The organism is Sporolactobacillus sp. THM19-2 (assembly GCF_004153195.1).
GTDB lineage: Bacteria > Bacillota > Bacilli > Bacillales > Sporolactobacillaceae > Sporolactobacillus.
Genome location: NZ_SEMC01000002.1, coordinates 230,686 through 288,356 on the forward strand (window position 1 = coordinate 230,686; position 57,671 = coordinate 288,356).

The 57,671-nt window shown below is 48.0% G+C and carries 50 protein-coding genes, 4 tRNA genes and 1 riboswitch (1 of these 55 running past the window's edge); of the genes, 13 read left to right on the forward strand and 41 right to left on the reverse strand.

Going from position 1 to position 57,671, the window contains the following annotated elements; translation table 11 throughout:
• Positions 1-22: 22 nt before the first annotated feature.
• From rlmN to EWH91_RS14905, 12 genes are all read right to left on the reverse strand, one after another.
• The gene (rlmN, locus tag EWH91_RS02920) at positions 23-1,102 is read right to left on the reverse strand and encodes a dual-specificity RNA methyltransferase RlmN (RefSeq protein ID WP_129928521.1); all 1,080 of its coding nucleotides are present in this window, start codon (positions 1,100-1,102) and stop codon (positions 23-25) included.
• A gap of 60 nt (positions 1,103-1,162) precedes the next feature.
• Positions 1,163-2,203, reverse strand: coding sequence for an AI-2E family transporter (locus tag EWH91_RS02925; RefSeq protein WP_129928624.1), 1,041 nt, complete (start codon positions 2,201-2,203; stop codon positions 1,163-1,165).
• A 162-nt stretch (positions 2,204-2,365) separates the two neighbouring features.
• Complete coding sequence (locus EWH91_RS02930; RefSeq protein ID WP_129928522.1) at positions 2,366-3,709, reverse strand: C1 family peptidase; 1,344 nt, start codon at positions 3,707-3,709, stop codon at positions 2,366-2,368.
• Positions 3,710-3,821: 112 nt separating this feature from the next.
• Positions 3,822-4,814 carry a 5-oxoprolinase subunit C family protein gene (locus EWH91_RS02935; protein WP_129928523.1) on the reverse strand — a complete coding sequence of 331 codons (993 nt, stop codon included), beginning with the start codon at positions 4,812-4,814 and terminating at the stop codon, positions 3,822-3,824.
• Positions 4,811-5,524 (reverse strand): 5-oxoprolinase subunit PxpB, encoded by a 714-nt coding sequence (gene pxpB / locus EWH91_RS02940; RefSeq protein WP_129928524.1) that lies wholly within the window; start codon positions 5,522-5,524, stop codon positions 4,811-4,813. The genes EWH91_RS02935 and pxpB overlap by 4 nt, the downstream gene beginning before the upstream one ends.
• A gap of 111 nt (positions 5,525-5,635) precedes the next feature.
• On the reverse strand, positions 5,636-6,439 hold the full coding sequence (locus EWH91_RS02945) for a putative hydro-lyase (protein WP_129928525.1): 804 nt from the start codon (positions 6,437-6,439) through the stop codon (positions 5,636-5,638).
• Positions 6,440-6,451: 12 nt separating this feature from the next.
• The gene (locus EWH91_RS02950; protein WP_129928526.1) at positions 6,452-7,210 is read right to left on the reverse strand and encodes a LamB/YcsF family protein; all 759 of its coding nucleotides are present in this window, start codon (positions 7,208-7,210) and stop codon (positions 6,452-6,454) included.
• Positions 7,211-7,240: 30 nt separating this feature from the next.
• Entirely contained in the window at positions 7,241-8,446 is a 1,206-nt protein-coding gene (locus EWH91_RS02955) for an NRAMP family divalent metal transporter (protein ID WP_483315818.1), read from the reverse strand.
• 160 nt (positions 8,447-8,606) lie between these two features.
• On the reverse strand, positions 8,607-9,350 hold the full coding sequence (locus EWH91_RS02960; RefSeq protein WP_165364228.1) for an amino acid ABC transporter ATP-binding protein: 744 nt from the start codon (positions 9,348-9,350) through the stop codon (positions 8,607-8,609).
• Between the two features lie 18 nt (positions 9,351-9,368).
• Positions 9,369-10,061: an amino acid ABC transporter permease gene (locus tag EWH91_RS02965; protein ID WP_129928528.1), complete on the reverse strand. Its 693-nt coding sequence runs from the start codon at positions 10,059-10,061 to the stop codon at positions 9,369-9,371.
• Positions 10,061-10,864 (reverse strand): transporter substrate-binding domain-containing protein, encoded by an 804-nt coding sequence (locus EWH91_RS02970; RefSeq protein WP_483315816.1) that lies wholly within the window; start codon positions 10,862-10,864, stop codon positions 10,061-10,063. The genes EWH91_RS02965 and EWH91_RS02970 overlap by 1 nt, the downstream gene beginning before the upstream one ends.
• A gap of 110 nt (positions 10,865-10,974) precedes the next feature.
• Positions 10,975-11,076 carry a sugar-binding domain-containing protein gene (locus EWH91_RS14905; RefSeq protein ID WP_129928529.1) on the reverse strand — a complete coding sequence of 34 codons (102 nt, stop codon included), beginning with the start codon at positions 11,074-11,076 and terminating at the stop codon, positions 10,975-10,977.
• 369 nt (positions 11,077-11,445) lie between these two features.
• Here EWH91_RS14905 and EWH91_RS02980 point away from each other — a divergent pair, with 369 nt between their 5' ends.
• The 3 genes from EWH91_RS02980 (at position 11,446) to EWH91_RS02990 (ending at position 15,756) form a co-directional block, all read left to right on the forward strand.
• Positions 11,446-12,414 (forward strand): Gfo/Idh/MocA family protein, encoded by a 969-nt coding sequence (locus EWH91_RS02980; RefSeq protein ID WP_129928530.1) that lies wholly within the window; start codon positions 11,446-11,448, stop codon positions 12,412-12,414.
• Positions 12,415-12,528: 114 nt separating this feature from the next.
• Positions 12,529-14,025 (forward strand): aldehyde dehydrogenase family protein, encoded by a 1,497-nt coding sequence (locus tag EWH91_RS02985; protein ID WP_129928531.1) that lies wholly within the window; start codon positions 12,529-12,531, stop codon positions 14,023-14,025.
• A 187-nt stretch (positions 14,026-14,212) separates the two neighbouring features.
• A riboswitch (SAM riboswitch) is annotated at positions 14,213-14,317 on the forward strand.
• A gap of 134 nt (positions 14,318-14,451) precedes the next feature.
• On the forward strand, positions 14,452-15,756 hold the full coding sequence (locus EWH91_RS02990; protein ID WP_129928532.1) for an O-acetylhomoserine aminocarboxypropyltransferase/cysteine synthase family protein: 1,305 nt from the start codon (positions 14,452-14,454) through the stop codon (positions 15,754-15,756).
• Between the two features lie 79 nt (positions 15,757-15,835).
• Here the strand turns inward: EWH91_RS02990 and EWH91_RS02995 are convergent, their stop codons facing one another.
• The 10 genes from EWH91_RS02995 to EWH91_RS03040 form a co-directional block, all read right to left on the reverse strand.
• Positions 15,836-17,038, reverse strand: a complete 1,203-nt coding sequence (locus EWH91_RS02995) for an NAD(P)/FAD-dependent oxidoreductase (RefSeq protein WP_129928533.1) — start codon at positions 17,036-17,038, stop codon at positions 15,836-15,838.
• A 255-nt stretch (positions 17,039-17,293) separates the two neighbouring features.
• Positions 17,294-17,365 (reverse strand) — tRNA-Glu (locus tag EWH91_RS03000).
• A gap of 70 nt (positions 17,366-17,435) precedes the next feature.
• A complete protein-coding gene (deoC, locus tag EWH91_RS03005; protein ID WP_129928627.1) occupies positions 17,436-18,086 on the reverse strand; it encodes a deoxyribose-phosphate aldolase in 651 nt (216 codons plus the stop codon).
• A gap of 220 nt (positions 18,087-18,306) precedes the next feature.
• Positions 18,307-19,608 carry a pyrimidine-nucleoside phosphorylase gene (locus EWH91_RS03010; protein ID WP_129928534.1) on the reverse strand — a complete coding sequence of 434 codons (1,302 nt, stop codon included), beginning with the start codon at positions 19,606-19,608 and terminating at the stop codon, positions 18,307-18,309.
• A gap of 15 nt (positions 19,609-19,623) precedes the next feature.
• Positions 19,624-20,817 carry a phosphopentomutase gene (locus EWH91_RS03015; protein ID WP_129928535.1) on the reverse strand — a complete coding sequence of 398 codons (1,194 nt, stop codon included), beginning with the start codon at positions 20,815-20,817 and terminating at the stop codon, positions 19,624-19,626.
• Positions 20,818-20,949: 132 nt separating this feature from the next.
• Positions 20,950-21,921, reverse strand: a complete 972-nt coding sequence (locus EWH91_RS03020; RefSeq protein ID WP_129928536.1) for a ketopantoate reductase family protein — start codon at positions 21,919-21,921, stop codon at positions 20,950-20,952.
• Between the two features lie 341 nt (positions 21,922-22,262).
• Positions 22,263-23,288 carry an NAD(P)-dependent oxidoreductase gene (locus EWH91_RS03025; protein WP_129928537.1) on the reverse strand — a complete coding sequence of 342 codons (1,026 nt, stop codon included), beginning with the start codon at positions 23,286-23,288 and terminating at the stop codon, positions 22,263-22,265.
• Positions 23,289-23,760: 472 nt separating this feature from the next.
• Entirely contained in the window at positions 23,761-24,279 is a 519-nt protein-coding gene (locus EWH91_RS03030; RefSeq protein ID WP_129928538.1) for a membrane lipoprotein lipid attachment site-containing protein, read from the reverse strand.
• Between the two features lie 313 nt (positions 24,280-24,592).
• Positions 24,593-25,804, reverse strand: a complete 1,212-nt coding sequence (locus EWH91_RS03035) for a pyridoxal phosphate-dependent aminotransferase (RefSeq protein ID WP_129928539.1) — start codon at positions 25,802-25,804, stop codon at positions 24,593-24,595.
• Positions 25,805-25,955: 151 nt separating this feature from the next.
• Positions 25,956-27,068, reverse strand: a complete 1,113-nt coding sequence (locus EWH91_RS03040) for a glycosyltransferase (protein WP_129928540.1) — start codon at positions 27,066-27,068, stop codon at positions 25,956-25,958.
• Positions 27,069-27,293: 225 nt separating this feature from the next.
• On the opposite strand from EWH91_RS03040, the gene EWH91_RS03045 reads away from it, so the two are divergent.
• The 4 genes from EWH91_RS03045 to EWH91_RS03060 are packed head-to-tail and all read left to right on the forward strand — an operon-like array spanning position 27,294 to position 31,123.
• The gene (locus EWH91_RS03045) at positions 27,294-28,076 is read left to right on the forward strand and encodes a TIM barrel protein (RefSeq protein WP_206184264.1); all 783 of its coding nucleotides are present in this window, start codon (positions 27,294-27,296) and stop codon (positions 28,074-28,076) included.
• Positions 28,077-28,120: 44 nt separating this feature from the next.
• Positions 28,121-29,224 (forward strand): glycosyltransferase, encoded by a 1,104-nt coding sequence (locus EWH91_RS03050; protein WP_129928542.1) that lies wholly within the window; start codon positions 28,121-28,123, stop codon positions 29,222-29,224.
• Positions 29,217-29,975: a glycosyltransferase gene (locus tag EWH91_RS03055; RefSeq protein WP_165364220.1), complete on the forward strand. Its 759-nt coding sequence runs from the start codon at positions 29,217-29,219 to the stop codon at positions 29,973-29,975. Before EWH91_RS03050 ends, EWH91_RS03055 begins: the two co-directional genes overlap by 8 nt.
• Positions 29,972-31,123, forward strand: a complete 1,152-nt coding sequence (locus EWH91_RS03060) for a glycosyltransferase family 4 protein (protein ID WP_129928544.1) — start codon at positions 29,972-29,974, stop codon at positions 31,121-31,123. The genes EWH91_RS03055 and EWH91_RS03060 overlap by 4 nt, the downstream gene beginning before the upstream one ends.
• 326 nt (positions 31,124-31,449) lie before the next feature.
• On the opposite strand, the gene EWH91_RS03065 is transcribed toward EWH91_RS03060, so the two are convergent.
• Positions 31,450-32,265, reverse strand: coding sequence for a UTP--glucose-1-phosphate uridylyltransferase (locus tag EWH91_RS03065; RefSeq protein ID WP_129928545.1), 816 nt, complete (start codon positions 32,263-32,265; stop codon positions 31,450-31,452).
• A 155-nt stretch (positions 32,266-32,420) separates the two neighbouring features.
• On the opposite strand from EWH91_RS03065, the gene EWH91_RS03070 reads away from it, so the two are divergent.
• Together EWH91_RS03070 and EWH91_RS03075 are read left to right on the forward strand one after the other, a co-directional pair.
• Positions 32,421-33,752 (forward strand): UDP-glucose dehydrogenase family protein, encoded by a 1,332-nt coding sequence (locus EWH91_RS03070; protein ID WP_129928628.1) that lies wholly within the window; start codon positions 32,421-32,423, stop codon positions 33,750-33,752.
• Positions 33,749-34,696, forward strand: coding sequence for an NAD-dependent epimerase/dehydratase family protein (locus EWH91_RS03075; RefSeq protein WP_129928546.1), 948 nt, complete (start codon positions 33,749-33,751; stop codon positions 34,694-34,696). Before EWH91_RS03070 ends, EWH91_RS03075 begins: the two co-directional genes overlap by 4 nt.
• A gap of 76 nt (positions 34,697-34,772) precedes the next feature.
• On the opposite strand, the gene truA is transcribed toward EWH91_RS03075, so the two are convergent.
• Both truA and EWH91_RS03085 read right to left on the reverse strand, forming a co-directional pair.
• Positions 34,773-35,507, reverse strand: a complete 735-nt coding sequence (gene truA / locus EWH91_RS03080; RefSeq protein WP_129928547.1) for a tRNA pseudouridine(38-40) synthase TruA — start codon at positions 35,505-35,507, stop codon at positions 34,773-34,775.
• Entirely contained in the window at positions 35,497-36,753 is a 1,257-nt protein-coding gene (locus EWH91_RS03085; protein WP_129928548.1) for a DUF2075 domain-containing protein, read from the reverse strand. The genes truA and EWH91_RS03085 overlap by 11 nt, the downstream gene beginning before the upstream one ends.
• A gap of 108 nt (positions 36,754-36,861) precedes the next feature.
• Between EWH91_RS03085 and EWH91_RS03090 the strand changes: the two genes are divergently transcribed.
• Positions 36,862-37,755 carry an SDR family oxidoreductase gene (locus tag EWH91_RS03090; protein WP_129928549.1) on the forward strand — a complete coding sequence of 298 codons (894 nt, stop codon included), beginning with the start codon at positions 36,862-36,864 and terminating at the stop codon, positions 37,753-37,755.
• Positions 37,756-38,554: 799 nt separating this feature from the next.
• On the opposite strand, the gene EWH91_RS03095 is transcribed toward EWH91_RS03090, so the two are convergent.
• The 16 genes from EWH91_RS03095 to EWH91_RS03170 all read right to left on the reverse strand — a co-directional run bounded on the left by EWH91_RS03095 (position 38,555) and on the right by EWH91_RS03170 (position 54,104).
• Entirely contained in the window at positions 38,555-38,803 is a 249-nt protein-coding gene (locus EWH91_RS03095; protein WP_129928550.1) for a PepSY domain-containing protein, read from the reverse strand.
• A 250-nt stretch (positions 38,804-39,053) separates the two neighbouring features.
• The gene (gene rlmH, locus EWH91_RS03100; RefSeq protein WP_129928551.1) at positions 39,054-39,533 is read right to left on the reverse strand and encodes a 23S rRNA (pseudouridine(1915)-N(3))-methyltransferase RlmH; all 480 of its coding nucleotides are present in this window, start codon (positions 39,531-39,533) and stop codon (positions 39,054-39,056) included.
• A gap of 551 nt (positions 39,534-40,084) precedes the next feature.
• Positions 40,085-41,326 (reverse strand): S1C family serine protease, encoded by a 1,242-nt coding sequence (locus tag EWH91_RS03105; protein ID WP_129928552.1) that lies wholly within the window; start codon positions 41,324-41,326, stop codon positions 40,085-40,087.
• Positions 41,327-41,505: 179 nt separating this feature from the next.
• Positions 41,506-42,294, reverse strand: a complete 789-nt coding sequence (locus EWH91_RS03110; RefSeq protein WP_129928629.1) for an MBL fold metallo-hydrolase — start codon at positions 42,292-42,294, stop codon at positions 41,506-41,508.
• Between the two features lie 63 nt (positions 42,295-42,357).
• The gene (locus EWH91_RS03115) at positions 42,358-43,164 is read right to left on the reverse strand and encodes a two-component system regulatory protein YycI (protein ID WP_129928553.1); all 807 of its coding nucleotides are present in this window, start codon (positions 43,162-43,164) and stop codon (positions 42,358-42,360) included.
• Positions 43,161-44,495, reverse strand: coding sequence for a YycH family regulatory protein (locus EWH91_RS03120; RefSeq protein WP_129928554.1), 1,335 nt, complete (start codon positions 44,493-44,495; stop codon positions 43,161-43,163). Before EWH91_RS03120 ends, EWH91_RS03115 begins: the two co-directional genes overlap by 4 nt.
• On the reverse strand, positions 44,492-46,303 hold the full coding sequence (gene walK / locus EWH91_RS03125) for a cell wall metabolism sensor histidine kinase WalK (protein WP_129928555.1): 1,812 nt from the start codon (positions 46,301-46,303) through the stop codon (positions 44,492-44,494). The genes EWH91_RS03120 and walK overlap by 4 nt, the downstream gene beginning before the upstream one ends.
• Positions 46,300-47,016: a response regulator YycF gene (yycF, locus tag EWH91_RS03130; RefSeq protein ID WP_129928556.1), complete on the reverse strand. Its 717-nt coding sequence runs from the start codon at positions 47,014-47,016 to the stop codon at positions 46,300-46,302. The genes walK and yycF overlap by 4 nt, the downstream gene beginning before the upstream one ends.
• Positions 47,017-47,316: 300 nt before the next feature.
• Positions 47,317-47,389: transfer RNA gene (locus tag EWH91_RS03135), tRNA-Phe, on the reverse strand.
• 13 nt (positions 47,390-47,402) lie between these two features.
• Positions 47,403-47,475 (reverse strand) — tRNA-Asp (locus tag EWH91_RS03140).
• Positions 47,476-47,480: 5 nt separating this feature from the next.
• A tRNA-Met gene (locus EWH91_RS03145) sits at positions 47,481-47,554 on the reverse strand.
• Positions 47,555-47,670: 116 nt separating this feature from the next.
• A complete protein-coding gene (locus EWH91_RS03150) occupies positions 47,671-48,957 on the reverse strand; it encodes an adenylosuccinate synthase (RefSeq protein ID WP_129928557.1) in 1,287 nt (428 codons plus the stop codon).
• Between the two features lie 285 nt (positions 48,958-49,242).
• Positions 49,243-50,610: a replicative DNA helicase gene (dnaB, locus tag EWH91_RS03155; protein WP_129928558.1), complete on the reverse strand. Its 1,368-nt coding sequence runs from the start codon at positions 50,608-50,610 to the stop codon at positions 49,243-49,245.
• A 69-nt stretch (positions 50,611-50,679) separates the two neighbouring features.
• On the reverse strand, positions 50,680-51,123 hold the full coding sequence (gene rplI, locus EWH91_RS03160) for a 50S ribosomal protein L9 (RefSeq protein ID WP_129928559.1): 444 nt from the start codon (positions 51,121-51,123) through the stop codon (positions 50,680-50,682).
• Positions 51,124-53,100: a DHH family phosphoesterase gene (locus EWH91_RS03165; protein WP_129928560.1), complete on the reverse strand. Its 1,977-nt coding sequence runs from the start codon at positions 53,098-53,100 to the stop codon at positions 51,124-51,126.
• A gap of 59 nt (positions 53,101-53,159) precedes the next feature.
• A complete protein-coding gene (locus EWH91_RS03170) occupies positions 53,160-54,104 on the reverse strand; it encodes a YybS family protein (RefSeq protein ID WP_129928561.1) in 945 nt (314 codons plus the stop codon).
• A 453-nt stretch (positions 54,105-54,557) separates the two neighbouring features.
• On the opposite strand from EWH91_RS03170, the gene EWH91_RS03175 reads away from it, so the two are divergent.
• The 3 genes from EWH91_RS03175 to EWH91_RS03185 all read left to right on the forward strand — a co-directional run.
• Positions 54,558-55,490 carry a cation diffusion facilitator family transporter gene (locus EWH91_RS03175; protein WP_129928562.1) on the forward strand — a complete coding sequence of 311 codons (933 nt, stop codon included), beginning with the start codon at positions 54,558-54,560 and terminating at the stop codon, positions 55,488-55,490.
• 72 nt (positions 55,491-55,562) lie between these two features.
• A complete protein-coding gene (locus EWH91_RS03180; RefSeq protein WP_129928563.1) occupies positions 55,563-56,024 on the forward strand; it encodes a chemotaxis protein CheW in 462 nt (153 codons plus the stop codon).
• 1,245 nt (positions 56,025-57,269) lie between these two features.
• Positions 57,270-57,671: the 5' portion of an HD domain-containing protein gene (locus EWH91_RS03185; protein ID WP_129928564.1), read on the forward strand. The gene runs 246 nt beyond the window's last position; only the first 402 of its 648 coding nucleotides appear in the window; the start codon lies at positions 57,270-57,272; its stop codon lies beyond the right edge, outside the window.

Sequence of the window (57,671 nt, forward strand, 5' to 3'; positions counted from 1 at the left end):
ATTTCAGAAAACAAGCCGCAAGTCATGGCTTCCGCACACGCTCTTTGTTCATTTGCTTACTCCGGAGCTGACCGCAGGCCGCGTCGATATCCGTCCCGAATTCCTTACGCACGACGGCATTAATCCCGCGCCTTTTCAGCGTTTCATAAAAAGCGGAAACCGCCTGTTTACTGCTGCGCTGATATGCCGGATGTTCCTCTACAGGATTATAAGGAATCAGGTTGACATAGGCAAGATGGCGCTTATTTTCCAGCAGTTTCGCCAGCTGGAGCGCCTCCTCCTTATGATCATTAACATCTTTCAGCATAATATATTCGAAGGTAATCCGGCGATTGGTTTTCTTCAGATAATAGTCAACCGCATCCATCAGTTTTTCGATTGGCCAGGCCCGGTTGATTTTCATGATCCGACTGCGCAGTTCATTATTTGGTGCATGCAGTGAGATGGCGAGATTGATCTGCCAGTCAATATCAGCGAAGGTGTAGATTTTCGGTACGATCCCGCTGGTCGACACCGTAATGTGCCGTGCACCGATTGACAGCCCTTTTGAATGATTAATAATCCGCAGAAAACTGATCACGTGATCAAAATTATCAAAAGGCTCACCAATACCCATGACAACCACGTGTCCGACACGTTCACCTTTTCCCTGCTCCTGCTGATCCAGATGTTTTTGTATCGCAAGCACCTGTTCTACCATTTCACCACTTGTCAGATCACGGTTCTTCCGGAGCAGTCCGCTCGCACAGAAACTGCATCCGATATTGCAGCCGACCTGCGACGTTACGCAGACCGACAGGCCATACTCATGCGGCATCAGAACCGTTTCAATCAGATTACCGTCCTTAAGCCGGAACAGATATTTTATCGTTCCGTCCTTTGCTTTCTGAGCCGTCTCGAGTTTCAGTGTCCCCATGACAAAAGAGTTTTCCAGTAGATGAATACCCTTTTTCGACAGATTTGTCATCTGACTGAACCGGTCGACGCGTTTTACATAGAGCCAGTCCCAAATCTGCGCTGAACGAAACTTTTTTTCACCGTGATCAAGCAAAAAGTCTTCCAGCTGATTGAATGTTAATCCATAAATGGATGTTTTATCCATGTTTTTACCTCTTTCATTTTGTTACATCCGGTCTCTATGATGGGGACCGCCTGACACCTGTTAATGAGCGTTATTTCGTCTGAAGGGAAGCTTTTTCGGCGGACGCTTGTATGAGACACCAAGGACATCAATCAGAAAGACAAAAATCGGCAGACCGACGATCAGACCCCAGATACCGAAAAAATGCTCCGAAAAAATTAATATGACAAACGTAAAGAAAACCGGCAGCTCCGTCTTTGCCGACATCAGCTTCGGATTCAGGACATAAGCTTCGATGGCGTGTACCGCCAGGATGGTCAATACCATATAAATTACATCACGGATGCCGCCTATCGTATAGCCGATGATGCAGAGTGGAATCAGTGAGATCACGACGCCGGCAACGGGGATCAGACTGAGAACAAATACCATAATAATCAGGCTGAATAACTGCGGAAAGTGAAGCAGAGCCAGAATCGCAGAAGTAATAGCTGTGTTGACCAGTGCAATAATAAACTGTGCCTCAAGTACTTTCCCGAAGGTTTCGACAAACCGGCTGCCGAAGAACGCCAGTTCATTATATAAGAAACTGATTTTACTCTTTTTAAAGCCCTTTGTAAACTGAATTACGCGTTCCTTTTCCAGAGAAAAGAACAAACTGAGCAGCAGAGCAAGAAACAGATCAATGGCAAAGGTACTGAAAGAAGTGAATGATGTAATAATAAATTTCACACCTGATCTCAGGTATTCGTCAACATTATTTCTTTGCAGCTGATCGACAATCGCATTGATCAGAACAGACCCGCGAAAATCCCGGATCGTTGTAACAATGGAATGATAAAGCTGCACCGTCTGTTCGGCAATGATCGGCAGATAGACCGTCACGGCAGCATAAATACCGACAACAATCAGTGAATAGAGAATGATGACAACAAGACGCCTCGGAATCTTCAGTTTCCGATGGACAAAGGTTTCCAGACGATCGATAAGGAAAGAAAAAATAAATGTCAGAAGGAGGAGATCCATCAGGCTTCTGACCAGATATAAGATGAAAATCAGTAAGGCAAAGATCAGTACCCGTCTCACGGATTGTCGTTTCAGATAGTCGATAATTCTATTCATGAGTTGCCGTTTCCCCATTCCGTTTATTCACCTGCCGTGCTCCGATCAGGTGCAGGTATCCTTTATAAGTGTAATGTTTTTAAAACGGCAATGCAAAGGAATTTTTTCATAAAAAAATGCCGTCTGAAATATTCTTCAGGCGGCTTTTGTCTGTATCCTCATTTATTTCATCAAAGCAAGGGCACCCATCGGATCCCATGGTTTCAGTTCAATCGGTTTCTGATCATATGCAGCTTTCAGTTCGTCAGGCAGGTATTTTTTGTTGACAACAACCTGGTATGTAAATTCATCCATCCATTTGTCGCTTGCCACAAAATAGCCTTTGTGACCCCGGTCTTCGCCCCAGCTGTTTTCCACTTTCCAGCGGTTCGGTTTACCATCAACGAGATTGACGCCGGTCAGGACCATGGCGTGTGTCAGGCAGCTCTGTTTGTAGTCCAGACGCTGTGCCTTAGTCAGGCCGAATTTCGTACTGAATGCTGTATCATAATCAAAAACAGCTTTATCCATAATGCCGAGTTTCGGTTCTGTGTAAAGAACTACATCGCAGCCAAACCAGACGGTTTCTTTATCTTTAATCTGACGGATTGCCAGCTTTTTCAGTGTTTCCATATCGACGTTCAGATATTTAATTTTCCGTCCACCGACCACCGTACCCAGATACTGAACCGTATAGGTCTTTTTGTACGGTTTATCTTTGGTTGGTGAGTTAATGATGCTGACATAATCGTCGAGATTGAGTCCAACATACTTCTTATAGAATTCCTGCGGTGTGATTCCAATCTCTCTGTGAAACTCCTTTTTCTCCTCGTCGCGGTACTCAAAATCAAATGTTTTCGGAGGTTCACCGAGTGAGAAGACCAGGATCCGGTAAATATCTTCAAGCTGTCCTTCTTTTACGGCTTCAAGATCCTGACGTGATTTACCCTCTTCAAACAATGTTCTTAAATGGATGGCATCTTCGCGCAGTTTGGCATTCAGCAGGCGGTTAAGTTCCACTGAACGACTGCTCTGAAATGTTTCCGGCATGACCTGTTTCGGTACAACGCCATACTTATCAATGATGGAAACAAGCATATCCCACTGGCCGCCGTCCTGTTGTGGTGTCGCGAGCAGCCAGGATACCAGCCGGCCGTCAGTCGGTTTGTCGGCCGTGTCAATGATGCTTTCAAGAAAATAATTGGATTTCTCGAATTTATCCCAGAACATCGTGTAATTTTGAGAGAGCTCAAAATCCTTTAAATCAAATGTGCTGTTCAGTTTGTGACGGAATGTGTTCAGTGCCGCGAACATCCAGCAGCGCCCGCTCATTTTCTGATTTGTCACTTTCCCGGTATCAATATCTTCGGAGAATACCGGATTCATAGAAACAACTGCGTCATTATTAAGGGTTGCCGCGTTAATCCCGTTTTTCATAATTGCATCTTTGATGATCCTGTTTTTCGGCTTTGTCTGAATCTTGTCGGAATATTTAGCGACCATCGATGCAGAAATCTCTTTTGTCAACTCTTTTTCCCCCTCCATATACCTTTCCAAAATCATTATATGCCAAAAAAACGGCCTTAGCAAAAAGTGCAAACTTGTTCAAATTATTATGTAAAATTTTCTGACATATCTGTTACTCGTTTACCAGGAGCTTCAGCCGGCGGTCGATCTGCGTATGTAACTGTTCCATTTCAATACGCTGGCGCATCAGCAGCTGTTCCGCCTCTCCGGCAGCTATCTTTTTAAAACGAAGCAGGCTGTTCGGTGGCAACTGAGCAAGAAGTGGTAAATCGGCTGAGGCGACCTGGGCGATCCTGGGATAACCGCCTGTTGACTGATGATCTGTCATCAGAATGATCGGCTGTCCGTTTCCCGGTACCTGAATCGATCCTTCGGTGACAGCTTCAGAATACAGTTCAATGGGCTGATCGAGCATCAGTTTTTCTCCGCTGAGCCGGTAACCCATGCGATCCGATGATCCTGTCACCCGATAATCTGTGGAAAGAAAGGCCACCCGGCTTTTTTTTGAAAATTTCGGCCAGAGTGTATCCGGCATCACACGGACCGTCTGTCTGCCCCTGTATGTCCGTCTGAACGCGTAATACCATTTACCGGCCAGTCGCTCAGGCCTCTGCATCAGTTCTTCGGCCACTTTCGAAGGTTTCCCGGCAGGTAACTGGTCATTCTCCTTCAATCGCCGGCCTTTATATCCTCCCTTTCCGGCCCTCTCACTGGTAGAGCGGCTGCCGAGCCATAAGGGTGTATCGATTCCCCCGGCCACAGCCACATAACCCCGGCTGCCTGAAATCAGCCCACCGATGGTCAGAATCTGCCCTTCGTCGGCGAAGTAAGGGTGTCCGGGATGAATGTCCCGATTATTCAGTTTCGGCCGGCAATATGCACCGGTTACAGCGAACAGAGCCGGTTCGGTAAACAAAATGGCCGGTCCCAGAAAGGAAAACTCAATTAAAGCAGCTGTTTCCGGATTGCCCACCAGCCAGTTGGCCAGACTTGCCGATGGACGATCCATTACGCCGCCTACAATAATACCGTAGCGCTGGTACCCGGGACGGCCCATGTCCTGTACAGATGAGGCAAAACCTTTTTGGATGATGGTTAACGTCATGACTTTTGCCCCCTGATCCGATTAAATTCAGCTTCGGTAATCGGTTCAAACGTAACGATATCGCCCGGCATTAATAAGGTCGGCGGATTGGATTCCGGTCTGAACAGGGCAACAGGCGTCCGCCCGATAATCTGCCAGCCGCCCGGAGACTCAAGCGGATAAACACCCGTCTGCTGCCCGGCAATACCCACAGAGCCGGCCGCAATTTTCAGGCGCGGAGATTTACGGCGCGGGGTCGCCAGTTCTTCAGGAAGACCCCCTAAGAAGGGAAAACCCGGGGTAAAGCCCAGCATATAGACCAGATAGCTGGGGGCTGAGTGTCTGGCAATAACCTGTTTTACAGTCAGGTTGTGACAGGCCGCAACCTGCACCAGATCGGGACCGAAATCGCCGCCGTAACATACCGGTATGCGTACCCGCCTGCGGGACGCCTCCTGCCCCTTTTCTTTCTCTTCGTCCTGCAGCAGCGCCTGAATATAATGACAGACCTGCTCCTGTGCCGGCAGATCTTTCCTCCCGTGGCGAATCACTACAACAGGATCATAGTAAAGAACAACATTGGTATAGGCCGGTACATATTCAATAAAACCGGCAAAGGGCTGCCGGTCGAAACGTTCCGTAAACTGTTTGATTTTTTTCTGAACAGACGGGGCAATCCGGTCGCCCAGGATGACGCGAACAGCCTGATCGCCAAACGGTTCAACTCTCATTTTCTCACCCTCCCGTCAAACAGGTCGGTCACGACTTACTGTTTGCCCTCGTACTTTGCACACTGCCGGTTGATTCGTCATGCAGTGAAAATGTACAAAGCAAAAAAAGAATTACAGAATACTGAATGTGCTATCCTTACGATCGGTGATCAACATATGACCGGGTGCATGGGTAATGGCCAATTCCGGTTTTGTTGCCATAACAGCCGCCTGCGGGGTCACACCGCAGGCCCAGAAAACGGGAATTTCTCCGCTTTTGATCGTCACAGCATCACCAAAGTCCGGATGAGACAGGTTTGCAATGCCGATCTTTTCCGGACTGCCGATATGGATTGGCGCGCCGTGAACAGATGGATAGCGACTCGTCACCTGAACAGCCCGGATCGCCTGCTTTTCCGTCATCGGACGCATACTGACAACCAGCGGGCCCTGAAAAATACCGGCGGGGCGGCAGGCGATATTGGTTTTGTACATTGGAACGTTACAGTGCTGCTCAATCTGACGCACAGGAATATCATTTTGAAGCAGTGCCTGCTCGAAGCTGAAACTGCAGCCAATCAGAAAGGAGACAAAATCTTCCCTCCAGGCGGATTTAATATCTGTTAATTCTTCACTGAGCAGCCCTTTTCGGTAAATCCGGTATTTCGGAAGATCCGTACGAATATCAGCACCGTCTGCCAGTTCCCGGACTGACGGATTACCGGTATCCAGCACTTCAAGGAGTGGACATGGCCGGGGATTACGCTGGCAGAACAGCAGAAAATCGTAGGCATACTTTTGCGGAAGAATGACCAGATTAGCCTGAGTATATCCATTCGCCAGACCACTCGTCGGTTTATCCCATTGCCCTTCCCGGATCAACTGGCGGACCTCAGCCGGATGCCGGTCAGATAATGTTGCGGAATCTATCATCATTATCGCTCCCCTTCAGTGCCAGGCGGCTATTGTCAGTCCCTGTTTTGCAAGTCCCCGGCGTATCTCAGCGGCAAAAGCCAGTGCTTTAACCCCGTCACCATGGACACAAATCGTTTCCGCGCGTACCGGAACCTTCTTTCCTCCGGCAGTTGTTACCGTTTTTTCCCTGATCATCTGCATCACTTGTTTCATCGCCTGCGCGGTGTCCGTAATCAATGCATCAGGCTGTGAGCGCGGGGTCAGTAATCCGTCAGCCTGATAGGTTCGGTCGGCAAACACTTCATGAATGACATGAAGGCCGGATCTCTCGCCGGCTTTTGCCAGATGGGTCCCATCCATTGCAAAAAGTTTCAGGGCCGGATCCACATCCCTGATCGCCTGCACCACGGCATCTGCCATTTCTTTATGACCCGAGGCCATATGATACAGTGCACCATGGGGTTTAACATGATTCAGAGCAGCCTTCTGCGCAGCAGCAACCGCCTTTAGCGCACCAATCTGGTAGACCACCATATCATAGACTTCAAGAGATGTCACCTTCATTTCCCTCCTGCCAAATCCCATGAGATCGGGTAGACCGGGATGCGCGCCAAGTGCCACATGATTTCTGAGTGCAGCCGTTACGGTCCGGTGCATCTCTGAAAAATCGCCCGCGTGAAACCCGCAGGCGATATTGGCCGATGAAATCAATGGAAGCACCTGTTGATCGTTACCGATGACGTAGTGTCCGTAACTTTCTCCCAAATCACAGTTCAGATCAATTTGAGTCATGCATCTCCATCTCCTTCCATTCTCCTTGTTTCAGAATAGATTCGAAAACCCTTTGATCACGGATTGAATGCCGGCATAGGCCATGAACACAACAATAATCCAGCCGAAAATAGAGAGCCACAGGGGATGTCTGTAAGCTTTCCCCATAATTTTCTTTCGGGTCGCTGCAATCAGAAGAATTGCCAGAGCAATCGGAAGAATCAGCCCGTTAATCGCACCGACAACAACGAGAACTTTTGCCGGGTTCCCAATAAAATAGAAAACAGCGGTCGAAAAGATGATAAAGAAAATAATCAGATAAGGACGGATCCTTTTGAAAATACTGTTGTTATCCTCAGATTTAGAATAATCCAGAAAGGACACTGATGTAAAGGTCGACCCAAGAACCGAGGTCAGACTGGCTGCAAACAAAATGATGCCGAAGAACTTATAGCCAAAGTCCCCCGCAGAATGTTGAAAAATACTGGCCGCCGGATTAAGCGGATTGAGTTTATATCCGTCAGCGATTACGGCTAATGCGGCCAGAAACAGCATGATGCGGACGACAGAGGCAACGCTGATCCCGGTCAGAGCGCCACGGTTAATATAAGGAATACTCTCTTTTCCCCTTAATCCACCTTCGAGCAGCCGGTGACCACCGGAGAAAGAGATATATCCCCCGACGGTCCCGCCAACAATGGTGACAATTGAATAAAAGTCAAGGGTTGTCGGAACAAATGAACGGGTGATGGCTTCACCCGCCGGAGGGGCATTGACGGCCAGAATATAGACCAGTAACAGAACGGTAATCACGGCGAGTACCTGAACGGTCCGATCCATCACCGTTAACGCATGACGCACAAGAAAAATCACCAGAGCAATGATCCCGCCGATTAATGCCCCGTTTTCCGGTGTCATGCCAAAGAGTACATTAAAGCTCAGGCCGACACCGCCAACGTTGCCAATATTGAACGTTAATCCGCCGATGACAATCAGAACCGTCAGCAGAAAACCGAGACCGGGGACCAGATCATTAGCAATCGTCTGCGCTTTTTTCCCGGATATGACGATGATCCGCCAGATATTCAGCTGAACGCCTATGTCCACTAAAATACAGACTAATATGGCAAATCCAAAGTCCGCGCCAAGCTGCCCGGTAAAAGCTGCTGTTTGTGTCAGAAAACCGGGACCCACTGCCGACATGGCCATGAGAAAGGCAGCTCCCATAGCCACATTCATGGCCTGTCTCTTATTTATCTCCAAATCAGTCACCTCCGTAATAAAATATATATAAGCGATTATACCTGATTGCAGGCATGTCTACAAACAGGAATTCGGATACCAGGTTCGGTCTGCCGCCATTTCACGTATAAAGAAAAAAGTCCGGAAGGTTTTCCGGACTGCCAGTCTAAACAGATTACATATTTTTCAGCACTCTGCTGAGGAATTGCCTGGTCCGTTCATGCTGCGGATGATTGAAAACAGCTTCAGGCGTCCCCCGTTCCAGGATCATCCCGTCATCAACAAACAGCACTTCATCCGCTACCTTTCCGGCAAACCTCAGCTCATGTGTCACAATGACCATCGTCCATCCGTCTTTTGCCAGGTTTTTCATGACACCCAGGACATCGGAAACCAGTTCCGGATCCAGGGCAGAAGTTGGTTCGTCAAAGAGCAGCAGTTTCGGCTTTAGAGCAACCGCCCGGGCAATACCGACCCGCTGCTGCTGTCCGCCGGAAAGCTGATACGGATACTTATCCCTGTGCTGCCCAAGACCGACTTTTTCCAGGATCTCATTTGCCTCCTGAATGGCTTCCTTTTCAGGTTTCTTCTGGACCTGGACAGGTCCCTCGATCACATTTTCCAGGACCGTTTTATGCGGAAACAGGTTGAAACTCTGGAAAACCATGGCTGATTTACGCCGGATGGTTCTGATCATCTTCTGATTGATCGGCTGACCGAATCTGACCTGCAGATGATCAATCTGCAGCTGACCCTTCTCCGGCACCTCGAGCAGATTAAGACTGCGCAGAATGGTCGTTTTCCCCGATCCGGACGGGCCTATGATAACCAGGACCTTTCCCTCATCAAGTGAGAAATCAATGCCCTTGAGTACCCGTTTACCTGAGAATGATTTTTCGATGCCGCTGACCTTGAGCAGCATATTCATCCACCTCCATTAATTCCGTTCCGTAAACCGGTCGAGTCTTGACTCAATGCGTCCCTGTATAATGGAAAGCACGAAACAGAATAGCCAGTAAATCAGCGCCGCTTCGGAATAGAGCAGCAGAAAATCATAACTCGTCGCGGTAATTTCCTGAGCTCTCCGGAATAGCTCCGTTACCGTAATCGTGGAAGCCAGTGACGTATCTTTAACCAGACCGATAAATGTATTCGACAAAGGCGGAATCGACACACGAGCTGCCTGGGGCAAAATAATCCGACGCAGCGTCTGGGCATAACCCATCCCAATTGTATAGCCGGCTTCCCACTGACCCCTCGGCACCGAAAGGATCGAAGCACGGATCGTCTCAGCTGCATAACCGCCGACATTCAGCGACAGAGCAATGATTGCCCCCGGAAAGGGGCTGACTCTGATTCCAAGATCAGGCAGTCCGTAGAAAATGATCGCCAGCTGAACAAGCAGCGGAGTCCCGCGAATAATTGAGATATAGACCCGGGCAATACGCTGTAGCAGCCAATTATGCGACAGACGGAAAATGGCCATACAAATTGCGATGATCAATCCGAAGAAAAAGGAAATCACAGCCAGCGGCAGGGTATAGACTAACCCTCCCTGCAGAAGCGGCCAGAAAGACTGCGCAGCCAGCTCCCAGTCTATGGTGATCGTGCCTGTTACAAGGGAAAACATTATTTACTGATATCCTTTCCGAAATATTTTTCGGATATCTGCTTTAATGTCCCATCTTTCTTCATCGCTTCAAGCTGCTCTGAGAGCACCTTATCCAGCCCGCTGTCTTTCACTACCGGAAAAGCAATGTCAGCTGCATTTGACGGGATAACGGCGGCTATCTTCAAATTCTTATCCCCTGTTGTTTTAAAGTACTGCAGGACCGCTCCCTGATCGTTAACAGTCGCTTCAACTCTGCCCTGACTGACCAGTTTCAGGGCTTTTGACAAATCATCCTGACCCGTGATGACCGCTCCTGCCTTTTTCGTCATTTCACCGTAATTGCTTGATAACCCCTGAGCAACTTTGACACCCTTCAAATCTTTAAGTGCATTTATTTTATGATTGTCCTTTCTTGTGACAATGACGGACTGTGATGTCGAATATGCCCTTGAAAAGTCATATTTTTTCTGACGGTCTGGCGTCACTCCGACATCATTGGCAATCGTATCGAATCTTTTCGCATTCAGTCCGGCAAAAAGAGAATCCCAGTTTGATTCATTAAATGCTACTTTGACACCCATCCGTTTTCCTGCTTCACGGATCACATCTACGTCAAAGCCGACCAGTTTATTGCTTTTACTGTTATGGTAAGTATAGGGCGCGTAAGTCCCTTCCGTTCCAACTTTGAGAACGCCCCGCTCCCTGACCTGATCGGCAAGATTTCCAGTTCCTGCATCCGATCCGTTGTCCTGACCACATGCGGCAAGCGCTGCAGCCAGAACAATAAGTATGATGCCTGTAAATAATTTCTTCATGATCATTTCGTTCCCTTCTGAGGCGGAAGTACTTCATTCCGAGTAAATAGATATATTTTGTCAACTTCTTGATTTTAACATCCATTAAGTAGAGAGAACAAGTCTTCCGATCCAGGTTAATCTGCCCTTTCAAGAATGGCACGGGCGGCTTCGTCGGTCGTCACAAGCGTATTCATGTACCTGCCTCGCAGGGCTCCGAGACCCCCGGCTGCTTCCACCGTCGTCCGCTATCTCCCCAGTTCACCGGCAATGGCATTCTGTGTCATATTTTGTTCATAATACATCCTCGCAATTCTGATTAAAAGTGATTTGTCACTGTTTTTTCTCATCACAACACATTCCGCACTCTGTAAGTCACTTTCAATCCATCAGAGAGGAGGTTCTCTCTCTTTGACACTACCATGCAGCAAAGTTATACTTTAACCGTTATTTTGCACCTATTACTCCATTTTGCACATTCTTCCAATTTCAAGGGGAAGGGTGCTACGGGTCACGATACGTTAAAAAAATCCTGCGCGCCGGCTGCTGCAGGATTGAAAGGGCGGCATGCGCCTGATCAGAAAACACCATATGAGGTGATCACAATAATGAAGGAACTGAAGTGGGCCATCCTTGGCCCGGGAAGAATTGCTGCTGAATTTGCCGATGCGATACACGCGGCCGGTGGAACGATTTACGCGGCCGGGTCGCGAAACCTGGGACGGGCCAAAGCTTTTACAGAACAGCATCATATTGAAAAAGCCTACGGGAGTTATGATGAGATGCTTGCGGATCCTGATATCGATGTGATTTATCTTTCGACCCCGCATTCCAGCCATTACGCGTATCTTCTCAAATCCCTGAGGCATGGGAAGCACGTTTTATGTGAAAAGGCGATTACAGTCAGCAGCAGACAGCTTGATCCGGTCGTCCGTCTGGCTGAAGAAAAAGGGCTGATTGTGGCCGAGGCCATGACGATTTTTCATATGCCACTGTACCGGAAATTACGGGAAATAATCAACAGCGGGAAAATCGGTACGGTGAAAATGGTCAATGTCACCTTCGGAAGTCTGAAACCGTATGACGTCAGGAACCGCTTTTTCAGTAAGGATCTTGCCGGAGGAGCCCTCCTGGATATCGGCACATACGCTCTGTCCTTTGTCCGTTCCTTCCTGTCGAGCCAGCCTGATCAGGTACTGACGGCAGTGAAAAAATTCGAGACAGGTGTCGATGAGTCATCAGGCATTATCCTGAAAAATAAAGATCACGAGATGGCAACAGTCACATTAACCATGCGGGCCAAACTGCCCAAGCGCGGTATTGTCACAGGGGACAGAGCCTATATTACAGTTGACAATTTCCCCCGTGCTGATCAGGCAACCCTGACTTATCCTGATGGCAAGGTAGAAACGATCGAAGCCGGGAGCACCGCTCATGCCATGGTCTATGAATTCAACGATATGAACGCTGCCGTTCGGGGTGAACGTGTCGAAAAAACGCTGCCTCTGACACGGGATGTGGTGGATATCATGACGCAGGTACGTGATCAGTGGGGCATTCGTTATCCGTTTGAATAATACAGACACATCCGGATCAGCGGCTGAGCAAATATTTTCTCATTTTCTAAAAAGTAGATTAGAATGAAAGCGTAAACAATATAACTCTATTACGAGAAAGGGATGTTACTGTATATGAGCATTCAAAGTACAGTTCTGGAACATGCAGTCGACACAGATTATAAATTATATATCGGGGGGAAATGGGTCGATGGTTCAGACGGGCGTAAGATAACCAGTTACAACCCCAGTACCGGTGAAAAACTCGCCGAATTCGTAAATGCGAGCCACGAAGATGTAGATGCCGCGGTAGAGGCAGCTACAAAAGCATTTGAAACATGGAAAACAGTTGGTATTCAGGAACGAAGCACCCTTCTTCTGAAAATTGCCGACCTGATTGATGAAAATGCCGATCATCTGGCACTTGTGGAAACACTGGACAACGGGAAACCGATCCGTGAAACAAAATATGTCGATGTACCGTCGGCTTCAGACCACTTCCGCTATTTCGCAGGTGTGATCCGTTCTGAAGAAGGAACAGCAAAAGCTCTGGATGAAAATACATTAACGATTAACCTGAAGGAACCGATCGGAGTTGTCGGTCAGATCGTTCCTTGGAACTTCCCGTTCCTGATGGCTGCCTGGAAGATCGCCCCGGCGATTGCAGCAGGAAACACAGTCGTCATTCATCCGTCATCTTCAACATCACTGAGTCTGCTCGAATTTGCCAAACTGCTCGATCAGGTGCTTCCGGCCGGCGTTGTTAACGTTGTGACAGGCCGCGGCTCAGATTCCGGTGATTATATGCTGCATCACCCGGGATTTGCTAAACTGGCATTCACCGGATCCACTCAGGTTGGCTATGAAGTGGCTGATGCTGCAGCAAAGCGCCTGATTCCGGCTACTCTGGAACTTGGCGGCAAGTCGGCCAATATCTTCTTCGACGATGCACCATGGGATCGCGCTATCGAAGGCGCCCAGCTCGGCATCCTGTTCAACCAGGGTCAGGTATGCTGCGCAGGCTCCCGCCTCTTCGTTCAGGAAGGAATTTATGATAAATTCCTGGCCGCTCTGAAAGATGCATTTAATAAAGTTAAAGTCGGACTGCCGTGGGAAGACGGCGTTCAGATGGGCGCTCAGGTGAATAAACGTCAACTGGAAAAAATCCTTGATTATGTAAAAATCGGCCAGGATGAAGGTGCTAAGCTGGTCACCGGTGGTAAAAAGCTGGAAAACGGCAATCTGGGCAAAGGTGTATTTATGGCACCGACGCTGCTTGCTGATGCAACAAACGACATGAGAATCGCTCAGGAAGAAATTTTCGGGCCGGTTGCTACAGTCATCAAGTTTAAAGATGCGGACGAAGTCATCAAACTGGCTAACCAGTCGGATTACGGCCTTGGCGGCGCCGTATGGAGCAGCAATCTGAACACGGCCCTTAAAGTTGCCCGCGGTGTCCGTACCGGCCGTATGTGGGTTAACACATACAACCAGCTGCCTGCCGGTGCACCTTTTGGCGGTTACAAGAAATCCGGTATCGGCCGTGAAACCTACAAGAGTATTCTGGATGCTTACACCCAGACAAAGAACATTTTTATCAGTACAAAGGAATCCACTGAAGGTCTGTATTGATTGTGCCTGTCGGGCAGATACATGCCTTTATAAAGGGAAAGAGCATGATGCTCTTTCCCTTTTTTGCATCACAAGTCCGGGATTCCCGATCGGCACCCGATCCAATTAATATAAAAACTACCGAATTACTTGTTATTTTGTATTGACAAAAATCAAAAATGGGAATAAACTGAAATCAATTAAATAAATCTTATCAAGAGTGGCGGAGGGACTGGCCCTGCGAAGCCCGACAACCAGCACGGCAATCGTGTATGGTGTTAATTCCAGCAGATTAAATTCTGGCAGATAAGAAAAGAATCGGCGAAAAAGCTGCTTTCCTCTCTGCGGGAAGCAGCTTTTTCATACAGCAGCTCTTTCCAATCTGTAACTCTTTCCGATCTAAGATTTTATTTAATGAAAAAATTAAGGGTATAGGGAGAGATTAAGATGGCAGAAGAAAGAAAATTTGGTTTTGAAACATTGCAGGTGCACGCCGGACAGGTACCGGATCCGGCAACCGGCGCCCGGGCGGTTCCGATTTATCAGACCAGTTCATTTGTTTTCAAAGATGCGGATGAGGCTGCGGATTTCTTCCAGTTGAAAAGGCCGGGCAATGTTTATGCCCGTATCATGAACCCGACAGAAGATGTATTTGAAAAACGTATCGCCGCCCTGGAAGGCGGCGTTGCCGGGCTGGCAACCGCCTCAGGCCTTGCCGCGATCGTCTACTCGGTGCTGAATGTTGCGAGCAGCGGCGACAATATCGTTTCCGCAAGTACGCTATACGGCGGTACTTATGAACTCTTCTCCGTCACCCTGAAGAAACTCGGCATTACCGTTAAATTTGTAGACCCGGATGATCCGGAAAACTTCCGAAAAGCGATTGACGATAGAACAAAAGCTGTTTACGGTGAAACGATCGGCAACCCGAAGATCAATATACTTGATATCGAAGCAGTCGCAAAAATTGCCCACGAAAATAAGATTCCGTTTATTATCGATAACACATTCGGGACGCCTTATCTGATCCGTCCGATTGAATATGGGGCCGATGTCGTTGTTCATTCAGCGACAAAGTTCATCGGTGGCCATGGTACAGCAATCGGCGGTGTCATTGTCGACGGCGGTAAATTCGACTGGCGGGCAAGTGGCAAATTCCCTGACTTTACAGAACCAGACAAGAGCTACGGTGGTCTTGTTTATGCGGATCTCGCTCCGGCTTCATTCGCTGCGAAGGCCCGTGTTCAGCTGCTCCGAAATACCGGCGCAACCATCAGCCCGCAGAACGCTTTCTACTTCCTCCAGGGGCTTGAATCCCTCTCGGTCCGTGTTGAACGTCATGTTCAGAACGCACGCAAAGTGGCTCAGTTCCTGAACAATCACCCGAAGGTCACCTGGGTCAACTACCCTGAACTGGAAGGGAACCCGTACCGCGAACTGTCTAAAAAATATCTCCCGAAAGGTCCCGGTTCAATTTTCACATTCGGCGTAAAGGGCGGTCTGGAAGCCGGCAAAACATTAATTAACAATGTCAAACTGTTCTCACTGCTTGCTAACGTTGCCGATGCGAAATCACTGATCATTCACCCGGCAAGTACAACACATGCCGAACTGACACCTGAAGAGCAGGCGGTTGCAGGCGTCACACCGGATCTGATCCGTGTATCGATCGGTATTGAAGATGTAGATGATATTATCTGGGATCTGGATCAGGCCCTTGCCAAAATCCCTGAACCGGTCAGCAGCAAGTAATTACGCTATTTAATCGGACATCATATAAAACAGCCCGCCCTGTTTTTTGACAGAGCGGGCTGTATTTTTGTACACCTCATTATTTGCTGAAGCTGAATCTGCCTTTTTTCAGCATCGTTTCAACACCACCGACTTTTGCCAGAGAGCGGTTTTCAATGACTTTTTTCATAAATGAAGCCGGGTAGCCTTTGAGATTTTTCCCCATCACTTCACCCATTGCATCATTCCTGCCCAGCGAGCAGACGGTTCCCTTGCATTTATAAACAAAAGCTTTTACGGGCCGATTTTCGATACGTGCATGCAGGTTACATGCTGCACAATCTGCCTGCTGCAGAGCAATCTGGGCTGTTGTGGGATAGGGATGGCCGCTTTCAGGATCGATTACTGCCGAGCAATCGCCGATAATCATGATATCCGGATAGCCGGGCACTGTCAGATCGTCGTTAACCCGGACACGTCCGCGCTTCTGGTTGAATCCGGAGGCCTCAATGACTGAGCTCCCGCGAACCCCTCCTGTCCAGATAAATGTGCCGGCATGAATGACATGCATTTCATTGCCATTTCGATAATAAATGTGACCGGGAACCAGCCGGTTGACCCGTCCAATCACAAACTCAACACCGCGCGCGAGCAGTTTTCGTGTCCCATAATCAGCCAGCTTACGATCGAACATCGGCAGCACATGGGGACTCGGCTCGATACAGATCACACGTACCTTTTTCGGATGGATGCCAAATCGACGGGCAAGCACAGGCAAACGGTTTGTAAGCTCCCCAAGAAGTTCAAAGCTGGTGAACCCCGCACCTCCAACCACAATGGTCAGATGTTCCTCCTCCTTATCCTGCTGCCAGGCATCAAACTGATCTGTGATATGTTTGCGAATCCGTTCAACTGACGGAATATCCGAAATAGCCAGGGCGTGTTCATGAATCCCTTCAATACCAAAAGTCTCTGACTCAAATCCGAGTGCAATCAGCAGGTAATCATATTTTACCGGCGGACGCTCTTTGAGAATGACCTGCTTTTCCTCTCTGTCGACACGGAGCACGGTATCCTGAATGAATGCTGTCTGCTTCCGGTCAATGACATAATCAATCGGATAACAGATTTCCCGGGCATCCGAGGAACCCGCAGCCACTTCATGAAGAGAGGTCGTTTCACAATGATAATTATTTTTATTAATTAACACGAGACTGGCATTGATATGCATGTTCTGCAGTTTTTTCAATGTCCGAAGCCCACCATAACCTGCACCAAGAATAACAATTCTTTTTTTCTTCATTATTGTTCGTTCCCTTCCGTACAATCTGATATAAATAGTTGATTCATCAGAGAACCGCAATGTGAAATTTATCACGTCACAAATTGTTCACATTTGATCCACCTTTATTTTATCGCGAATTGCAAACGCTTTCAACTCTTATTATCAAATACCTGACGATTGGGAGATTGCCGGCGTTTCCAGAGATTTTGAATACACAAAAAGTCACTCTGCACGATGAAACGTCAGCAGAGTGACTTTTTTTAAATATAAGTATAAGGCGTACGGGAATTGAACCCGTGATCATGGAATGAGAATCCATTGGCTTAACCACTTGCCCAACGCCCTATCATATACCCTATTAAGGGCACGACAAGGATTATAGCATACATGACCCTCATTTTTCAAGTCCCGGATTTTATTTTTCCGTTACGATTTTAACGCCTGAGCTTGCGCCAATTCTTGTTGCCCCGGCAGCGATCATCGCTTCAGCTTCCTTCCTGGTATGGATACCGCCGGCTGCTTTAACACCCGCGCGTGCCCCGACAGTCCTGCGCATCAGCGCCACATCTTCAACAGTTGCCCCGCCGGTTGAAAATCCGGTTGAGGTCTTTACATAATCCGCACCGGCCTGAACTGCCAGTCTGCAGGCTTTTTCCTTTTCTTCGCGGGTAAGCAGACACGCTTCAATAATCACTTTGACCAGCACTTTTCCCTTCGCTGCCCGGACAACGGCTTTAATGTCATCAAGGACCCTGTCCTCGCGGCCACTTTTCAGCGCGCCGATATTGATGACCATGTCAACTTCGTCCGCACCATTCTGCACGGCATCAGTCGTCTCAAACGCTTTCGTCTGAGCCGTTCCCGCCCCAAGCGGGAAGCCGATGACCGTACAGACATGGACATCTGATCCGGCAAGCTGTTGTGCTGCAAGGCTGACCCAGTAAGGATTAACACAGACCGAGGCAAAACCGAAGCGTCTGGCCTCCCCGGTCAGTTTCTCAATATCCTTCTCTGTGACATCTGCCTGAAGTGCCGTTTGATCGATATATTTTGCCAGATTCCCCATCTGAAATCGCTCCTTCAATTGCCTTTATCCCACATGAACCGCATGAACGGGCAGGTCCACTTCAGGGTCATGGGAGTAAACAAACATGCCCGGGTGGAGGATCACTGCCCGCAGCAGCCTGATGGGTTGGTTCAACGAACAATCAGTGGCGGATGCGCGCAGGCAAAAAACGAGGGCGTCCTGTGCATCCGAAAAGCCCACTACTTATTGAAATTTCACTTTATTCAGTAATAATCCGGTGAATCAGTGGCGGCTCGGCAGACTCTGGTCCGATCTCAATTGCCTGATAGAGTCCGGCTTTCACCTCATCGATCGTCTCGGTGTCGGTATGAATCGTCAGCAGCGCGTCTCCCTTTCGAACCTGATCACCTATTTTCTTATGCAGTACGATGCCGGCATCATAATGAATGGCATCCCCCTTTGCCGCTCTTCCTGCGCCCAGCTGCATCGCGGCCAGACCGATCCTCTTCGCATGCATCGCTGTGATCCGCCCTGAAGACCGTGCCGGAAGGTCAATCTGGTATTTAGCAGACGGTAAGAGCTCAGGATGATCGATCACATCAGGATCCCCGCCCTGATTGACGATAAAGCTTCTGAACTTCTCCAGTGCCCGGCCGTTCTTCAGTGACGCCTGTAGTCTCCTGCGCGCTTCATCTGCATCTGATGCGGCACCGGCGAGCATGACCATTAAACTGCCCAGTGTCAGAACCAGCTCTTTCAGATCTTCCGGGCCGCGTCCTTTCAGTGTGTCAATCGCTTCTTTAACTTCCAGCGCATTACCGACTGCAAAACCAAGCGGCTGCGACATGTCTGTAATCACTGCCGCCGTTTTCTTTCCGACATGCTGCCCGATATGAACCATTGTTTCCGCAAGACGCGCAGCGCCCCTTTCATCTTTCATAAACGCGCCGTTACCCATTGTGACTTCCAGAACAATGGCATCGGCCCCGGCAGCTATTTTCTTACTCATGATCGAACTTGCGATCAGCGGTACGGACTCAACCGAGCCAGTCACATCACGGAGTGCATACAATTTTTTATCGGCCGGTACAAGGGCACTGCTCTGACCCGTCACGGCAATCCGGTTGTTATTGACCAGTTCGACGAAGCGTTCAGGGGTCAGTTCAATATGAAAACCGGGTATTGATTCGAGTTTATCTATTGTACCCCCTGTAAAACCAAGACCGCGTCCGGTCATTTTAGCCACCGGCACCCCGACTGACGCAACCAGAGGAGCCAGAACGAGCGTCGTCTTATCACCGACGCCCCCGGTTGAATGCTTATCAACCTTAATACCCTGAATACCGGAGAGATCAACTGTTTCACCGGAATGAACCATAGCCAGGGTTAAGGCCGCAATCTCTCTGTCTGTCATATCTCTGAAATAGACAGCCATTGTAAAGGCGCTCGCCTGATAATCGGGAATTGTGCCATTGACATAACCATCAATGAAAAAACGAATCTCCTGCGGTGTCAGTTCATATCCGTCTCTTTTTCTAGTAATGATATCGACCATACGCATGTGATCAGCTCCGTTTCATTTCAGTTCTCCGAGAAAACTGCGACCCGTTTTCGGAAGCGGCACAGCAAAATTTTCAGCTACCGTGGCACCCATATCAGCAAAGGTTTCCCGGACAGGCAGCGCTGCTCCTTCCGAAAAACGGGGTGAAGTCACAAGAAGCGGGACGTATTCACGTGTATGGTCCGTGCCTCTGAAGCCGGGATCATTTCCATGATCGGCTGTGATCATCAGCAGATCATCAGGCTGCAGTCTTTCCAGCACATCGCGAAGCTGATGATCAAAGGCTTCAAGTGCTCTGCCGAATAAAACAGGTTCCCGGCGATGTCCGTATTTGGCGTCGAAGTCAACAAGATTGGTAAAACTGAGTCCATGAAAATCCTGCTCAAGCACACGTATCAGACGATTCATTCCATCTTCATTGCTGACGGTGTGCCAGCCCTTCTTTATCCCGTGCCCGCTGAAAATATCATTAATCTTACCGATAGCGAGCGTATCAACCCCTGCTTCAAGCAGGCTGTCCAGTACTGTTTTCCCTGACGGCTCCAGCGTCAGATCGCGCCGGTTCGCCGTCCGCTCGAAACGGTCTGCCCGATCACCGATGTACGGCCTTGCGATCACCCGACCAAGGCGGTACGGTTCATCAATCGTCAGTTTGCGGCTATAAGCACAGATATCATAAAGTTCCTCAAGCGGGATGATATCTTCATGTGCGGCAATCTGCAGCACAGAATCTCCCGAGGTGTAAACAATCAGTTCTCCGGTTTTCATCTGACGCTCGCCAAATTTTTTAATAATTTCCGTTCCGCTTGCCGGTTTGTTCCAGATCACCTTTCTGCCACTGTACTTCTCGATTTTTTTTATCAATTCATCAGGAAATCCATCAGGAAACGTATGCAGAGGAGTCATGACGGGCAGCCCCATCATTTCCCAGTGGCCATCCATGCTGTCTTTCCCTGCGGAAACTTCATGCATTTTTGTAAAAAAGGCGACGGGATGCTCCTGAACCGTTACCCCCCTGATCGGTTTGTCCGGTCGAATGTTGGAGAGTCCCAGCTTCTCCAGCTCAGGGACGTTTAAGCCTCCCATTGCTTCTGCAGTATGCCCCAGTGTGTCGCAGCCTCTATCGTGATACTTTTCCGCGTCCGATGCTTCGCCAATACCCACCGAATCCAGCACAATAATATGGATCCTTCTGAATTGATCTGCCATATGTTCCTCCTGTATATGCATCGGGCAGCATGGCCCGATCATTTTATTTTTTCACTCCTTCATATTTTACTCTAACCGGAAAAAAGCCGCAAAAAGGCTCCGGAACTGGCAGGCCCGGAGCCTTTTCATGGATTAACCGGCACTGGCTTTGACAGGATCATCATATTTTCGCGAAGCTTCCTTGAGATGAACAAGATCAACCAGCATCGAGTGATAAGGCGCTTTCAGTCCATGCTTTTCAGCCAGACGGACAATGGCTCCATTGATGTAATCTACCTCGGTCGGTCTGTTGGTTGACATATCCTGATGCATCGACGGATAATGCAGCGGGTTGGAAACTCTTGAAACATACATGACCTGTTCCACCAGTTCATCCCGCGTCACTTCCAGTTTGATACCTTCAGCATCCGTTGCTTCATACGCTTCATAAATCAGCCTTCGGGACATTTCCTCCGCATTCTTATAGGCCGCAAACTGTCCCATCTTAATATTCATTAACGTACACAGCGTGTTCACCACAGAATTGAAAACCAGTTTGGTCCAGACGGTCCCCAGATAATCTGTCTTTACAGTCGGATGCATCAGCGCTTTCTCCATTTCATCGGCCACTTTATAAATAAAGGCATCCGGTTTACCTTCTCTTCTGACGATGTGGACATGACCCGTCCCACGCTTGCCGACAAAGTCCACTTTTCCCGGTCCCTTCATGACGGTTGCGATCATGGCTGTTCCGGCAATGATCTTTTCCTTGTCCACAAACTGAGCAATATATTCAGCGCCGCCAAAGCCGTTCTGATTGGTCAGAACATAGGTGTTTTTCCCGATAAAGTGGCGGCAGCGTTCCATCATTTCGACCGTATGCATGTCTTTAATAAAGACAATGGCGAGTTCCGGCGTTTCGTGGTATTCCTCAGGATAAGAGACTCTGACTGGAACCAGATGGGGGTTTGCTCCGTCTCGGGTAACCACCACACCCCCATTTTTCTTAATGGCTTCAACATTTTGTTCCCATGTGTCAACAAACTGGACATCATTCCCTGCTTCCTGCAGCAGGACACCATATCTCAGGCCCATGGCACCCGCTCCAATGACAACAATCTTCATTCTGTTTCGTCTCCTTTTTCTTATATTTTTGAGAAAAATAAAGCCCCATCCCGTAACTTTGGATGGGGCTTTTCGGACCCCGTACAGATGCGAACAGGACCCGGCAGAGTATCATCGATTTCAGATGATCTTTGTCAGGTCCTGACTAATCAACAAGACTCGATTTTCGCTTTTTTCTGTACGGAACATAACAAACATCCCTTGTGAAACAATTTTTAGTGAGTGTTGTTATTTTAACCAGAAAGTAATGGTTTGTCAATAAAAAAGATTAAGAATATTTGCATGAGCAAAAAAACGGCTGGACCTGTATTCAGGTCCAGCCAGGATTATCCGGATAATTTTTATTTTTTCGCAGGTTCAGGAAGCTTGACTTCTGCTCTGCCAAGGTCCCCGCCGTTGAGTGCCTTGTTAAAGTTATCGTAGCTGGTGGAGATCATGTTGGAAACTGCTTCGTCAGTCATAGCGGCAACATGCGGCGTAATCAGGACTTTCGGATACAATTCGACAAGTTCTTTGATCGTTGCGTCGGGGAATGTTTCACCCTTGGAGAAGTCCTTACCGAAGAAACGGGCTTCATCAGTCAGAACGTCTGCACCGAATCCTTTCAGTTTGCCGCTCTTGATCGCCTTGACAACAGCCGCTTCATCAACCAGTTCACCACGGGCTGTATTAACCAGAATAGCACCGTCTTTCATTTTGCTGATGAAGTCATCGTTAACAAAGTTCTCGTTCTTTCCAGGGAAGTAGGGGAGGTGCAGGCTGACAATATCCGACTCAGCAAGCAGGTCATCCAGTTCCTTGAATTCAACCAGTTTCTTGGCAAAATCACTCTGGAAAATATCATAGCCCAGCAATTTTGCACCGAGACCCTTGTACAATTCAGCCTCTACGCAACCGATGTGGCCTGTGCCGACAATACCGACTGTGCTTTTACGGATTTCGTGGCTGAACATTGTTTCCGTCACTTCGAAATTCAGCTTTGCTGTTCTGCCGGTTGTATAAACCGTGCTGCGGCTCAGGGATGTCCCGAGCGATACAGCCAGTTCAGCAATAGCGTTCGGAGAATATGCCGGAACGCGGGCAACCACCTGACCGAAGTCTGCAGCAGCCTGAAGATCAATGTGGTTAAATCCGGCTGTACGTGTGAAAACATATTTAATTCCGAAATCTTTGAATTTCTTCAGGTTTGCACGGTCAGCCAGGCAGTTAACGAAGAGCAGCACTCCGTCAAAACCCTTTGCGAGATCACCGTTATCAGCAGTCAGAAGATCATTGACCAGTTTTACTTCATAACCATATTTGTTCAGTTCACCATACAGGTGTTCTTCGTAAGGTTCAACGCCATACGCAATGATTTTAAAAGCCATGCCTAAACATCCTCCCAGAATTTTTATTCTTCACCCGACGCTTCTGAGCACCGGGCTGTAAGCACCTTCACCTGTGAAAACCATGCTACGTGATCGCCTTCACAAGATTAATAATGAGCCGTCTCTACATTCCAAGACCAGTCAGTATTTACCGGCTGCTTTTATTCTTCTCCAGTAAGGAAAAAAATATCAGAAAGCAACCCTCTACAGTAAAAATTATACCATCGACCTTATCAGGCAGCAATGAATCACAACGGATTAAAAGTGATGTTTTTGTGAAAATCGGGCTGTTTTTTGTCCAGCTAATCCGGCTTCTGAAATAAAATTTGAAACGATACCAACAGATCCCCTGAGGCATGAACAAAAAAAAACACGCCGTTGTGTTTTTAATTTGAATCCCATTCCTCTCATTATTAAAATAATGAGTTTCCTGGAGGTTACGAATAATAAAACATCCGGTGGCGTATGCCGGTTAATGGGTCAGTTCCTTATATTCGTTGCTGACAATATCAAGCTTTGTCACCCTGCCGCTGTCTTTATCGTACCGGAAAAAGCCAATGGAAGGCGCGGTAGAAGGATCTGCAGCAGGGTCATCGGAATGATTTTCCCGGAGTTCAATAGAATAAAAGGCCCCGTCATCCTGCACTTCCGCATAGACCTGATCCAGTGTATATCCCGCAGCCTGAACAACCGCCTCCAGTGCGTTCTGCTTCTCAGATTTGCCTGAACTTGAACTTACCGACTCACCCTCAGATGAGGCAGCCGTTTGCTCTTCAGAGGATGAAGCTTCGGAAGCGGCGGACTGATCCGAAGATGAAGCATCGGAAGAAGCCGAACGATCCGGAGAGATCCCTTCAGATGAGGAGCTCTTCACCGTGGATGATGTCTGATCGCCGGTGGCAGATTCTCCGTCACGCGTCTGCGTGTCGGCCGCACAGGCGCTGAGCATCAGCATAGCTGCCGCTGACAGGACAATAATGATTTTTTTCATAAGAACCACTCCCGTCGGTTAAATAGGATTTCAAGGCGTTTCGTATCGCGTCCTCTGTGCTGCAGGCAGCCCGGTCAGTATTCCAGTATTCCGGATAACCCGGATAACCGATCTATCAGGAACAGATGACAGCTGTTTCAGCGCATCTATGTAAAGAGACAGACCCTTGCCTGTGCTCAGGTGATTATCGGATGTGCACCGGCTGAATTGCTCCCCGTCCGCATTTTCCAGAGTAAACAAGGTTCTCTTTCAGCAGAACGCCAGTACGCCAAAGAGACGCTTATCTTTTACATCGGCCTGATGCCCCTGATTTTCAAGCCTGACCGCTCCGTTCCCGGATCTGCCGATACTCCGCTGCCAGTTTTCTGAACGCGGGAAGCGACCGTCTGACCTTTTCTGTCGACATGCAGTAGGCCATTCGGAAATAACCGGGGCATCCGAAGCTGTCCGCCGGAACCAGGATCAGATCATATTTGAGAGCGCGTTTACAAAAAGCAACTGCATCCTCTTCCGGAGCTTTAGGGAACATATAAAAGGTCCCGCCCGGTTTTACACACGAGAAACCGAGGCCGGTCAGTTCATGATAAAGGATGTTCATGTTGGTTTCATAAACCGACAGGTCGGCAGTCAGATCAGCCACCTCCGCCACAGCCAGCTGAATAATCGAAGGCGGACAGTTATGGCCGATCCCTCTTGAAATCTGACCGCACATCTCAACGATCAGCTTGGCGTCACGGCAGGCGGGGTTAACTGCGACATATCCGATCCGCTCCCCCGGAAGCGAGAGTGATTTACTGAATGAGTAACAGGTAATGCTGTTGTGGTAAAATCCGGCCACGTAGGGTGCATCAACTCCCTTAAAGACAATCTCCCGGTACGGTTCATCTGAGATCAGGTAAATATCATGGCCATATTCCCTCTCCCTGTCCTCGAGGAATGCGGCCAGCTTCTTAATGGTCTCTGTTGAATAGGTGATGCCGGACGGATTGTTCGGTGTATTAATCAGGACAGCCATCACTTTTGATGAGAACATTTTTTCAAACTCTTCGAAGTTGATCTGAAAAGTCTCGGTATCCGGTGGAACAATCTTCAGAACCGCCCCGGTCTTATTGACATAGGGATTATACTCCGGAAAATAGGGGGCGAAGGTGATCACTTCGTCACCGGGGACCGTGACCGCGCGCAGGGCATGAGCAACTGCTCCCGCCGCCCCGGAAGTCATAAAGATATGCTCCTTCCGATACTCCAGTCCGAAACGTCTCCTTAATGAAGCAGCTATTTTCTCCCGTACTGATGTAATCCCGAGGCTCGGACTGTAGCCGTGTACAGCCACCGGATCATGACTCGTCGCCAGTTCCACCAGTTTATCGGTAAAAGCCTGCGGAACCGGTACGGAAGGATTACCGATCGTGTAATCGAAGACATTCTCCCGGCCAATCTCTTCTGAGCGCCGCGTTGCGTATTCGGCCAGTTCACGAATAACTGATTTCTTCCCGATCATGGCTTTATATTCCTGATTGATCATTTTTTTGTCTCCTCTGCCCTTTTAATTCGGTTCTTATGCTATTATACCTGTCTTCGGGCAACCCTGGGAAGTCCGCAGCGGATATCTGAGGACAGAGAGGACAGACACGGGCAGAAAACCCCCACGGATTGAAGTTTCACTTTATTACAGGTTACCGCGAGGGGTGAGGAGGTTGATCAGGAACAGAAAATGGGGTGATTTTTAATATCTCCCGGTACACATCCGGTAATTCCTTCAGTGTACATCCTGACAACATGTTCATGCTTTTAGCCACCACGTCTGCACCGATAACCGGGACCGTACGGCATGTTTTTGTAAAATGCGCTTTCTGACTCATCAGCTCGGCGATACGGACCTCCAGATCCCGCGGTGTCATCCGATTGTCGGCCAGACAGATATCCGAACCGGTCAAATCACGGAGCATCTTGTTTTTCGCTTCACGCTCCTTTGTATCCGCAGGCAGAGCAAGAAGCGGCGTCCCTGTCGAAATACAGTCCATCAGGATGCCCATCCCGGGCTTACTGATAACCAGATCCGCCGCATGAATCAAATTCCGTCCGTTAGCGAATAAAGGGGCCCGGACCCTGTCATCATGAAACATAAAGTCCCCGCCCTCAAGCTGGCCGCCGATCACAATCCGGTACGGCCGCACATGAATCTGATCGATTTTTTTGTACCATTCATTGATGAATTTATATCGGAAACGCCCGGCTCCCCCGCCCATCTGGATGAGGATAAAAGGCTCGTCTTTCTGAAGACCCAGCCTTTTCTTCACTTCTTCCGGTGATTGAGTAATATCCCGCGCGATGATCGGAATCGGCACATAACAGGTGGACAGCTGAGGAACATATTCCGGTTGCAGGATGTTGATGTGGAAAAAGATATCCGTGGATTCCCGGGCAATCCCGCGGATCTGTCGTTTGAACTTTCTGGCCTGCTCCGTATCCTCTTCTGAGTCGAAAAGATCACTGTGGTAAACGCCGCCGATAACCGGCCCGGTACCGGTACGTTCCTTTTTCAGAAAGCGTATTTCATCCCTCCAGTCATGCATGACCAGGCCGGCATTCAGAAGCGTTTCAGCCTTCTTCTGAGGGTTGATATAACGCTCGATCTTTCCGTGTGTGAAATTTGAGTGAAGCCATTCATGTGACTTTTTAAAAGCGTAGACGGTTACCGGTTCATCACTGATCTCCGCAAACCGGGCAAGATTAGCCACACACTTATTCAGATGGCCCAGATTCCGCCCCACAACATAGTGAATCACACCGAACACTCCTTCCTCTGTCAATCTGCTTTTTCTATCCTATGATTCGTCTCGTCTGATGCATACACTTATGGACTGCCGCTCAGAGAAAAATTGCAGGATCAGATGCATCACGGACCTGACGGGGGAACATTTCCGGATGGTCATGAATACAGTTATGATGAACTTTCCTGCGTGCACAGAGTTGAAACCAGGCAGGAAAAATTGCGGAAACGGGGGCGGGTTATGCCATTTATTCGTTTAAAATGCGGTCTGGATTCCCGGCAATTAGCCGACCGGTTGAAGTATCTGCCGGAGATCATTGAACTTCAGCTGACTGAAGAAGATTTACAGAAGCCGCAGGAATTGCTGGATACCCTTTTTCAGTTAAAACAGGCGGGGATCAAAGTCTATTTACATCAGCCCGTGACCTGCAGGCAGATCAGGCTGGACATCATGAGCCGGAATCCGGAAATCACCAGCTATTATCAGTGGTCATGCAGGCGCCTTGCCGATTTGTGCCGGCGGGCAGACGTTTTATGCGTGATTCATGCACACTACTCCCGATCCGAAAGTTCGCTTCTCAGCGGCCGTTCTGCGAGTCGAAACATGAGGACCCGTATTGAAAAGCTGGTTCAGAACGACGGCGACTGTTTTCTCTGGGAGAACACAACAGCCGGCCTGTTCTCTTTTGCCAACCCGTATGCCCTCTCCGAAATCATTGAGCCGCTGCATCTCGCACTCTGCCTGGATATCAGCCATGCCTTCATTTCTTTAAAAGGGAGCAACCGCAGGCTGAAGCAAGTGACAGAACAAGTCGAGAAGCAGGTGCGTTACTTCCACCTTGTCGACAGTGCAGGCAAACGACATGATGCCCTGCCGCTGGGCAAGGGAAAAATTGACTGGATCAATCTGAAACCTCTTTTGATACACAAAGATTTTATCTTTGAAATCGGCTTAAAAGATAACAATGACTGCCGGCCGATGATTGAAAGTGCACAGTATTTCAGCCGTTTACCTTCTGCCTGACTGGCGACATGCGATGCAAAAAATACGGAAAGTGGTGATATCCCGTGCGCAAGGTAGCCGTCATACGGAACTGGTTCTTACCCATCAGTGAGACATTTATCTATTCAGAATTAATTGATTTGAAAACCTACACGTCGGTGGTCTGCTGCAAGAAAGAAATGAATCGGAAAAATTTCCCTTTTGATCCGGTTTTCATCTACAGGACGACAGATGAATTAAAAGAGATCCTCGCAAGAGAACAGGTCGATCTGATTCACGCACGGTTCGGTGTAACGGGAGCCGAGCTGCTGGATATCCGGCAGGAACTGGACATCCCTGTACTGACTTCATTCCATGGCTTTGATCTGCCGACGAATGTCCGATCGATGGAAAAGTATGATGGACGTCTGGAGCAGCTGTTTTCCGAAGGGGATGCCTTTACGGCAACCTCAAATAACATGAAAAAGATTCTGGTGAAGTACGGGTGCCCGAAACAGAAAATACACGTTCATCACAGTGGCATTAACATCAAACAATTTCCATTCCGGCATACCCCCGTCCCCATAGATGGATCGATCACCCTCCTTTCTGTCGGACGGCTTGTGAAAAAAAAGGGGATGAAGTACCTGATCGAAGCCTTCCAGAAGGTGCATCGCGAGTTCCCTGGCACCAGACTGCGCATTGTCGGCGATGGCAAGCTGCGTTCCGATCTGGAAAATCTGGTCAAAGGACTCAAATTAGAACATGCCGTTACTTTTTCGGGTGCTCTGTCATATGAAGATATTGTCAGGGAAATGCAACAAGCCCACTTGTTTGCACTGGCCAGCACCAGAACACCTGATGGAAATCAGGAAGGGATACCCAATGTATTAAAGGAAGCCATGGCATCCGGACTGCCTGTCGTCTCAACAAAGCATGCGGGCATTCCCGAACTGGTAAGAAACAGAGAATCCGGGATTCTTGTCCCTGAAAAAGACCCGGATGCGCTTGCCGAATCACTGATCTGGCTGATCCGTCACCCGGACCGGTGGCGTAAGATGGCAAAAAAAGGAAGAAAGACGGTAAAGCGGCAGTTCAATGCCGAGCGCCAGATCGACGAACTTGAACGCATTTATGATTCTGTTCTTGAAAAAGGGAACATGCAGGGAAAGGAGCGCACCGATGACTGAAATCAGTGTCATCATCCCAACTTATAACCGCGGAGCTTTTACTGTCGCGGCAGTGAAAAGCGTATTAGCCCAGTCTTACAGCGATTATGAGATTATTGTGGTAGATGACGGCTCAACAGACGATACCCGTGATCTGTTAAAAGCTTTTGGAGATAAAATTCGCTACATTTATCAGGAAAATAAAGGGCCTTCTGCTGCACGGAATGCCGGGATCCGTCTCGCCAGAGGCAACTATATCGCCCTCTGTGATTCCGACGACCGGTTCCTGCCGGATAAACTGGAAAAACAGATGGCCTTCATTCACGAACACCCTGAGTGCCGTTTTCTTTACAGCTGGTACTATAATGTCAATGAAAAAGGCAAAAGAACCAAGCTGCGTAAACCCCTTACCTGTAAAAGCCGGGAGCATCTGCAGTATTGCCTTTTTTCACGTAAATTTACCATCCGGACATCGACACTGCTGGTTCATAAAGCCTGCTTTGACAAAGCCGGACTGTTCAATGAAGACTACTGGTATTCCCAGGACTGGGATATGTGGCTGCGGCTTGCTGAGTATTACCGCGGTTACTGTCTTGAAGAACCTTTGTGTGAATACTGGCTTCACGGTGAGAACCGAAGCAGTCTGAGCATCCGGATCCACCATCCGGAAATACGGGATCATACCCTGGCATTATATGGCTGGGACGATAAGCGTCTGATCGAACTGGACAAAAAATACGGGAAGAAAAAAAGTAAGGGGAAAGCGCGATGAAGATCGCCTTCATCTGTTCCGACCGGGGGCCGTGTCCACCGGTTAAAGGGGGAGCCATCCAGCTTCTGATTTCAAAGATTGCTCCGCTGATTGCCCGATCTCACGATGTGACCGTGTTTTCCATTACCGATCCGGCACTCCCTGTCCATGAAAAGTCCGGCGGAGTGACCTGGATCCGCTTTGACCGGTCTGTTTTTTTTCCGCACGTCTGTGAAAGCATCAGAGCTGGGGCATTCGATCTGATCCAGGTTTATAACCGTCCCGGGTGGCTCGCTGAACTTCGCCAGGCTGCGCCTGATGCCCGGCTTTTCCTGTCTCTGCATAATCTGATTTACGACACGCTGAAAATGGATCGTCACCTTGCGGCAGGCTGTTTGCAGGAAGCCGATCAGGTGCTGACTGTCAGCCGGTTTGTTGCTGAGGATACGGTCGCGAAATTCCCCGGACTTGAAGAAAAAACACATGTCCTTTATACAGGGGTGGATACAAACGAGTATGCACCTGTATGGTCTGAGAAAGGGAAGGAATGGCGGAACCAGATCCGGGCGCGTTATCAGATCGCCGGTGATGAACGGGTACTGCTCTTCGTCGGAAGACTGGTATCTGAGAAGGGCTGCCACCTGATTCTGGAAGCCATGAAGGAACTCTCTGAAACATCCGGCCGGGTCAGATTACTCATCGTCGGAAGTAAATGGTATGCGGACGATGCACCGAGCGGCTATATTGAGAAACTGAAACAGGCAGCCGATGAACTCGAGGAGCGAGTGGTCTTCACATCCTATGTTCCTGTTGAGGAAATTCCGAAATATTTTGCCGCATCAGATATCTTTATTTGTCCCTCCCAGTGGAAGGAACCGCTCGCACGCGTACACTATGAAGCGATGGCTGCCGGCCTGCCCGTCGTCACCACCGCACGCGGGGGAAATCCGGAATTATTTCTGAACGATGGAGCTGCAAAGATCATCAGGCGTTATAAGGATCCCCGAGCCTTCGCACAGGTGCTGAACCCGCTGCTGGCCGATCCGGATCTGGCCGATCAAATGGGCCGGGCCGGAAGATCAAAAGTGGAAGAAATCTATAATTTTCAGCGGGTCGCAGATGAACTGGAAACCTTGTATCAGACTGTTACGAAAGTGGCTGAGAAATAAAGTGAAACGTCAATCAGTGGGGGGGTTATGGACGCAGGACGTGCCCGTGCAGGCGTTGCGACAGGGCGTCCTCACTTTCAGCCGGCGTCATCCCCGCTGATTGTTCGTTGAATCCATCGGGCTTCTGCGACCCAGGCCTGTTCGCTCATCCCCACGACCCTGAGAGAGGGTACGCCCGTTCATGCGGGATAAACCGAATAAGGAAAAACGGATCCGCACCCGGAACCGTTTTTTGTTTTATAAATTTTTGCGGAAAACAGCATCAGAAAAACTAAGCCTCTGGCGGCGCTGCGATCTGCCGGCCGGAAAAGCTTTTTTTCAATCAATTATTTTCCCTTGTGATCTGCATGCTGCCGGTACATCTGCCGCTGTAAATCAATGTACTCTTTTTCAGAGGCCACATCAAATCTTTGTCCCGAAATCACCTTACCATAGCAGGGCTGTGCAGCCAGCAGTTCCTGGATCCCGGCGGTTAACTGAATCTCTCCTCCGTGATCAGGCTGAACCTTTTCCAATGCAGCCATAATCTCCGGAGTAAAAACATATCTGCCGATGATCGCATGGCTGGACGGCGGATTCTTCTGAGGTTTTTCCACGACCCCTTTAATAGCAAAAAGATCATTCCGAATCGGATCACCGTCAATCACACCATAATTTTTCAACTGCTCTTCTTCGACTTCTTTCAAACCGATAACAGAGCCATGCTCTTCCTGATAAACATCGATCAACTCTTTGATTCCTTCGCCAATAACCAGATCATCCGGGAGCAGGACGGCAAAAGGATCATTCCCGATAAAATGCTGACCCAGACGGATCGCCTGCCCCAGCCCTCCGGCAAACGGCTGGCGCGTATAAAGAATCTGAACGTCAGGACGTTTCACTTTAGACAGTAAGTGTAACTTGTTCGCCCTTTGCAGATACATTTCAAGTTCAAGCGACTCATCAAAATAATCTATGATCATATTCTTGGAACGGGAAACAATCATCAGAATCTGCTCGATGCCTGCAGAGACGGCTTCTTCCACAACGTACTGAATAGAGGGTTTGTGATGAATCGGAAACATTTCCTTAGGGATGACCCTGGTAATCGGAAGACTTCTTGTACCATATCCGGCAGCAGGGATAATCGCTTTCCTGACCATTTGTGTTCCCCCCTTCTTTGCCAGAATGCTATATCTTATTCGCAGGCATACAAGCGGTCACTGCGTTTTCCTCTTTTTCATAAATTCACTGCAAACAGGCGATTCCAACCCTGTATTTAGACGATTGTACGGGACAATCCGCAGCTTTGATTAATATGATAACTCGTAAACCACGCGTTAAAGGGGCTGTTGGAAACTTGGATATCTGTATAATCGGTGCCGGCTATGTTGGCCTGACATCGGCAGCGGTACTGGCCGAGCTCGGTCATCATGTGCGTTGTCTGGATACAGACAGTGAAAAAATCAAAGCCTTAACATCCGGTGAGGTACCTTTTTTTGAACCGGGTTTAAAAGAAATGATTCAAAGAAATCATGCGCGTCTGAGCTTCAGTGTACCCGAAGCCGGAATTCTGAATCAATATCCCGTCGTTTTTATTGCTGTCGGGACACCTTCTGCACCATCCGGTCAGGCAGATCTGACCTATGTCCGATCCGTTATCGATTTCATTGCCGGTGAACTGACCACCCGCAAAACGATTATCACAAAAAGTACCGTACCACCGGGGACCAACGAATGGATCTGCCGGACATTGAAAAATAAAGGCGTGGATCCGCAATTATTCGATGTCATCTCCAATCCTGAATTTTTAAGGGAAGGCAGCGCTATTTCCGACACCGTCCATCCGGACAAAATCGTTGTCGGAAAGCGTGAAGAGGATCACAGGTCTCTGCCTGTTATTGAGGCCATCTATCAGAAAATTGATGCCCCGTATGTTGTGACCTCCTTAACCGGAGCGGAACTGATTAAATATACGTCAAACGCCTTTCTGGCTGCCAAAATTTCGTTCATTAATGAAATTGCGCGAATTTGCGACGCATTTGAAGTAAACATTGAGGATGTGGCCAGAGGTATCCGAACAGACCCGCGCATCGGTCCGCATTTCCTCCAGGCGGGTATCGGCTATGGGGGATCGTGTTTCCCGAAGGACGTCCGTTCACTCGTGTATAACGCCGGGCTGAAGAACGTAGACCCTGTCCTTCTGCGTGCTGTTCAATCCGTCAACCACTCGCAGATTGATGTCTATCTTGACAAACTGCGTTCAGCACTCCCGGATCTGTCCGGAAAGAAAGTGACTGTGCTGGGTATTGCTTTCAAGCCAAACACGGACGATACACGCTATTCGCCCGGTGTGGCTCTGATTCAAAAGCTCAGCGAACTCGGCTGCACGGTCAGCGCATATGACCCTGAGGCGAAACTGCCGGGCCCGCCGGTGCCCCATGTCAGTCAGGTGAGCGAGATCAAGACAGCCGTCGAGAAAGCTGATGCCGTCGTGATCGCGACCGACTGGGAAGAATTTATCGATCTGGACTGGGCAGAGATCAAAGCAAAGATGAATGGCGATCTGATCCTTGACGCCCGCAACTGCATTGAACCCGACACGATCCGGAAAAAGGGCCTGCGCTATCTGGGCGTGGCAAGGCCATGAACATTCTTGTAACCGGCGCTGCCGGATTCATCGGTTCCCATCTTTGTGAAAAACTGGTTCAGAATGAGCAGGTTCATGTGACCGGAGTGGATACCTTCATCGGTCCGACCCCTCCGTCTTTAAAAAAAGCTAATCTGACCAGGCTGGAAAATCATCCGCGTTTTACGCTGTTGCACGAAAATCTGCTGACAGCGGACCTGGAACGCCTGCTGGATCACGTTGACATCGTCTATCATCTCGCCGGCATGCCCGGCGTCCGCTCCAGCTGGGGGAAGGACTTTGATCCCTATGTGACAAACAATATTCAGGTAACGCAGCGACTGCTTGAAGCTGCCAAAAATCAACCACTGCAGAAGTTTATTTATGCCTCGACCTCGTCCGTGTACGGAGATAAGCAGGGGAAAGTGGCGGAGGACACGAGCCTGACACCTCTTTCCCCTTATGGGCTGACCAAACTGGCCGGCGAGCATTTATGTTATGTCTATCGTAAGAGCTTCGCTGTTCCTGTAATTACTGTACGGTTCTTTACGGTCTATGGACCGAGACAGCGGCCCGATATGGCCTTTCATCGCTTTATCAGGCAAATTCTGACAGACGATACGATCACGCTGTACGGCGACGGACATCAGTCAAGAGATTTTACGTATATCGATGACTGTATCGCGGGTCTTTCTGCAATGGTTGATAAGGACGGTCTGATTGGAAAGACGATAAATATCGGCGGAAAAGAACGGGCAACGATCAATGAAACCCTCGCCATCATCGAACAGCTGACAGGGAAAAAAGCGGCAATCGAATATTTACCGGCACTCCGCGGAGAACCCAAACACACATGGGCTGATATATCAAACGCTCAGACGCTTCTGGATTACGACCCGAGAGTAGCGCTCAGAGAAGGCCTTGCCTGCGAAATTGCCTATATCCGTTCTGCTTATGCCTTATAGACGACACCCAACCGATTCTCAGAATCGGTTTTGATTTTAGCGGAAAAAAGGCCGGAAGCATGACGCTTACCCTTTTTCAATAGTCCACGCTTTCCAGATATAAGCCGCGCGCTTCTGCCAGCCGCCCGGTCCGATTTCTTTTTTTTGCCTTCAGGATTTCAGGAACCTGATCCGGGTCAAGCCGGCAGAGCCCCGCTTCGATCAATGAACCGACTATTTTCCTGACCATGTTATAGAGAAAACGATTACCACAGATCCGGATCTGGATCAGACCGTCCTGCTCTTCAATGTTCAGAGACGTGATCCGGCAGACAGACGACTTTTTCTTTGATTTTGCATTTGAATAAGCGGTAAAATCATGCTCCCCGATAAAAAAAGAGGCTGCCTTCTGCATCCTGCCCAGATCCAGTTTCTCCGGAATATGCATGCTGTATTTTCGCAGAAACGGATGTGAATAATCCCCGTTCCAGATCTTATACAGATAGGTTTTTCCTTTGGCATGATAGCGTGCGTGAAAGCGTTCAGGAACCCTGGTGATGCGCGTGATACTGATATCTTCCGGCAGATAATGATTGAGAAAATTCTTGATCCCGTCTCCCGTCTGAGGGGTGTCCAGCCTGACATTTGCGACCTGTCCCAGCGCATGGACCCCGGCATCGGTCCGGCTGCTTCCGACTATTTCCACTGGCCTGCCTTCAAGCTGCGACAGAGCCTGTTCAATTTTCCCCTGAATCGTTTTTTCCTCTGCGCCGAGACGCTGCCAGCCTTTATATCGCCCGCCGTCATATTCAATCATCAATTTATAGTTCATAACCGGATGTCCGCCGCCTTTGTAAGGATAACAGCCTGTGCCTTAATTTCGGATCGCTGGCATACAGGTATAAACCGCGTACACCACGCGTCATCAGTACATTGATTGAATTCAGAATGATCCGTTCTTTGATTTGATCCGGGCTGTCAAGATCTGAGCGATTGACAAAAGCTGCCTGGTCCTGATATTTATCAATATCGATCAAGAGCCTGTCCCGCCCCTCATCATAAGAAACCGACGGTCCGAGAATCACTCCGACGTAATTCAGATCAAACCCCTGAACCGTGTAAACGGAGCCGACTTCATCAATCGTGTCCTCTCTTTCCGCCCATGCCTTTTTCGCCGTCGGTTTATAGCGATCCCATCGGCACACGAAATTTTTCTCCCGGATAAAATAGTCCCTGCCATCCAGTTTATATGGGTAATCATACGTCGCGACCATCCGGGAAAGGTGAACCCGCGCATTTTTTTCCTTGATGGCGTGGTACATGTCCCCCGGATCAGCAAAAGTACGAAAATCAAACGCCTGTTTTTCAGGAAACGGAACAATCTTCTTATGTACGAACTGATCAATCCATTTCAATACATCTTCATGGGCATGCATTCTGAATTGCCGCGTCAGGGAACAGGACACCGTCGGATATTGACCGATGATCTCCTGAAGAGAGGACGTGCTCCAGTGACTTTTCAGCTTCAATACCTGCTTCTCGTCGAAAACCATCACAACCACCCGGCTGAGTTTCAGTATTTCTTCCAGCTGATTGTTCTGATAAAAACGGTTATATTTATCGCTTTTCGTAAGTAGTAAATGTGCTTCATCGATCAGCACAATATCCGCACGGGCTGCCTTTTTATGCATTTGATTAATAAAGGTGGTCGGCCTCTCAAAGTCTTTTTTCCGGACATGTTTCAGCTTTTCAGAAATGTTCCTGTAAAGTTTTAACATTTCCGGGTGATTCACAATCAGACGGTTATCTGTCTGATACAGCGGGCCTGCGACATCGCTCCGGGACTGTGTCTGAATCTCGTTAAAAACCGTGTTCAGCAACACACTCTTGCCGGTCCCCGCATCCCCGTGAATGACGAATACCGACGCTTTCCGGCCCGATACATGCGCCCTGCAAAATTTGATAATTTTATCTTTCAACGTTTTCTGTTCTTCTGACAGCGTCCTGAACGGAGAAAGTTTAACGATCGATGCGTTTTCACGTTCCCGCTGAACGGCCTTGTTATCTGAAAGGTGCATATTTCGTCTCCTGCAAACACATATTATTACCGATTTTAACACAGAAAAGCCATTTATTCGAAAAAGTAACCTGAGACGAACCATAAAATAATTGAAAGAGGGAGTTACATGAGCATTCAGTCACCTGTTGAAAATCCAAAGAAGCTTTATACCTCTGGCACCTATCCGAAACAGGAACAGGCAAGGCCCGGACTTCAGTCAAAAATGATTCCGGTACCTGACTGTGGTGAAAAAACCTATAAGGGATCCGGACGTCTGCAGGGACGAAAGGCACTGATTACCGGCGGCGATTCAGGGATTGCCCGGGCGGCAGCTATTGCTTATGCCCGCGAAGGAGCGGATGTGGCCATCCACTATTTGCCTTTCGAACAGCCGGATGCTGATGAGGTTAAAACGCTGATTGAGGAAGCCGGTCAGAAAGCCGTTCTTATTTCCGGGGATTTATCTGATGAGGCCTTTTGCAGAAAAATGGTGGAAACCGCTCAAAAAGAACTCGGCGGTCTTGATATTCTGACACTTGTTGCCGGCGTCCAGCAGGCCTATAAAAGCTTCGAAGACGTGGAAACAGATATGCTTCGGAAAACATTTGAAGTCAACGTCTTTTCCATGTACTGGACGGTGAAAGCCGCGCTGCCCTTTTTGCCAAAAGGCTCCGCCATTACAACCACATCGTCGATACAGGCTTACGCGCCAACGCCGGACCTGATCACCTATTCACCGACAAAAGCCGCCATTGTTAATTTCACTAAAGGACTGGCTGCCGAACTCGCTCCCAGGGGCATCCGTGTCAATTCAATCGCTCCCGGTCCGATCTGGACACCCCTGCAGATCTGTGGCGGGCAGCTCTCCGGGAACATTCCGAAATTCGGCCACGAGACGCCTTTCAAACGTGCCGGCCAGCCGGCCGAGCTTGCCGGGACCTACGTCCATCTTGCCTCCAATGAAGCAAGTTACATCACCGCGCAGGTCTTCGGCATCACCGGTGGCTTACCGATTGCCTGAGTTACTGAAAAAACTGTCATTCGCAGAGGATGACAGTTTTTTATTCCACTTTCCGGATCTTTAAGGCTTTCGCTACTTCATGAAAAGCGGGAAAAGGGCGTCGTTCGGCCACTAAGCTGTACCTGCTTCAAACGATGCTGGCGGTTGAAGGCTAAGGGTTCGGAGCGCTCATAACAGGCGTCCGGTCGCAATAAGCGGAAATTTTCCGGTTAAGTGCAGAATAAAAAGGGTTTCAGAGTATCATAAGCGGAATTTTTCCGGTTACGCATTGAAAAATCCTCTATTTCCACATTTTCCGAGTCAATAGACGGAATTCCTCCGTTTATTGAAGCTCGCGTTTACCCTTTATTACTAAGTTAAACGGAATTTTTCCCCCTGATTTAGGGAACCACCTGTCAGCAATGCCAGACCTTTTTTCTGCGCAAATCATCTGTCCAAAGTGTTGAAATGCGGAAGTCGAACAGATCAAGCCGATCATCTCATGACGGTCCGTACACTGCTTCAACGTTTTCTAAATACCGATCAAGAAAAAGCACCATCCTTCGATGACGTGACAGCTGCGCACGACCAACGGTATGGAAACGCCTGGATGAGGCATTCCGACGTTGGAGTGCGTCAACCGAATATTCCTCAATCGGAACTCAGTGACCCGCCTTAAATGAAAAACAGCGGGGGGATCGCCGTGATTTGGTCATGACAGATCATGGAAAGTGGAGGGTGCAATAACTCCAGGAGCAGCATCAAAATCGAAAGTGACCGCTTTTATCAGGGACTGACCCTGGTTCCCCAATGGCCGGTATTAATCAAAATCATTTTCTTCCTCTATTTTTATGATTCTCCCTGACCTTGCAAGAATCTCCACTTCGAATATTCTGTTTTCCGGTGTTAGAATGAAAACTTCATAAATCAGCATACCATTTTCTAAATCCATATCTACATGCAGAATTGTCCCAGGTACACGCTGAAGGGCAATTTCCTGAGCTTGTTGCATTGTAATTCTTTGCCTGTACATCGGCGTCGGATTATCATGATAAAAATTTTCATACACTGAAAATTTCCTCCTCATTAAAAGATTCAACCCATTTATCCATATGTATCCGACAAATTTTTGGTGCAACAAAAAAGCCCCTGTCATGTGGACTTTTTATTTTGATTCCATTTAATGTTTTGAATAGGTTCATACACCAAAAGTATGTGATTTAAGGAGAGGAAGTCATGACACCATTTAAAGGGGATTTAGCCGGAAAGGTAGAAGCGTCAAAGACATTGAGATGAACTTTGACGCTTCTTAACAGTGCTCACTTATGATACGGTTCTCCCCGGATAATCTTAAACGCCCGGTAAATCTGTTCGATCAGGATCAGACGCATCAGTTGATGAGGAAAGGTGAACGCTGAGAAGGAAAGTTGAAAATCAGCGCGATGCAGGACCTCATCACTCAGCCCGTTTGACCCGCCGATAACACATGTAATATCGCTGTGTCCGTATGTAGCAAGTTCACCGATTTTTTTTGCGAAATCTTCTGAAGACAGCTGCCTGCCCTGTATGGCGAGGGCTATGACATAGGTCTGAGCGGGAATCTTCTTTAGCAGACGATCCCCTTCTGCCTGTTTAATCTGCCTGATCTCAGCCTGAGATAATGTTTCCGGTGCCCTTTCATCGGCCACTTCGGTAATCGATACACGAGCATATGAACGCAGCCGTTTACTGTATTCTTCAATGCCCAATCTGAAATATTTTTCCTTTAGTTTCCCTACACAAAGAATATGGATATTCACAACTTATCCCAACCTTATACATGAGTTATACACAGAACTTATGCACATATCCACAGGCACTATCCACATTATGTATGGAATCAGGCGTTTGCTACGACATATGCCTGTCGAAAAAAGTCAAACTCTGTCCCCCTGTGGATAATTGCTCCCTGGTTCATGAGCAAAATGGTTTTTATCGTTTTCTTAAACCGTTTTGAGCAGAGACTGCCCTGTCACATAGATCCTGCATATAGGGGAAATGACTGATCTCACACATCATCTCTGCATCAGGCGGCCTTTATTGCAATATGCACACATCTTTTTCATTTTAGCACAGGATTCTGAAATTTTTTTGCAGTTATCAACTGTTTGCTACCGATTGTGCATAACTTGTTTATAAGTCAGGCACTTCATCCACAGGTTATCCCCACGCAGCCCATTTTGCAAAAAATCATTTGAATTCAGAAGCCCCGAAGAAAGGGGAGTACCGCACAGTAAATCTGACGCTGAAATTTTAAAAAAAATAGCCTCCGGTTTAACCGGGGGCTACCTGTTATTTCATTCTATGTTGATCAAGAAAAGGTCTTGCTTCCAAGCTTCAGCTGTGTACTGTGTAATCTACCGGCACGGTAGTATTTAATATTGACCGTCTGACCGGCATGAAGATGTGTATACATATACGTCGAGAACTCGATATAACTTTTTATTTTATGGTTCTCGATCTGAGTGATTACATCTCCAGGTTCCAGTCCGCTCCTTGATGCCGGACTCCCCGTCTGGACATCCGTAACAACCAGACCTTGTTTCACATTACCGGGGAGCTGGAGCTGACTTGCCTCGTCTGCAGGTACGAGCGACAGGTCCACAATACTGATTCCGAGCATTGGCCGCTGTATTTTACCTGTTTTTTCAAGCTGGCTGATTACGGGTTTTGCCGTATCGATTGGAATGGCAAAACCGATGCCTTCGACAGAACCGTCACTGCTTGATCCGGTTGATGCAATTTTCGATGAATTAATACCGACCACCTGTCCGGCGATATTAACCAGCGCTCCGCCACTGTTTCCGGGGTTAATCGCCGCATCGGTCTGCAGGACCTGTGCTTCCATTGATGTACTGTTCGTTTCCACAGGAATCGTCCGGTTGGTCGAACTGATGATACCTTCCGTTACCGATCCGGAAAAACCGAGCGGATTCCCGATGGCAATGGCCGTTTCCCCGCGTTTCAGTGCTGAAGAGCTCCCGAATTCTGCAATGGTTTTAATATTGGATGAAGGAATACGCAGAACGGCCAGATCGTAAAGCGCATCTTTCCCCAGAACCTTAGCTTCCACCTTGTCATTATCGTTCAGCCGAACCTCGACTCTGCTGGCACCGGAAACGACATGATTGTTCGTTACAATATAGGCGTAGGGTCCGGCCCGTTTATAAATAATGCCTGAACCGATACCGGTTTCCGTATACTGATTATCGAAAAAATTAGCCTGTTGCAGGTTAATTACGGCAACGACAGCCGGAGACACCTTATCAACTGCATCAGTAATCCGTGACGTGACGTTTACCCTGACATCGCGATTAATCGACGGATTTAACGTATTCGTTGTATTCTGATCTGTTGAACCGGTCGTCACTGAATAAGGCAGAATGCCCAAATCGGAGAGTACCGGTGCGAAGATCAAAAAGCAAACCATACCGACAACTGCGCCGATAAAGCCGGCAAGGAACCAGGCACCCCGTCCTCTCCCGCCTCTTCGTGCGGGTCGTGAACCGTTGTCTGGTCTCTCATTTGGGTGGTCCTCATCATAAAATCCCATACCGATAATCCTCCTCTACTCACATTGCTATCAGAATCGAAAGGCGCATCCTCGATTTATCCTTTAAGCTTAATGTAGCACCAATCACTATTCTTATGAAAATTATGTGACTATTTTTATAAACATCAAAAACAGCGGATGTTTTCCCAAAGGATCTCCGTATACAGGATCATTTAAACCTACATCGCCTTCAAATCCGTCGCATGCTCCGGATCCGTATCATAAAGGCTCAGATCCCGCCCAATACGGAGCCCCTGATCTTCAAGGCGCTGCCCGACGCTCATTCTGGCCAGTTCTTTCATATTATTGTCCCGGCTCAGGTGGGCCAGATACACGCTCTTCGTCCGATTACCCAGTACCTCTGTCAGCGCAATCCCTGATTCATCATTGGATATATGACCGGTATCCCCCAGAATTCTCCGCTTAACACTCCAGGGATACCGACCCATCATCAGCATTTCCGTGTCATGGTTCGCTTCGATCACATAAGTATCTGAATCTCGGATTAATCCTTTGATATGATCGGAAACATAGCCAAGATCTGTGAGAAGCGTCATCTTTTTACCCTGGTCATGAATCACATAGAACATGGGATCCGCGGCATCATGCGACACTGAAAAAGATTCAATATCAAGATCTCCGAAACTTTTTACCGAATTGGCACGAAAGGTAAACTTCTGCTCAACCGGAATGCGGCCAATCGTCGACGCCATTGCCTGCCAGGTTTTTTCATTGGCATAAACCGGTGTATGAAAACGCCGGGCGAAAACACCTAACCCGCGCACATGGTCACTGTGCTCATGCGTAACCAGTATGGCATCGATATCTTCCGCTTTTTTCCCTATTTCACCCAGAAGGGCAACCATCTTCCTGCCACTCAGTCCGCAGTCAATCAGCAGTTTATGCTGCTGCGTTTCAATATAAAGTGAATTTCCTGTACTTCCGCTCGCAAGTACGCTGTACTGCATGGTCTGTCTTCCTCTCTCCACGGCCTGTCCCCTCAGGCCGCTTTCTCATCTGTCTGTTTCAGATTATTCGATGGACTGAAGATTACCCGAAACAGCGTTAATAAAATATTCAGAAGTTCCCTGTTTCGTCTTGACATGAATACTCCAGGCCGGGATAAAAATAAGAGGATCCGATCCGGCATCACCAACCAGATTTACGTAACCAAGTTCTATCCCGGTAATGCGCGGCTGCTCATTATCCAGAAGGTCTGTTGAATTCCCCAGATTACTAATTGCACGAGCTGCACTGATCACATCAACCGTATTGGACTTTTTAAAAGTAAAATAACTTTGCCTGTAGCCGGTGATCTGGTTATCGGTCACGGTGAACTCAAGCATTTGCACATTGCTGCGTTTACTGATGAACACCGGTCGCCCATCGTACAGCTGAGCATAGTCCATTGTTCCGGTTTCCTTATTCGACTGCCAGTATGTATAGTTCTGACCCTGGTAAACAAGATTCAGAAGACGTTTCTGCAGTTCGATGCCGTTCGATTGAGCTTTAACCGGCTGATCGAATGTGCTGTGCAGCTGCATGCCGTCATCCTCTATGCCGACTTTCTGACGGACCGTTGCGCCGGTCGGATTAACCAGATTGGTCACATTTTCCTTTTCTTTCGAAAAATCTGTTCGTGTCCCTCTGAGAAAAGTTACATCCTGCGGTGTCGAGGGCAATTCTGTTTCAATTCGAAATGAATTAGTCCCGGTTGTCGATCCGGCTGGCCCTTCCATTCCTTCATCCTGCTGTCTGAGATAAAGTTCAAAGATCAGGAAGGCATCCAGAAGGAGAAAGCAGATGATAAAGATCGATTTTGTCTTACTCCAGTTCATGGTGCATCCTGCTCCTTCGTTTGATTCAGCTGGGGCGGGGTGATCGTTTCCGTTGCAGAATACCACTGACCGCCAATCTTATAAAACCAGTCCGGCATCGCCTTTAAAGAATGAATACTCTCAGATTTTGGATTATTTACCCTGTAGCCAATCGCCATATCCTGAATATTATGGATGGATACCGAGGCCCTTCTCAGTTTATCAAGTATATCCTGTCCGGATTCCAGTGTCACTTCCCCTGGTGCATCAATGCGTGTTAAAGTCAGAAGTGTTCGGTCGAAATGATAGAGTTCCTGACTTTTCCAGGTCAGTTCCATCATCGTTAAATACATGTTGGGGTAATATTCTGTATTATAAAGCATATAATCGCCAAGCAAAATGCGGAAATCAACGGTATTCTGTTTTCCTTCGTTCGATATGGAGAGTCCATCGTACATAAAATCATCGGTCCACGCTTTGTATTTATTAATAAAATCAAAACTGTGGACAATGGGATCTGATATCGCTTCGTTACCGCCACTGATTCCCGGGTTGACATACTGAAGAATGGTCGATGTTGTCTCCAGCTGACTTGCCCAGTCGGTATACGCATTCTTATCCCTGGAACGGACAACATTTCTGGGATCGGTAAAAAGGACGGGAATGAAGGATTCCGCCGGCGTTTTTTCAAAGTACAACACAACCGGCCTAATGGTCGTTTCTTCATCAGGCAGATAAGTGATCTTTCGATTGAATGAAAATTTGCTGAACGTTCTGTTCTCACCTTTGGAAAAAAGGGTATTCAGACGGCGAGTATCGACTTTACCAACAAGTGCGGTAAACTGATCGCGCCCATTTTCTGAACGAAATACCGCCATAAGTCCGGATTCAGACCCGGGGGTATACAGCTCGACTCGATCTACCATAACGTGTTTCGGAATCTCTTCTTCATCCTGATCAAAATGGAAGACCTTTTTCAGGGTATCGCCGGTAAGTGGAGCCGGAAATATAATTTCATAAGAAGTGGAGCCATTCTTTTTCAGCGGCGGCTTCTGTCTGGCATTGGGCACGACCTGACTGAATTCTGCCGACAGATAGACATTATAGACCGGCGTGATTTCACTGCTCCTGTCCTTTCCCATCACCTCATTTCCCGTGTGCTCCAGAGCAAGCGACGGGCGCACAACATCGGTTAAACGACGTGCTTCTGCAATGGAGACCGTGGTCGCCGACGTCGAAGGACCCTGATATTTTTGAAAATCCGCCTTGTAAAACCAGATATTCCAGGTCATAGCAACACTGGCAAGGACGAGAATGGCCAATAGAATAGATTTAAAGGTTTCTCTGTTCATTGTTCACCCTCCTGGTCAAGAGGAAGAATAAAGTGGATGGTTGTCCCATGATTCCACTCACTCTCCGCCCAGATATCTCCACCCTGCGCTTCAATCATTTCCTTTGCAATGGCCAGGCCGAGACCTGTACCTCCCAGTTTTCGGGACCGGGCACGATCCACACGGTAAAAACGGTTGAAAATTTTCGTCAGATTTTCTTTCGGAATACCAACGCCCTGATCTTTAATCATGGTCCTGATCTTGCGTCCTTTTTTGATCACTGCAAAAGTAATGATCCCGCCATCCGGCGAATACTTCATGGCGTTAGAGATAATGTTATCAATCACCTGTGTCAGTTTATCCCGGTCAATCTGAACAAAACAGGGACCTCCCCGGGGAAATTTCCTGACAAATTGTATATTTTGATTCTTCGTCATTTCGAATCGGTCAATAATCTGTTCGCAGAAAGTAATATAATCCGTACGTTGCAGATTGAGCTTGTAATCCTTTGAATCCAGCCGCGACAATTGCAGCAGGTCGCGGACCAGACGGATCATGCGTTCAGTTTCCCGCTGGGTGACATCAAGAAACTTGGCCGCGAGCCGCTCATCTTTTACAGCCCCATCCTGAAGCGCCTCCAGATAACTTTTCATCGTCGTCAGAGGCGTTCGCAGTTCATGCGACACATTGGCAACAAACTCGCGGCGTTCCATATCAACCTGCTCCTGTTCCGTGACGTCATGAATAACGGCAATGAGCCCGCTGGTCAGGCCATTCTCTTTTTTTATCACGGAAAAATTGGCCCTCAGGAGTATCGTATCTGTATCTGTGCTGAAATCCAGGACAATCGAATCCGTCAGATTATACAGATCCATGATCTTATAATCTTTGCGGATTTTGAGCAGATCAAGAATGGAATTGCCTGTCACGTCATGGCGATACACACCCAGGAGATCCTCTGCCCGGTTATTCATCAAAATGACGTTGCCTTTGCGATCGGTTGCGATGACCCCATCGGTCATATAGGTCAGGACAGACTTTAACTTCCTTCGTTCCGATTCGGTGTTTGCCGTTGCTTCACGTAATTTTGCCGTCATGTTATTAAATGAAGCCGCCAGCTGTCCAATTTCATCTTTTTCCGTCATTTCCACTTTTCGATTAAAGTTTCCCTGCGACACGGCGAGAACCTGTCGCTGCATCTGTACAAGTGGCTTCGTGACGGTTCTGGACAGAAAAAAGCCAAGAACGGCCGTCACAAGAAGGGAGAAAATAGTCGCTGCAGCGAGGATCTGATTGATTTCCCGCAGCTGATCGTAAACTCCTTCAAAACTTTTTTCCACATAGAGCACGCCATAATGCTGATTTCCCACCACGATGGGGACAGTGACAATATTAACGCGCTCACCACTGCTGCCATTAGTCATTCTGTATCGGTTTGTCGATGTCGCGCGAAGGTCCTGCAGAATCAGGCTGTTTGTTGTCGTTTTCCCAACAGCACTTTGGTTGTCCGCTGCGACAATGACCCGGTTCTGATCAATCACTTCGACTTCCCGGAAGTCACTGTCCAGATCAGAAAACTGGCTGCTGATCTGATCTGAAAGATTCGACGGACTCGTATCTGTATCTTTGTTTTCTCTCAGGACCTCACTGATATTCGCGGCGATCAGGTTGCTCTGGCTGACCAGCGTCTCTTCAAAACTATCGAGCTGCATCGTTTTCAGGCGATCAGTGAAATAAACACCAATTAACTGCATGGCCAGAAGAATGAGCAGGGTGTAAACGAGTACAATTTTAAATTGAATCGATTTAAAAAAACCGACTTTATTCATTCCGACTTCTCCTGGTCAGGGGCATTGAGATAATATCCGACGCCCCGTCTGGTCACAATCCACTCCGGCCGGCTTGGGTTGTCTTCTATTTTTTCGCGCAGACGCCTGACCGTGACGTCGACCGTGCGGACATCACCAAAGTAATCGTAACCCCAGACCGTCTGAAGCAGGTTTTCTCTGGTCATGACCTGACCAATATGTTCAGCGAGATAACGCAGCAATTCAAATTCCCGGTGGGTCAGTTCAATGACCTTACCCCGTTTGGTGACGACATAAGCATCCAGATGAATAACCAGGTCACCGATTTCAATATTATTCTCCCTGCCCTTCTTCTGTTCACTTGATTCAGCCTTGTGCCGCCTCAGATTGGCTTTCACCCGGGCAATTAATTCACGATTGCTGAACGGTTTTGTGACATAGTCATCGGCCCCCATTTCAAGCCCGAGGACCTTGTCGATTTCCGAATCTTTCGCCGTCAGCATAATGATTGGCATGGTATATTTTTTTCGTATTTCACGACAGACTTCCATTCCGTCTTTTACCGGCAACATCACATCCAGCAGGACCATATCCGGATGCTCCTGTTCCACCTTCTCGAGTGCTTCGCCGCCATCATAAGCACAGACGACCTGATACCCTTCTTTTTCAAGATTAAACTGCAGGATATCTGCAATTGGCTGCTCATCATCTACGACTAATATCTTGCTGTCCATTCCGGTGAACCTCCTCTGTCTTCATTTTTTTATCGTTTTATTTTCTATTTTAATCATCTATCAATCACTCAGCTGCTTCAGGTATCCGCCTCCGGTAACAGAATTCCGGATCGGGGATCCTTCCATGTTCCCACTCATTTTACCATAATCATTCCGGGGCTGTCATAACGCCTCCGGTGGCTGCATCCTTCTGAACCTTTTATACAACATTTAAGGACAAACAAGACCTCCGGATCCTGATGATCCGGAGGTCTTAAATTGTTCCGAAGGCATTCACGCCATATTATGTCCGATGAAACATGGCTCGAGGTGGAATCGAACCACCGACACAAGGATTTTCAGTCCTCTGCTCTACCGACTGAGCTATCGAGCCATATGTAATAATGCGGGTCCGAGCGGATTTGAACCGCCGATCTCCTGCGTGACAGGCAGGCATGTTAACCACTACACCACGGACCCATTAATTGCGGGGGCAGGATTTGAACCTGCGACCTTCGGGTTATGAGCCCGACGAGCTACCGAACTGCTCCACCCCGCGACAATAAAATCTGATTGCCCTTTTGCGGCACAGACAATATTGTACCATCCCAGGATAAGAATAGCAAGCTTTTTATCAGCACCTGTTTCTCTGCCTGCAATCAGATTCATCTTTCTTCAGGCAAAAACACTGCGCACTTCAATTGTCTGCGACCGGTCGGGGCCAACAGAAAAGAGGGATAACGGCACTTCGGACAACTGAGAAATGCGTTCCATATAGTGACGCGCATTCTGCGGCAGATCAGAAAGTGAACGGGCTCCCGTGATGTCTTCCGACCAGCCCGGCATTTCCTCATAAACCGGTTTGCAGGCCGCCAGAACCTTCAGGCTTGCCGGAAACTCATGGATCACTTCGCCGTTATATTCGTACGCCTTGCAGATCTTTACTGTCTCAAGCCCGGTCAGCACATCGACACAGTTCAGTGACAGGTCCGTCAGTCCGCTGACGCGGCGGGAATGACGCAGAACAACCGTATCCAGCCAGCCGACCCGGCGCGGCCGGCCCGTCACGGTTCCATACTCATGACCCGTCTCACGAATCCGGTCACCAGTGGCATCGGTCAGTTCAGTAGGAAACGGACCGTCACCCACGCGTGTTGTATAAGCCTTTGCGCAGCCCACAACATGATTAATCTTTGTCGGGCCAACACCGGCGCCTATGGTCACACCCCCGGCAACCGGATTGGAAGAGGTCACAAAAGGATAAGTCCCCTGATCGATATCCAGCATGCAGCCCTGCGCCCCTTCAAACAGCACGCGCCGCCCGGCATCCAGTGCTTCATTCAGGACTGCCGAAGTGTCACAGACGAGGTGACGCAGCCGCTCGCCATAGGCCAGATATTCACCATAAATATCGTCAATATTAAAGCCATCGCTCTCATACATTTTTTCAAGCAGGCGATTCTTCTGGGCCAGATTCCTTAACAGTTTTTCTCTGAACGTCTCCGGTTCAAGTAAATCGGCCATTCGGATCCCGGTTCTCGCCGCTTTATCCATGTAAGCCGGCCCGATCCCTTTCTGAGTCGTTCCTATTTTTGATGCACCTTTTCGTTCTTCTTCAAGAATATCCAGCCTGATATGGTAAGGCAGTACGATATGCGCGCGATTACTGATGCGCAGATGATCAGTCGATATGCCCCTTTTCTCCATGTAGTCCAGTTCGTTGCAGAGCGATTTCGGATTGATCACCATGCCATTACCGAGAACGCAGATTTTTTCAGAATACAGGATTCCTGACGGCATCAGTCTTAATTTATACGTTTTGCCATTCCAGACGATCGTGTGACCGGCATTGTCGCCTCCCTGATAACGGGAAACCACTTCCGAATTTTCCGAAAGGTAATCCGTAATCTTTCCTTTTCCTTCATCGCCCCACTGAGCACCAACAACAACTACAGAAGACATCCATCCAGCCCCCTATTTCATCCTTAAAAATTTAAAATATCTGTCCCAGTCTGCAACTTGTTTATACATCCGGTAAATTTCGGGCATCAAAGATCCCTGTTCAGTCTAACAGGTCTCCTCTGTATAAGTCAATGCAAAATACGAACATTTGTATTTAAAAAACCAAATTCGTTCGGATTTATTACGAAGAAAAGGTGCCTGCCGACAAGTCTCTGACCCCCGGCAGTAGCTTCCGCAAAAATTTCATATTTCATTTTTGTACATTCAAAAAGCAGATAAAATGACTTATGCACCACGGGGAATGTCGTCCTGATGTTTCCTGTCAATATTGACAAACTTATTGTATTCCTTAATAAAAGCCAGCTCGACGGTGCCTACCGGACCATTACGCTGTTTGGCAATTATAATTTCGATAATGTTTTGTTTTTCGCTTTCTTTATTGTAATAATCGTCCCGATAGAGAAAAGCGACGACATCGGCATCCTGCTCGATACTGCCTGATTCGCGGATATCGCTCATCATGGGGCGCTTGTCCTGACGTGCTTCTACACCTCTTGAGAGCTGTGACAGGGCAATGACCGGCACATCCAGTTCACGTGCCATAGCTTTTAGTGTCCGGGAAATCTCGGACACTTCCTGCTGCCGGTTTTCCTGGCGATGCATGCTGCCTGTCCCCGTAATCAGCTGAAGATAGTCAATGATCACAAGATCCAGTCCTTTTTCCTGCTTAAGTCTCCGGCATTTTGCCCGTATATCATTAACCCGGATCCCCGGTGAATCGTCAATATAGATTCCGGCACGCGACAGGCTGCCCATCGCCATTGTCAGTTTTTGCCAGTCATCATCTTCAAGGTTTCCTGTACGCAGCTTCTGGGCATCGATATTTCCTTCAGCACAGAGCATACGCATGGCCAGCTGACGGGCGCCCATTTCCAGACTGAAAATCGCTACATTGGCATCACTTTTCGTGGCCACATTCTGAGCAATATTCAAAGCAAAGGCCGTCTTACCTACGGATGGGCGGGCGGCAACAATAATCAGATCACTTTTCTGAAAGCCGGCAGTCATCCGGTCCAGTTCCATGAATCCCGTTGGTGTTCCCGTCACATCGTCTTTACGACTGTGCAATGCTTCGATATTATCGTATGTTTCGATCAGGACATCTTTGATCGGGCGGAATTCACCGGCCCGCTTCCGTTCGGAGACTTCAAGGATCTCCCGTTCGGCATCGTCAACGATCGTCTCCACATCATCATCCCGGGTATAGCCATCGGAAACGATGTGTGTGGCTGTACGGATCAGCCGGCGGAGCAGTGATTTTTCCGCAACAATATGACAGTAGTATTCAATATTTGCTGCTGTCGGCGCTGAACCGGCTAAATCCGCAAGATAGGAGACCCCGCCAACTTCTTCGAGGTGTTTCCCTGTCTGCAGAGCGTTGGTCACTGTGACAACGTCAACCGGCTCATTTCGATCAGACAGACTCAGCATAACGGAAAAGATCAGCTGATTGCCGGTATGGTAAAAATCCTCGGGAACGAGAAGCTCTGAAGCTGTGACGACAGCCGCGGGTTCCAGAAATATGGCACCCAGCACCGCCTGCTCCGCTTCCGTATTGTGCGGAGGAGTCCGGTCAGCAAATAAATCACTCATTTTCTTTCTCCTCCCTTAAGCACCCACTCTCAGGTCTTGAAGCATGAAAAAAATATTGTTTCAGACATTTTACTGTTCTTGCACATGTACCTTAACCTTTGCTGTTACATCCGGATGCAGTTTCAGCGGAACATCCGTGTATCCAAGTGAACGAATCGGCTCAGCGAGGTCGATCTTTCTTTTATCAATGGTAATATCCATCTTTTTCAGTGCCTGCGCAATTTGTTTACTCGTGATCGAACCGAACAATCTGCCTCCTTCACCTGATTTTGCCTGCAGTTCAACGGTTATTTTTTCGATTCTTGCTTTCAAAGATTCAGCTTCCTGACGTTCTTTTTCTTCATTCTGTTTCTTTTTCCTCTTTCTTGCAGCAAGCCGGCTCAGACTGCTTTTATTTGCCGGGACAGCCAGATTCTGCGGAAACAGATAATTGCGGGCATAGCCTTCCGAGACCTCTTTGATTTCGCCTGAACGGCCCTTTCCTTTCACTTCTTTAACAAAAATGACTTTCATTTATGACAAACCCCCTTCAATATAACGGTCAATCGCCTGTTTCACTTTTTCTTCCGCCGATGAGACGCTCTCGTGTTCGAGCTGTGTCGCAGCAGTATTTAAATGTCCGCCGCCCCCAAGACTCTCCATGATGATCTGGACATTCATATCACCGAGCGAACGGGCACTGATACCCACTTTTCCATCCTCTCTCATACCGATGACAAAGGAGGTCCTGATTCCTTCCAGCATCAGCAGTGTATCTGCTGTCTGGGCAAGGAGCACCTGATCATAGGTCTTGTCCTGATCACCGGTCACAATTGCGACTTTCGGGCGATAGATCTTTGTCCTGTGGATGAGTGCGGCACGCTGGTTAAACTGCTCAAGATCGTCACTTAAAAATTTCTGAACAAGAATTGTATCTGCGCCATGTGCCCGAAGATATGAGGCTGCATCAAATGTACGAAACCCTGTGCGGAGGGTGAAATTCTTCGTGTCAACGGCAATACCGCCCAGCATCGCTGTCGCTTCAATGACGTCAAGTGGACGCTCATTCGACTGATACTCCAGCAGCTCCGTCACCAGTTCCGATGTCGACGAGGCATAGGGCTCCATATAAACCAGGACAGGATCTTTTACAAATTCCTCAGCGCGCCGATGATGATCAATCACAACCACCCGGTGAACATCATCAAGCAGTGTCCGGTCGACGACCATCGACGGCCTGTGCGTATCTGCAACAATCACGAGCGTCCGCCTGGTGACTTCGGCATGGGCCTGCTCTGCAGAGATGAAGCTTGTCCACAGATTTTTGTGCTTTTTTATTTCGTCAAGCAGTCGGGCAACACCTGTGACATTCTTCTGACGATCCATCACTATTTTCGCACTCCGGCCGTTGGCATGGGCAATTTTCAACAATCCGATGCAGGAACCGATGGCGTCAAGATCCGGTGCCTGATGGCCCATAATCATCACCTGATCGCTTTCCAGCATCAGTTCGGACAGAGCATGGGAGATGACCCTGGCACGGACACGGGTCCTTTTTTCAATCGGGTTAGATTTTCCACCATAAAACTTCACATTTCCGTCCGGCCTTTTAATCACGGCCTGGTCACCGCCACGACCCAGTCCGAGGTCAAGTGCCGACTGACTGTACGTACCCAGTTCCTCAAGTGATTCTGCACCCGCCCCGACACCGATACTGAGTGTCAAAGGAATATGACTTAATGGTACCGTGACTTTACGTACCTGATCAAGAATGGAAAAATGATCTGCTTCTACATGTTTGAGCAGTTTTTCATTCATCACCGCAAGAAAGCGGTCAGAGGCAGTACGGCGCAAATAGATCCCGTAATGCTGTGCCCAGGCTTTAATCAGGGAAGTCGCTTCATTATTGATTGTGCTCCTGACCTGATCCTCCAGCCCCTGTGTCACTTCGTCATAATTATCAAGAAAAATAAGGGCCAGAACCGATTGTTCGTTATAATAATTCTTCTTAATTTCAAGAACATCATTGATATCGGTAAAATAGAGCAGACGGTCATCCCGTCTCAGCCGTACCCTGTACTTCCTGTCCCTTATCGTAAGAATATCCGAGTCTTTATCCGACAAAATGAGTTGATTAATCTCACCTGAAATATCATCAAGGGCTTTGCCTATGTGCGTCGTGTGACTTCCGGCAATGGTGTCCATTTCCGGATTGCACCACTCGATCTCTCCTGTATCATCGTACAGGATAATACCAATCGGCATTTGCAGCAGTGCCTCACCTCCGACTTTTTTCAGTCGGTAAGAGAGTCCGGCAACATACTCAATCAGTTCTTTATCAAATTGCGTTTCATTAAAAATAAACCAGGTGATGGCAAGGGCAAGAATAACCAGTCCGGCCAGAGCAAGCATCCAGTTCAGGAACGCCGTGAATGTGATAAAGAGAAGACACAGCACACCCAGGATAATAAGCAGGTCGCTGCGCCATCGATGTTTAAATTTATTTGACACGTCTATTCAGCTCCTGAGGCCCATATTCCGCCTGTTTCGCATGATTCATTTTCCTTACTTTACTGTTTCCCGCGGATACGTTTGCGCAGGTTGAAACCAAGGTCAATTATACCCAATATCCACACCAATTGCAGCAGTGGAAAACTGAAAATCAGAACAACGACTGTTATGAGGATGGGTACGGCAATGGGCACTTTTTTCACGTACATAAAATAAAAAATAAAACTCAGCCCCTGGATAGCAAGTAAAATCTGGAACACAAACTCTATATTAATCAGGGCCGTATAGAATGATGTTCCAGACTCAGCCGGCACGAATAACTGGATAACCAGGACGAACAGATAAAGCCAGATCAGACTCCTCGGAACCTGCCATGTCCGAAAAGGGATCCATCCGGGGACATCCACCTTCAGCAACCTGAGAAGGGGAAGGGCGATCAGCTCAACAATAAGCGAGTAAAAAACGCCGATCATGACGAGCAATGAGGGCGCCAGATAACCCAGATAATCCAGCTGGTTTCTGTAAAATTCAAGCAGTTTCCCTTTATCCTGATTCAGAAGGGAGCCGAACTGATTCAGTGAAAGTTCAATAGACTGCGACGCAATGTCTTTAAATGCCGTAATGGGATTGAATTTCATGACAAGTACGGAAAAGGCCAGATACAAAATCAGAACGGCAATACTGGCAAGACTTCCTCCCAGAAGGACGGCAAATGCGGGCTTCTTACGATGAATAATCTCTCCCATGACACACCCAATGATCATGAAAAAGTTTGGAATGACAGCTCCCGGTCCAGGCAGAATAATAAGCAGGACCGCCGCTGCAGCAATGAACCCGGCCAATCCATATGGCCAGCTAAATTTTGCTGTGAGATACATGAGTGGAACCGGTATCAGCCAGATTGTCAGCAAAGAGACAGCTGGCACATATACCGTTACAATCAGTAACAGACTCAGAAACAAGAGTGTCAAAAGCCCATGAAACAGGGCGTTTTTATTCTTCATTATCAGGCACCTCTGTACAGGAACGGACGTACAACATAACCATTTTACTGGCAGTCTGCTACGGGATCTAAACGAGCCATTTCCTGGAATGATCAGGCAGATTAACGGATACTGCCCATAAGTTTCATTATAATATAAAAACAGGACCGATTGGAAGCCTTACGAAGAGGGCGATTCCTCTGCCTTGTCTTTTCTCTGTATCATGTGTATAATAGTCTCGATAATATAATTAAGAAAGCGTTTTACATGAAGCCCGTCGCCGGTATGAAATACTGAAGCGGGTGTTTTTACGTTCCGACCGTTTGTCGGCAATTCTGGAGAGCTGATGCCGTATGTATGCGGATATGAATAAATATAAACAAAATATATCTTTTAAAAGACAATTCGAAATCGGATTGTCTTTTATGATGAATAATTTGCCTCAGGCAAACTTTGTGAGCGGGGTGAATAATCATGCCCTATGAAGGTCCAAAAGCCCTGTTCGCCGCATGGGTCAGCCTGATCAGCAACTTTTTTCTGACTGTGATCAAGATTGTCTTCGGTATCTTTTTCCACAGTACCGCACTCGTCGCCGACGGTGTTCATAACGGAGGGGATGTGATCGCGTCTGTCGCAACCATTGGATCAATGAAATGGTCGAACCATCCCGCCGACATCGAACATCCTTACGGGCATGGCAAGGCGGAAGATATCTCTTCTGCCTTTGTTGCTCTGATACTCATTGCTGCTGCAGCATTTCTGATCTTTGATGCCGTCAGGGCCCTTTTCGAACCGGCTTCACCCGTCAGCGTGTGGGCGTTTGCTGCAGCTGCTGTCTCTGCTGTCTGGAAGTGGTTCCTGTATATTTATACAAATAAAGCAGCTTTAGCTTATCACAGCAAAAGCCTGCGGGCGACTGCTTCTGATCATCTGGCCGATATCTATGCCTCATCTGCCGCTGCCGTCGGACTGGGTATCGGATGGATCGGTCAGATTCTGGGATTGCCTTATTCACATTATTGCGACCCTGTTGCCGGCATTGTCGTTTCTTTTCTCGTACTGAGAATTGCTGTGATTATGATAAAAAAAACGACCAATGTGCTTATGGACAGCAGTGTCGATGAAAACATACAGGAAAAGTACAAAGCGGTCTTTCTTTCTTTTCCGGAAGTAAAAAAGATCGATATTCTGCGGGCAAGGGAACACGGTAACGTTATCCTGATTGATGCCCAGATCCGTCTGCCCGCCTCCCTGAATATTCAGGAAGGTGACGACATTACAGAGGAGATTCGCAAAAAAATCATGGCGAAATTTCCTGATGTAGAAGAAGTCCTGATCCACATCAATCCCTGGTATGAGGGAAAGAAAATTGTCGAACCCGATTCTGTTCCTGATTTAAAAAAATAATCATTATCCGATGACACACCGATATATTCTACAGGTGATAAAGAATCAAATTATGAACAGAAGGTGCAACTGATGTCATCAGATACAACAACCCACGTCGCCCTTACCTTACTCATCGGCGACATAACAGTCGGACTCCTGATACGTGACGTTCGGGAAATTCTTGAACCCATTCCTGCAATTGATGTTCCGGTCACGCATCCCTGTTTTGCAGGACTGATTCTAAACAGAGGCGAAGTGCTTCCTCTGTTCGATCTTTCCGGACTGTTAGAGGCGGGATATTCCCCTGCACTGAAGCCGGAGGATAAAAAATACATCATCTGCCAGTCTGCTTCCGGGGCCTGTGCCCTTGAAGCAGACGCTGTCCGGGACACGATTTCCTTTTCTTCTGAACAACTATATGCCTGTGATCTGCCCCTCCGATCAAAAAAGGTCCTCCTGAAGGATAAAGAACTACCGCTTTTAGACAGTGGCGCTGTCATGGCGAACATCAGCCGGCTGAATCAATCCGTCAGAAAAAGTGCCGGATATTAAAGAGAACCTGTTGACCGACAAGCTGCAGACGCGGCCAGTGACCCGGCTTTTCTCAACCGTCTATCCGTCATACTTCTTAAGAAATGGAAAGCTGATTGCAATGTGGATTAAAAGGGATGATAAGGAATTCTGAAATTATTTTCTCCCAAAACAGGGGAAATTCTGAAGTCGTATGATCAAAAATCAGGGACGATCGGGGAAATTTATCCCAACATGATGAAAAATACAGGTGGAGGTTTCCTGAGATGTGCTCTTATCGGTTGGGGGATCAGTTAAGCGCATGGTCAGATGAATAGACGGAAAAATTCCACTTACTCGGTAATTAAATTTATGAATAACTAAAATAGGCGGAGAGATTCCGCCTATTGACTAGAGAAACGGGATAAAGGAGCTTTTTGCCTGGCCTAATCGGAAAAGTTCTGCTTATCTCCCCTCCGAAAAGCGTGCCGTTCTGCCCCTAACCGGAAAGTATCCGCTTATTTTACTTTTTGCTCTAAGCACAAAACATCCTATTTAAAAGAAAGTGGGATGAAAGCTCTCCAAGACGGGACATAGCCTATGGCTACTTTCGAAGGGTTCACAATACGCTGAAGAAGATTGGCCCGGCCAAACGGTAAGGACTCACCTGTAAGGGGCCAGCCTCATGCCTGATTACTCAGGGTATGAGGGGGTCATTTTCCGACAATCGGCGTGTCTTCACGCCTGTTGATCGGGCGAACTATAAGCGGCAACGGCTCTACAATAAACGGACAGCCGTTGAGCGAGTCAGCAGTCGGCTGGGCGCTTCCCCCGGTTTTGAAGTGCACACAATCCGTGGCATGACAAAAATGCATATCCGATGCGGACCGGCTCTCTCGTGATGCTGGCAGGCTCTGGAACGTATCAAAGAAAAACAATCGGAAAAAATGAGAAGCCGGGTTACCGTCTGAAAAGTTATCCACATGTGGATAACCCCATCACCAGCCATTTTAAAAACCAAAATTGTGGATAACAGGAGCCGTCTGCCTTTTTTCAGCTCATTCGGGAATCACTTCAAAAATCATGAGAAAATCTAACAAAATCAGCAGGCAAAGCTTTGACAATGCGAAAAATAACGGATTCCTGTTTGAGATAAAAAAGAAAAAATCAACATCGTAAAAAGTTCGAAACAGAACAAACCCGTTGACTCTTTTCCTGATGAAGTCTATACTGATCAGAATTATTTATTCAGAGTACACAGACATGATATGAAAGGGGGAATTAATGATGGGCATTCATAAATATTTTCAAAGCCTTTCGGACCTGGAAGGTATTTATCGCTGCCCGGGCGTTTTCAAGTATCAGGAGCATTCCGTTGCCAGTCATTCTTTTAAAGTCGCGACAATCGCTCAGTTTCTCGCGACAGTAGAAGATCAAAGCGGTCACACGGTAGACTGGAAAAAAGTCTATGAACGGGCTATTAATCATGATTATTCCGAACTGTTCACAGGGGATATTAAAACCCCGGTCAAATATGCACTCCCTAAATTAAGAGAGCTTTTCTCTCAGGTGGAAGGGTCCATGACACAGGAATTTCTGGATCATCAGTTTCCTCCTGAATTCAGGAAAGTCTATGAAAGCCGATTTAAAGAAGGAAAAGACGATTCACTCGAAGGACGCATCCTGTCC

Excerpts from the sequence above, each read along its gene's own strand:
- rlmN (WP_129928521.1), bottom strand. The coding sequence starts at position 1,102 with ATGGATAAAACATCCATTTATGGATTAACATTCAATCAGCTGGAAGAC.
- EWH91_RS02925 (WP_129928624.1), bottom strand. The coding sequence starts at position 2,203 with ATGAATAGAATTATCGACTATCTGAAACGACAATCCGTGAGACGGGTA.
- EWH91_RS02935 (WP_129928523.1), bottom strand. The coding sequence starts at position 4,814 with ATGACGTTAACCATCATCCAAAAAGGTTTTGCCTCATCTGTACAGGAC.
- pxpB (WP_129928524.1), bottom strand. The coding sequence starts at position 5,524 with ATGAGAGTTGAACCGTTTGGCGATCAGGCTGTTCGCGTCATCCTGGGC.
- EWH91_RS02945 (WP_129928525.1), bottom strand. The coding sequence starts at position 6,439 with ATGATGATAGATTCCGCAACATTATCTGACCGGCATCCGGCTGAGGTC.
- EWH91_RS02950 (WP_129928526.1), bottom strand. The coding sequence starts at position 7,210 with ATGACTCAAATTGATCTGAACTGTGATTTGGGAGAAAGTTACGGACAC.
- EWH91_RS02965 (WP_129928528.1), bottom strand. The coding sequence starts at position 10,061 with ATGTTTTCCCTTGTAACAGGCACGATCACCATAGACTGGGAGCTGGCT.
- EWH91_RS02970 (WP_483315816.1), bottom strand. The coding sequence starts at position 10,864 with ATGATCATGAAGAAATTATTTACAGGCATCATACTTATTGTTCTGGCT.
- EWH91_RS02980 (WP_129928530.1), top strand. The coding sequence starts at position 11,446 with ATGAAGGAACTGAAGTGGGCCATCCTTGGCCCGGGAAGAATTGCTGCT.
- EWH91_RS02985 (WP_129928531.1), top strand. The coding sequence starts at position 12,529 with ATGAGCATTCAAAGTACAGTTCTGGAACATGCAGTCGACACAGATTAT.
- EWH91_RS02990 (WP_129928532.1), top strand. The coding sequence starts at position 14,452 with ATGGCAGAAGAAAGAAAATTTGGTTTTGAAACATTGCAGGTGCACGCC.
- EWH91_RS02995 (WP_129928533.1), bottom strand. The coding sequence starts at position 17,038 with ATGAAGAAAAAAAGAATTGTTATTCTTGGTGCAGGTTATGGTGGGCTT.
- deoC (WP_129928627.1), bottom strand. The coding sequence starts at position 18,086 with ATGGGGAATCTGGCAAAATATATCGATCAAACGGCACTTCAGGCAGAT.
- EWH91_RS03010 (WP_129928534.1), bottom strand. The coding sequence starts at position 19,608 with ATGCGTATGGTCGATATCATTACTAGAAAAAGAGACGGATATGAACTG.
- EWH91_RS03015 (WP_129928535.1), bottom strand. The coding sequence starts at position 20,817 with ATGGCAGATCAATTCAGAAGGATCCATATTATTGTGCTGGATTCGGTG.
- EWH91_RS03020 (WP_129928536.1), bottom strand. The coding sequence starts at position 21,921 with ATGAAGATTGTTGTCATTGGAGCGGGTGCCATGGGCCTGAGATATGGT.
- EWH91_RS03025 (WP_129928537.1), bottom strand. The coding sequence starts at position 23,288 with ATGGCTTTTAAAATCATTGCGTATGGCGTTGAACCTTACGAAGAACAC.
- EWH91_RS03030 (WP_129928538.1), bottom strand. The coding sequence starts at position 24,279 with ATGAAAAAAATCATTATTGTCCTGTCAGCGGCAGCTATGCTGATGCTC.
- EWH91_RS03035 (WP_129928539.1), bottom strand. The coding sequence starts at position 25,804 with ATGATCAATCAGGAATATAAAGCCATGATCGGGAAGAAATCAGTTATT.
- EWH91_RS03045 (WP_206184264.1), top strand. The coding sequence starts at position 27,294 with ATGCCATTTATTCGTTTAAAATGCGGTCTGGATTCCCGGCAATTAGCC.
- EWH91_RS03055 (WP_165364220.1), top strand. The coding sequence starts at position 29,217 with ATGACTGAAATCAGTGTCATCATCCCAACTTATAACCGCGGAGCTTTT.
- EWH91_RS03060 (WP_129928544.1), top strand. The coding sequence starts at position 29,972 with ATGAAGATCGCCTTCATCTGTTCCGACCGGGGGCCGTGTCCACCGGTT.
- EWH91_RS03065 (WP_129928545.1), bottom strand. The coding sequence starts at position 32,265 with ATGGTCAGGAAAGCGATTATCCCTGCTGCCGGATATGGTACAAGAAGT.
- EWH91_RS03070 (WP_129928628.1), top strand. The coding sequence starts at position 32,421 with ATGATAACTCGTAAACCACGCGTTAAAGGGGCTGTTGGAAACTTGGAT.
- EWH91_RS03075 (WP_129928546.1), top strand. The coding sequence starts at position 33,749 with ATGAACATTCTTGTAACCGGCGCTGCCGGATTCATCGGTTCCCATCTT.
- truA (WP_129928547.1), bottom strand. The coding sequence starts at position 35,507 with ATGAACTATAAATTGATGATTGAATATGACGGCGGGCGATATAAAGGC.
- EWH91_RS03085 (WP_129928548.1), bottom strand. The coding sequence starts at position 36,753 with ATGCACCTTTCAGATAACAAGGCCGTTCAGCGGGAACGTGAAAACGCA.
- EWH91_RS03090 (WP_129928549.1), top strand. The coding sequence starts at position 36,862 with ATGAGCATTCAGTCACCTGTTGAAAATCCAAAGAAGCTTTATACCTCT.
- EWH91_RS03105 (WP_129928552.1), bottom strand. The coding sequence starts at position 41,326 with ATGGGATTTTATGATGAGGACCACCCAAATGAGAGACCAGACAACGGT.
- EWH91_RS03110 (WP_129928629.1), bottom strand. The coding sequence starts at position 42,294 with ATGCAGTACAGCGTACTTGCGAGCGGAAGTACAGGAAATTCACTTTAT.
- EWH91_RS03115 (WP_129928553.1), bottom strand. The coding sequence starts at position 43,164 with ATGAACTGGAGTAAGACAAAATCGATCTTTATCATCTGCTTTCTCCTT.
- EWH91_RS03120 (WP_129928554.1), bottom strand. The coding sequence starts at position 44,495 with ATGAACAGAGAAACCTTTAAATCTATTCTATTGGCCATTCTCGTCCTT.
- walK (WP_129928555.1), bottom strand. The coding sequence starts at position 46,303 with ATGAATAAAGTCGGTTTTTTTAAATCGATTCAATTTAAAATTGTACTC.
- yycF (WP_129928556.1), bottom strand. The coding sequence starts at position 47,016 with ATGGACAGCAAGATATTAGTCGTAGATGATGAGCAGCCAATTGCAGAT.
- EWH91_RS03150 (WP_129928557.1), bottom strand. The coding sequence starts at position 48,957 with ATGTCTTCTGTAGTTGTTGTTGGTGCTCAGTGGGGCGATGAAGGAAAA.
- dnaB (WP_129928558.1), bottom strand. The coding sequence starts at position 50,610 with ATGAGTGATTTATTTGCTGACCGGACTCCTCCGCACAATACGGAAGCG.
- rplI (WP_129928559.1), bottom strand. The coding sequence starts at position 51,123 with ATGAAAGTCATTTTTGTTAAAGAAGTGAAAGGAAAGGGCCGTTCAGGC.
- EWH91_RS03170 (WP_129928561.1), bottom strand. The coding sequence starts at position 54,104 with ATGAAGAATAAAAACGCCCTGTTTCATGGGCTTTTGACACTCTTGTTT.
- EWH91_RS03175 (WP_129928562.1), top strand. The coding sequence starts at position 54,558 with ATGCCCTATGAAGGTCCAAAAGCCCTGTTCGCCGCATGGGTCAGCCTG.
- EWH91_RS03180 (WP_129928563.1), top strand. The coding sequence starts at position 55,563 with ATGTCATCAGATACAACAACCCACGTCGCCCTTACCTTACTCATCGGC.